The organism is Micromonospora sp. AKA38, from assembly GCF_027925725.1.
Taxonomy (GTDB): Bacteria; Actinomycetota; Actinomycetes; order Mycobacteriales; family Micromonosporaceae; genus Micromonospora.
Genome location: NZ_BNEI01000003.1, coordinates 1,173,521 through 1,230,058 on the forward strand (window position 1 = coordinate 1,173,521; position 56,538 = coordinate 1,230,058).

Consider the following 56,538-nt stretch of genomic DNA (forward strand, 5'->3'; position numbering starts at 1 on the left):
ACGTCCCCGTCGGCGTACCGGCCGAGGCGGTCGGCGATCTCGGCCGCGTCCTGCGGTTCGGCGGCGGCCAGCGCGGTGAGCCGGCCCGGCCGCAGCACCAGCCCGGAGCGCGCGTCCGCCAGCTCGCCCGGCCCGGACGGCACCGGCACCGGCTGGGCCGGGTCGGTGAACTCCGGCGCGAGCCGCAGCAGCCGGACCACCCGGCGGGCCGCGACGTGCCCCCGGGTGAGCTTGTCGGCCGCCTCGGTGAGGTTGCGCAGCGGGCTGACCAGGAACGCGGTGTAGCCGTAGAAGGACACCAGCTCACCGGCGCTGATCTCGCCGCGCAACGCGAACCGGGCGCCGAGCCAGGTCACCAGCACCACGAACACACCGGGCAGCAGGATCTGGGCGGCCTGGAGCAGCGACTCCACCCGGGCCACCCGCAGGCCGTCGGCGCGCAACGCCTGCGACCGTTCCCGGTAGCGGGCGGCCAGCACCGGCTCCCCGCCCACGCCGCGCAGCACCCGCAGGCCGGAGACGATGTCCGCGGCGCGCGCGGTGAGCCGGCCGGTCGACTCCCGGTACGCCGCCTGCTGCCGGTGCAGCGGCCGGATCAGCAGCGCGACGAGCGCCATCAGCAGCGGCACGCCGAGCACCACCACCAGCCCGAGCGGCAGCGACGCGGTGAGCAGGATGGTGGCGACGGTGACGATGCCGACCACCGCCCCGACGCCCCGGGCGGTGATGTCGATCGCGCTGCCGATGTGCTCGATGTCGGACGTGCCGATGCTCACCACCTCGCCGGCGGCGACCCGGCGCGGCAGCGCGGCGCCGAGCCGGTTGGTGGCGTCCACGGTGACCTGCACCGTGCGGTACGCGGCGCCGAGCCAGTTGTGCACCGCGCAGCGGTGCCGCAGGATGCCGGCGCCGGCCTGGACCAGCCCCAGCCCGAGCAGGGCGAGGCTCCAGCGCACCAGCGCGTCCGGGTCGCGCTGGGCGAGCCCGGCCTCCACGGCCCGGCCGATCGCGGCCGGCACCAGCGCCTGGGCCAGCATCCAGATCACGCCGAGCGTCAGACCGCCGCCGAAGTACACGGGATGTCGCCCGGCGAGCCACACCAGGTAACGGGTGGCGGACCGCGCGTCGGGGGTGCCGGGATCGCCGGCCGATGAGAAGCGCATGACCCACCGACGCTAGGTGGCGCGGCCGACCGCACGCCAACCAGTTTCCGGGCGCTGTGACGACCGTCGCCTAGCGGTCGACCTCGGTGAAGTCCCAGCTGTGCGGTGGACGGGCGACCAGGCGCGTGGGCGGTTCGGGCAACTCCCGGGGGTTGCTGCGCCACTTCGAGATGACCACCAGCCGGTGGTCGGTGGAGGAGAACACCTCGCTGCCGACGTGCATCGGGTCGTGCTCGAACTCGGGCAGCGCGGTCTCGCACACCCAGGTGATCAGCTCGGCGAAGCCGTACGGCTCGGCCTTCGCCTCCCACATCCGGACGATCATGTCGGTTTCCTCCCCGGTCAGACGCTGACCACGGTCAGCGGCATGGCCGAGTCGGCCGGCAGGTCCAGCCGGCTCGGGGCGACGCCCGCGGCGACCAGGTGCGACCCGAGCGCCGCCACCATCGCGCCGTTGTCCGTGCAGAGCTTCGGCCGGGGCGTACGCACCCGGACGCCGTGCTTGGCGGCCCGCTGCTCGGCCATCGCCCGCAGCCGGGAGTTGGCCGCCACCCCGCCGCCGATCACCAGCGTGTCGATCCCGCTGCTGCGGCAGGCATCAAGCGCCTTGCCGACCAGCACGTCGCAGACCGCCTCCTGGAAGGACGCCGCCACGTCGGCCACCGGCACCGGCTCGCCGGCCCGCTGCCGCGCTTCCACCCAGCGGGCCACCGCCGTCTTCAGGCCGGAGAAGGAGAAGTCGAACCGGTGTCCGACCAGGTCCTTCGCGGCGGTCAGCCCGCGCGGGAAGGCGATCGACGCCGGGTCGCCGGCCCGCGCCTCCCGGTCGATGTACGGGCCACCGGGGAACGGCAGCCCGAGCAGCCGGGCCACCTTGTCGAACGCCTCCCCGGCCGCGTCGTCGATGGTGGCGCCGAGCGGCACCACGCCCCGGGCCAGGTCGTCGACGCGCAGCAGCGAGGAGTGCCCGCCGGAGACCAGCAACGCGATCGCCGGCTCGGGCAGCGGACCGTGCTCCAGCGTGTCCACGGCCACGTGCGCGGCGAGGTGGTTCACGCCGTACACCGGCTTCTCCGCGGCCACCGCGTACCCCTTGGCGGCGGCGACGCCGACGAGCAGCGCGCCGGCCAGACCCGGACCGGAGGTGACCGCGATGGCGTCGATGTCGGCGATGGTGACGCCGGCTTCGCGCAACGCCCGGTCCATGGTGGGCACGATCGCCTCCAGGTGGGCCCGGCTGGCCACCTCGGGCACCACCCCGCCGAACCGGGCGTGCTCCTCGACGCTGGAGGCCAGCGCGTCGGCGAGCAGCGTGTGCCCGCGCACGATGCCGACGCCGGTCTCGTCGCAGGACGTCTCGATGCCGAGGATCAGGGGTTCGTCAGCCATCCGCGTTCAGTCCTCGTGGCGCTGCATGACCAGCGCGTCGGTATTGCTCGGTTGGTAGTAGCCGCGCCGCACGCCGATCGGCTCGAAGCCGTACGTGGCGTAGAGCCGCTGCGCGGGGGCGTTGTCGGCGGCGACCTCCAACAGCGTGCTGCGGATGCCGCGCCGGGCCGCCTCGGCGAGCAGCGCCTCCAGCAGCAGCCGGCCCACGCCCCGGCGTTGGGCGCCCCGGCGGACCGCGATGTTCTGCACCCACGCCTCGTCGGGCGGGGCCGCGGCCAACCCGGCGTAGCCGGCCACCGTGCCGTCGTCGTCGATGGCGACCAGGTAGAAGTGCCCGTTGGCGAGTTCGTTCCAGAACATGCCCGGGGACCACTGCTCGGCGCCGAACAGGTCCGCCTCGATGGGCAGCACCTCGTCGACGTGCCACCAGCGGAACCGGCTCAGCCTCATCGCAGGACCGGCTTGTGGCCGGTGGCCGCCACCGCGTCCGGGCGGCGCAGGTAGAGCGGGGTGAGCGCCTCACCCGGGGCACCCGCGCGGATCCGCTCAGCGGCGAGTCGGGCCAGCGCCAGCGGGTCCGGGTAGCGCGGCTCGGCCCGCACCGGCAGGCCGAGCACGTCCGCGTACCGCTGGGCGCCGTCGCCGACCGCGACGGTGACCGCCAGGTCGCGGGCTCGCTCGGCGACGACCGCCGGGGCGGCCACGTCCGGGCCGGCGACGCGCCGTCCGGCGCCGTCGTAGACGGCCCAGTAGACCTCGCGCCGCCGCGCGTCGCTCGCCGCCAGCGCCAGCTCACCCGCAGCGGCGGGGTGGCTTGCGGCGGTCGGCTGGCCGAGGCCGTCCAGCGAGCAGACGCCGTACGTGGGGACGCCGAGCACCTGGCCCATGGTGGCGGCGGTGACCAGCCCCACCCGCAGCCCGGTGAACGGGCCGGGGCCGAGCCCGGCGACGATCGCGCCCAGGTCGGCCGGGCGCCCGCCCACGTCGGCGAGCACCGCGTCGACCTGCGGCGCGAGCAGCTCGCCGTGGGCCCGGGCGTCGACCGTGCACCGGGACGCGCGCAGCACGACGCCGTCCGCCGAGACCTCGGCCAGCGCCGCGGTCACCGCGGGCGTCGAGGAGTCCACCACGAGTACGAGCACGGTAAGCCAGCCTAGCCCGTCCCCCGGCCTGGGCCGCCCACCGCATGCCGTCACGGACGGTAGCGTCCGGAGGGAACACCATGCGGTGAAGCGATATACCTAGGAGTCATAAATATGACACAGCGGTATATCGCTCCGCCGAGACATGCCACCCTGCCGGGATGACGGAGAGTCACCTGGCCCACCAGATCGCCCGCACGCTGCGGCACGAACGCGACCGGGCCGGGCTCACCCAGCAGGCACTGGCCGCCCGCGCCGGGCTGAGCCAGGCCGCCATCGCCCGGATCGAACGAGGCGACCGGCTACCCGGCCTGACCACCGTGGAGCGTCTCCTCGCCGCACTCGACCGGCAGCTACGGATCGAGGCCGAGCCGCTCGACAGCCACCTGGACGCGGCGCTCGACGAGCTGGCCGGCACCGACCCGGTCGAGCGGCTCGACCGCCTCGGGCTGGACCGCTTGGTCGACGCGCTCGGCGACCTCCCCCACGTGCTGGCCGGCAGCACGGCGGCCGTGGTGCAGGGCGCGCCGATACCGGTGGAGGCGGTCGAGATCGCCGTGCGGTGGCGGGACTCCCCCTCGTTCACCGCGTTCCTGGGGCGGGCGCTCGCACAGCGGTGGAACGCCCGCTGGGAGGAGTGGGGCGGCGTGCGCCACGAGCCCGAGGAGCCGGGCGAGCACCGCTGGCGGACCCGCCACGGCGAGCTGCGGGCCCGGATGGTCGAGGAACTGCCCGAGCCGATCGAGGTGCGGCTGGGTGGGCGCACCTACCCGGTCGAGCCGCTGGTCCAGGTGGAGGTGGCCGACCGGCGCGCGGCCGAGCTGCTGCGCCGGCACCGGCAACGCCTGGCGGCCGGCGCAGCAGGAGCGGCCGACGCAGCCGACCGCACCGGCGGGTCAGCCGGCTGAGCGTTCCCAGTCGACGGTGGGCAGACCGGCGTCGGCGAGCGCCTTGTTGGCCGCGCTGAACGGCCGGCTGCCCAGGAAGCCGCGCGGGTTCATCGGGCTCGGGTGCCCGGCCTCCAGCACCACGTGCCGCGAATTCGTGACCAGCGCCGCCTTCTTGCGCGCGTAGCCGCCCCACAGCAGGAAGACCACCCGCTGGTCGAGCGCGTCGAGCGCCCGGATGGTGGCGTCGGTGAACTCCTCCCAGCCCCGGTTGGCGTGCGAGCCGGGGGTGGCCTGGCGGACCGTGAGCACCGAGTTGAGCAGCAGCACACCCTGGGCGGCCCAGCCGTCGAGGTTGCCGCTGCGCGGCTTCGGCACGCCCACGTCCTCGCCCAGCTCCTTGAAGACGTTGCGCAGCGACGGCGGCACCGCCACGCCCTCCCGCACGCTGAAGCTCAACCCGTGCGCCTGCCCCGCCTTGTGGTAGGGGTCCTGCCCGAGGATGAGCACCCGGGTCTCCGCCGGCCCGCACAACCGGTAGGCGGAGAACAGGTCCGCCAGCGGGGGAAAGACCATGGCGGTCGCGTACTCCCGGGCGACGAAGTCGGCCAACGCCGCGGTGCGGGCCGGATCGAGGTGCGGGGTGAGCGCCTCCCGCCACGGCTCGGGCAGGAGCGCCAACAGATCGAGGGCGGGAACGTCGTCGGGCATCGGCAACCTTTCGCAGTCGTCCCCGGGACTCTAGGCACCGGGTACGACAGCGCTCAGTCGAGGGTCGCCAGCCGGGTCGCCCAGTCGCCGCCCACCGGTTCCAGCGTGACCACCCGCGTGTCGTCGTCCCGCCGGTCGATGCGGACCCGCAGGTGCGCGTCGACCAACTGCTCGACCATCCCCTCGCCCCACTCCACCACGGTCACCGCCTCGTCCACCGAGGCGTCCAGGTCGAGGTCGTCGATCTCGGCGCGCGGATCGGCGGACTCCCCCAACCGGTACGCGTCGGCGTGCACCAGCGTCACCCGGCCGCCCCGCGCCGGGTCCGGCCGGTGCACGCGGGCGATGACGAAGGTGGGCGACGTGATGTCGCCGCGTACGCCCAGGCCGGCGCCGACGCCCTGGGTCAGCGCGGTCTTGCCGGCCCCCAGCGGACCGCTGAGCAGCAGCAGGTCACCGGCGCGCAGCACCCCCGCCAGCCGCCGCCCGAACCCGTGGGTGTCGTCGAGGGTCCGCAGCTCCACCACCACAGTCACCCGGTCACCGACTCCAGGAACCGCTCCAACGCCGCGTTGACCTCGTCGGCGTGCTCCAGCATCACCACGTGCCCGCTGTCGTGGATCTTCACGAACTCGGCGTCCGGCAGCCGCCGGACGATCTCCTCCGAGTGCGTCACCGGCGTGATCATGTCCTTGTCCCCCACGATCACCAGCACCGGCGTGCCGGCCAGCGCGGCGAGCGCCGGGAACCGCGAGTGCGTGGCCAGCGTCCGCAGGTAACGGGTGACCGTGTCGGCCGAGGTACGGGAGTTCATCGTCTCCACGTACGACACCAGGGCGGGGCTGGGCTTCGGGGTGCCGAACCCGTACTTGCGGGTCAGCAGCCAGGCCACGTTCGAGGTCGACTTGCGGGCCTTGTCGATCACCGTGCCGCCGTACCGGGTGGCGTTGCTCATCATGTAGAGCACCGGCGCGCCCACGCGACCGAGCAGCGCCGGCGCCACCAGCTTCGTCTCCGCCGCCAGGCCACCGGAGGTGGCCATCAGCACGGTGCCGACCACCCGGTCGCCGAACAGCTCCGGGTACAGCTCGGCCAACGCCATGATCGTCATGCCGCCCATCGAGTGCCCGATCAGCACCAGCGGACCCTCCGGGACCACCTCGTCGAGCACCCGGCGCAGCGTGCGGCCCAGCGCGGTCAGGTCGTACTCACCGGTCTCCAGCCGCCCGGACCGGCCGTGTCCCGGCTGGTCGTACGCCACCACCCGGTAGTCGCCCCGCTCGGCGAGCAGCTTGCGCTGGAAGTGGAACGTGCCCATGTCCAGGCAGAAGCCGTGCACCAGCACCACGGTCGGGTGCCCGGCGACCGGCCGGGTCGGCTCGACCACCTCCACGTGGATGTCGGTGCCGTCCGGCATCTCCAGCCGGTACGCCTCGTCGTGGCGCTGCCGCCCGAAGACCTCGTGCGCGTACCGGTCGGTGGGGTCGTTCTTGAGCCGGCGGACCAGCACCCGCTCGCTGACCACGCCCGCCGCGAGCCCGGCGGCGGCCACCCCGACGGCGGCGCCGACCAGCCCGGCGACCTTCCCCGCGGCGCCTCGCGGACGCGGCACCCGCAGCCGCTGGCTCATGGCTTCTCGCCGTCATAGACGCGGGGCACCCGCACACCGCCGAACCGGGTGACGATCTCGTAGTTGATGGTGCCGACCGCCTCGGCCCAGTCGTCGGCGGTGGGCTCGCCGGCCGCGCCGCTGCCGAACAGCGTCACCACGTCGCCGGCGGCCACCTCGTCGTCACCGCAGTCGACCACGAACTGGTCCATGCACACCCGCCCCGAGATGGTCCGCCGCTCGCCGCCGAGCAGCACCGGACCGGTGTTCGAGGCGTGCCGGGGCACCCCGTCGGCGTAGCCGAGCGGCACCACGGCCAGGTTGCTCTCCGCCTCGGTGAGGTAGGTGTGGCCGTAGGAGACGCCGGTGCCGGCCGGCACCCGCTTGGTCAGCATCACCCGGGCCCGGGCGGTCATCGCCGGGCGCAGGCCGAACCGCTCGCCCGCGATCGGCGACAGACCGTAGACCGCGATGCCGGGACGGACCAGGTCGAAGTGGGTGTCCGGCCGGGTGAGCGTGGCCGCCGAGTTGGCCAGGTGCCGGTACCGGGGCCGCAGGCCGGCCCGCGTGACCATCTCCAGCCCTTCCCGGAAGACGGCGAGCTGGCGGTCGGTGGTGGGATGGCCGGGCGAGTCCGCGTACACGAAGTGGCTCCACACGCCGACCACCTCGACCAGGCCGTCGGCCTGGGCCTTCGCGGCGGCCTCCAGCAACGCCGGCCAGTCGGCGACGGTGGCCCCGCCCCGGGACAGCCCGGTGTCGATCTTCAGGTGCAGCCGGGCCGGGCGGTCCGCCCGGCGGCTCGCCTCGACCATCTCGTCGAGCTGGCTCAGGCTGGCGCAGCCCAGGTCGACCCCGACGGTGATCCCGTCGTGCAGCGGCAGGCCCGGATCGAGCAGCCAGGCCAGCACCGGCGCGGAGATCCCCTCCTGACGCAGCCGGAGCGCCTCGTCCAGGGTGCAGACGCCGAGCTGGTCCGCTCCGGCGTCGAGCGCCGCGCGGGCCACCGGCACCATGCCGTGCCCGTACCCGTCGGCCTTGACCACCGCCATCAGCTCGGCGCTGGTGCCGGCCTTGAGCCGGGCCACGTTCTCCCGGATCGCGTCGAGATCGACGCGCACCTCCGACTGCCACATGCCCCCAGCCTACTTCCGCCGGTGATCACCGTGGTCGGGAGCCGCGCGGCGGGCGCCCCCGCCCGGCCAGCGCCGGCACCCGGATCAGGACAGGCGGGCGAGGACCGGGCGCAGCGCGGCGGCCACGTCGGGCGCGGTCACCGGGCCGCCGCGGGCCGCCTCCCGGCCGGCCAGCCCGTGCAGGTACGCCGCGGCGGCGGCCGCCCGTTCGGGGGCCAGGCCGGCCGCGAGCAGCGAGCCGAGCAACCCGGCCAGCACGTCGCCGGTGCCGCCGGTGGCAAGCGCCGGGGTGCCGGTCGGGTTCACGTACGCCCGGCCGTCGGGCGTGCCGACGATCGTCCGGTCCCCCTTGAGCAGCACCACCGCGTTCATCCAGGCGGCCAGCCGCAGCGCCGCGGCGACCCGGTCCGCACCGGGCATCTCGCCACAGAGCCGGGCGTACTCCCGGTCGTGCGGGGTCACCACGATCGGGGCGTCCCGCCCGCGCAGCCGATCGGCGAGCTTGCCGTCCACCAGCAGCGTCAGCGCGTCGGCGTCCAGGACCACCGGCACCGACGTGGCCAGCACCGCGCGCAACTCGGCGGCGGACGCGTCACCGGTGCCGAGCCCGGAGCCGCAGACCCAGGCCTGCACCCGGCCGGCGTCGGCGACCCGGTCGGTGGCGATCACGGAGGGGTGCTGGTGCACCACCTCGGCCCGGGCCCCGCCGGCGTAGCGGACCAGGCCGGTGGGACCGGCCAGCGCGCCGCCGACCGAGAGCACCGCCGCACCCGGGTAGGTGGCGGAACCGGTCGCCACCCCGACCACCCCGCGGGAGTACTTCTCCGAGGCGGCGCCCAGCGCCGGCCACCAGGCGGCCACGTCGGACCACTCGGTCACCCCCAGCGCCGGGGACCCGCGCAGCCACGGGGTGAGCCCGATGTCGACCAGGTCGACCTGCCCGGCCAGCGCGGCGGCCGGGCCGACCACCAGAGCCGGCTTGAGCGCGCCGAACGCCACCGTCACGTCGGCGCGCACCGCGCGCGGCCGGCCGGCGTCGGTCAGCGGGACGTGGCCGGTGTCGACCGCGACGCCGCTCGGCACGTCCACCGCGACCACGGTGGCCCGCGTGCCGTCCCGACCCCGGCGCTCGGTCAGGCTCGCGGCGAGCTGGTCGGCGGTCTCCCGCAGCCCACCGGCGCCGCCGATGCCCACGATGCCGTCGAGCACCAGGTCGACACCGGCGGGTGGCCGGTCGACCACCTGACCACCGGCGGCGCGCAGCGCGGCCAGGCCGTCGGCGTGGGCGCGCTCCGGGGTGAGCAGCAGGGCGGCGACCGCCGCGCCCCGGCGGGCCAGGCGCGCCCCCGCGAAGAGCGTGTCGCCGCCGTTGTCACCGGAACCGACGAGCAGCAGCACCCGGGCGCCGTAGACGCCGCCCCGGTCGGCCAGCAGCAGCGCGCAACGGCGGGCCAGCCCGGCCGCCGCCCGCTGCATCAGCGCGCCGGACGGGAGGGTCGCCATCAGCCCCGCCTCCGCCGCGCGAACATCCGCGACCCGCCACACCGGTCTCATGCCGTCCCGCCCCGTCCGTTCCCGTCGGCTGCGATCACGGCCTCACCCTACCGGCGGCGCGAGGGCCGGGCGGGGCGCCGGGACAGCCCTGTGGACAACCGGGGCCGTTGTCCACAGGGTCGGCGCGGAGGGCTCCCGCCGGCCTAGCGTCCCCGCTGTCCGGGTCCGGCCGATGGGCTCGGCGGGGTGGGGAGGTCGTCGTGGTCGAGGAGCCGTTCAGCGTCGATCCGGAGCTGCTGCGCGCGGTGGCCCGGGAGCTGACCGACGACGCGCACCGGCTGGCGTACGGGCCGGGCGGGGTGCCGGGGCCGGTGCCGCCGCCACCGGACGGCTGGCGGGCCGACGCGGCGCTCGACGAGCTGGACGCCGCGCTGCGCCGCTGGTCCGGCGCGCTCGCGGCCCGGGTGGCCACCACCGCCGAGGCGCTGCGCGGCGGCGCGGACGGCTACGAGGCGGTGGACGACCGGGCCGCCCGCCGCCTCACGCGGAGCGCCGCCGGCCTCCCCGTCCGCCCGGCTCCGGCGGGCGCCGCTCCGGACGGCGCCCGGTGACCGGCGGCGAGACGCGACGCCGCCCGCGCCCGGCAGGTGCCGCCCAGGGCCCGCGCCCGGCGGGCGCCACCCAGGGCCCGCGCCCGGCGGGCGCCACCCGGGGCTCGGGGCCGGCCGGCACCCGCCCGCACCGGGCGGGAGCCACCCACGACCGAGGAACTCCAGCACCCCGCCGGGCAGCCACCGCACGAGATCGCCGGTCCGGCTCGGGTCCGGTCGGCTACGCGCAGCTCTGGCGCGCCGAGCCGGGCGCCTGGCTCGCCACCGGGGCGGCCTGGCGTGGGCTCGCCGGCCCGGTGCGTCACCGGGCCACCGGGCTGGCCGCCCGAGCCGACGCGCTCCGGCCCGGCTGGTCCGGCGCGGCCTCGACGGCCGCGCAACGGCGCCTCGGTGAGCTGCGCACCTCGTTGATCGAGGTGCTGCCCGCGCTGGTCGAGGTCGACCAGACGCTCGCCGAGTTCGCCAGCCGGGTGGGCGCGGCGAAGGCCCGCCTCGACGCCGAGGTGGTCCGCGCCGAGAGCGGCGGCCTGCGGGTGGACCGCTCCGGCGCGGTCCGGCCGGATCCCGCCCGGCCCGTCACCCGGACCGGCCCCGCCGTGGTGCGGGCGCAGGCCGGGATCCGGGACGCGCTCGCGCTGGCCGGCGCGGCGGACCGGGAGGCGGCCGACCGGCTGGCGGAGATCGCCACCGCGGCGGTGACCGGCTGGGTCAGCGTGCCGCCCGCCTGGCGACCGGGGCCCGGCGCCGGTCCGGCCGAGGTGAGCCGCTGGTGGGCCGGCCTGAGCCCGGCCGAGCGGCGGTGGCTGGTCGGGCACGAGCCGGGTCGGGTCGGCCACCTCGACGGCGTGCCGGTGACCGCCCGCGACCAGGCCAACCGGCTGCTGCTGGCCGACCGGCGGGAGGAGTTGCTCGCGCGCCGCCTCGCGCTGCGGCGACCGCTGCCGGCCGGCCCGGCGGAGGTGGCCCGGCGGGCCCGGCTGGCCGGGGTCGAGACGGCGCTGCGCGGCCTGGACGGGCTGGCCGAGCGGCTGGCCACGTCGGGGGCGCCGCGGGCGTACCTGCTGGGGCTCGACCCCGCCGGGGACGGTCGGGCGGTGGTGGCGCTCGGCAACCCGGACCGGGCCGGTGCGGTGCTGACCTACGTCCCCGGGATGACCGCCGACCTCGCGGACGCCCCGGCCGAGTTGGGCCGGGCCGCCCGGGTGCTCAGGCGGTGCGCGGCGATCGGGCCGGGCGAGGAGGCGGCGGCGGTCCTCTGGCTGGACTACGACGCGCCGGACTTCCTCCCCGAGGCGTCCGGCACCCGGCCGGCGGAGGCCGCCGGCCCGGCGCTGCACCGGTTCCAGGAAGGGCTGCGGGCCACCCACGACGGGCCACCGGCCCGGCAGACCGTGCTCGGGCACAGCTACGGCTCGCTTGTCGTCGGCACCGCCGCCCGCGACCACGGGCTGGGCGCCGACGCGCTGGTCTTCGTCGGCTCACCCGGCGTCGGCGTCGACCACGCGGCCGAGCTGCGGATGCCGGCCGGCCAGGTCTGGGCGTCGACCGCGCCCGACGACGTGATCCGGCTGGCCCACCCGCCGGACGAGCTGGCCCGTCGCGCCGTGCTGGCCGGTACGCCGCTCGGCCTGGTGCTGGCCGCACACGACCGGCACAGCGAGCGGCTCTGGTTCGGCGCCGATCCGAGCGCGCCGGGCTTCGGCGGCCGGCGCTTCCCGAGCGGACGGCACGGCCACACCGGCTACTGGGACGCCGACAATCCGGCCCTGGACGGGATGGCCCGGATCGTGCTGGGCCAATGAGCGGACGCCAGGCGGGAAGACGCCACGGCCCCTCCGGTGTGGGCGGAGGGGCCGTGGCGGAGGCGGGTCGGCTACTCGACCGTGACCGACTTGGCCAGGTTCCGCGGCTGGTCGACGTCGTGCCCGCGGGCGGCGGCGATCTCCGCGGCGAGCACCTGGAGCGGCACGGTGGTCACCAGCGGTGCCAGCAGCGTCGGCGTACGCGGCACGTAGATCAGGTGGTCGGCGTAGCGGACCACCGCCTGGTCGCCCTCCTCCGCGATCACGATGGTGCGGGCGCCCCGGGCACGCACCTCCTGGATGTTGGAGACGACCTTGTCGTGCAGCATGCCCCGGCCGACCGGCGACGGCACGATGCAGATCACCGGCGTGCCCTTGTCGATCAGCGCGATCGGGCCGTGCTTCAGCTCACCGGCGGCGAAGCCCTCGGCGTGCATGTACGCCAGTTCCTTGAGCTTCAGCGCGCCCTCCAGCGCCACCGGGTAACCCACGTGCCGGCCGATGAACAGCACGGTCGGCTCGGACTTCAACTCACGGGCCAGCTCGCGCACCGGCTCGATCCGGTCGAGCAGCTCACGCAGCTTGCCCGGCATCTCCTGGAGCTGGGCCACCACCGCGCCCACCTCGTCGGCGAACTTGATGCCCCGCACCTGCGCCAGGTGCAGGCCGATCAGGTAGCAGGCCACGACCTGGGTGAGGAACGCCTTGGTGGAGGCGACCGCGATCTCCGGGCCGCCGTGGGTGTAGAGCACCGCGTCCGACTCGCGCGGGATGGTCGAGCCGTTGGTGTTGCAGACGGCCAGCACCCGGGCCTTCTGCTCCTTGGCGTGACGCAGCGCCATCAGCGTGTCCATGGTCTCGCCGGACTGCGAGATCACCACGATCAGCGTGGACCGGTCCAGCACCGGGTCGCGGTACCGGAACTCACTGGCCAGCTCCACCTCGCAGGGGATCCGGGTCCAGTGCTCGATGGCGTACTTGGCGACCAGACCGGCGTGGTACGCGGTGCCGCAGGCGACGATGAAGATCTTGTCCACGTCGCGCAGGTCCTGCTCGCTGAGGCGGACCTCGTCGAGGGCGATCTCGCCGCTCTCGGTGAGCCGGCCGAGCAGCGTGTCGGCGATGGCCTGCGGCTGCTCCTCGATCTCCTTGAGCATGAACCAGTCATAGCCACCCTTCTCGGCGGCCGACGAGTCCCAGTCGATGTGGAAGTCCTTGCCGGCCGCGGGCTGGCCGGCGAAGTCGGTGATCTCGATGCTCTCCGGCGTGATCAGGACGATCTGGTCCTGGCCCAGCTCGACCGCGTCCCGGGTGTGCTCGATGAACGCGGCCACGTCGCTGGCCAGGTAGTTCTCGCCGTCGCCGCGACCCACCACCAGGGGCGAGTTGCGCCGGGCGCCGACCACCGCGCCGGGGATGGCGGCATCCACGGCGAGCAGCGTGAACGCGCCTTCGAGGCGCTCGCAGACCACCCGCATGGCGGCGGCGAGCAACTGCGGGGTGTCGGTCTCACCGGCCGCGCGCAGGTCGGCCAACGCGCGGGCGATCAGGTGCGCCGCGCACTCGGTGTCGGTGTCGCTGGCGAACTCGACGCCCTCGTCCTCCAGCTCGGTGCGCAGCTTCGCGAAGTTCTCGATGATGCCGTTGTGGATCACCGCGACCCGCCCGTCCGGGGAGACGTGCGGGTGCGCGTTGCGGTCGGTCGGCCCGCCGTGCGTGGCCCACCGGGTGTGGCCGATGCCGGTGGTGCCGTCGCCGATGCCGATCGGGCTGGCGGCGCAGTCCTCGGGGTTGTCGGCGGCCCGCTCGGAGAGCACCTTCTCCAGGTTGGCCAGCTTGCCGGCCTTCTTCTCGGTCAGCAGCTCGTCGTCGCAGACGACGGCGACGCCGGCCGAGTCGTAGCCGCGGTATTCCAGCCGCCGCAGTCCGTCGAGCACGATGCCGAGCGCCGGGCGCGCACCGGCGTAACCCACGATTCCACACATGGTCCGCAGCCTAGCCGAGTTTCGCTCATCGCGCGTGCGCGGAAGGCGGCTCAACGATCACTGAGCTTGAGCGAACCGGTCAGCGGAGGCCGCCAACCGGACAAACCGCCACGGTACGTGAGTGATCCACTCCCCGACGTGCCACGATCTCGCGTGCCGGCCGGGGCGGGCCGCGTGGATGGCCGCCGCGCCCTACATTGAGGGGCCCGGGCGGCAGCCCCGGTCCACCCCTCCGCGGTCGTCCGCGCCGTACCCCTGTGAGCTGAGCCGATGTCCGAGACGACCCCCAGTCCCGAGCCGACCCCCGCTCCGGTCGACCCGACCGCGACGCCGGGCGCCGGGGAGCCCGCCACCTGGACGCCACCGGACGCGCTCGCCGCTCCGCAACCCTGGGCCCCGCCCTCGCCGTGGTCGCCGCCGGCGTGGGACCCGAACCCGTGGGCGCCGCCCGCCTCCGCCGCGCCGCCCCACCCCGGCAGCGGGCACGAGTCACCGCCCGACGGCCCGGCCGCCGCACCACCAGGCGGTCCCGCTCCGGGCCACCCGGGCGGTCCACACCACCCGGGCGACCCGCACGGTCCGCACCATCCGCACGGTCCGCACCACCCGGGTGAGCCGGGGGCGCCGGACCAGCCGTCGACCGCGTACCCGCCGGGGCCCTACCCACCGGCCGCCTACCCGCCCGGGTCGTACCCGGCGGCGGGCTACCCGCCGGCCGCGTACCCGCCCGGGCCCTATCCGCCGCCGTACGCGTACCCCGGTGGGGCGCCGCGCCGGTCGAACGCGGGCTGGGCGATCGGACTGGTGATCACCCTGGTCGTCGCGCTGGTGCTGGCCGTCTGCGGCTGCGTCGGCCTGGGCGTGCTCGGCGGTCTCACCGACGGCAGCAGCAACGCCGGCGAGCCCTACGAGCGGCCGTTCATCGACGGGCCGACGGAGCCCGACGGGTTCACCGACGAGCCGACCCCGGCGCCGGCCGTCCCGGTCACCACGCCCTCCGGCGGGCCCGGCCGGTTCACCGTCGTCTACGAGGTGACCGGGGCCGACCAGGTGTACGTGCAGTTCTACGACGCGGACGCCAACTTCCTCCAGCTCGACGACGTGGACGCGCCGTGGCGGCTGCGGTTCACCGCGAACGACCGCGAGCGGGTGCAGGTGATCGCGACCCCGGCCGAGTCCGGTGAGGTGAGCTGCCGGATCAGCATCAACGGCAAGGTCGTCTCGCGGAACTCGGGAGAATACGACGCGACCTGCTTCGGGTGGTGAGGGTCCGGCGGCGGGCCGTAGGCTGGCCGCCGTGACGACGACCGATCCGCTGGTGGCCCGGATGCGGCCGTTCGGCACCACCATCTTCGCCGAGATGTCCGCGCTGGCCGTGCGCACCGGCGCGGTCAACCTGGGGCAGGGCTTCCCCGACACGGACGGCCCGCCGGAGATGCTCGCCGCCGCCGCGGAGGCGCTGCGCACCGGCCACAACCAGTATCCGCCGGGGCCGGGGATCCCCGCGTTGCGCGCGGCCGTCGCGGCGCACCAACGCCGGTTCTGGAACCTGGAGTACGACCCGGACGGCGAGGTCGTGGTGACGGCCGGCGCGACCGAGGCGGTCGCGGCGAGCATCCTCGCGCTCTGCGAGGCCGGTGACGAGGTGGTCTGCTTCGAGCCGTACTACGACTCGTACGCCGCCTCGATCGCGCTGGCCGGGGCGGTCCGCCGCCCGGTGACGCTGCGACCCGGCGCCGACGGCCGGTACGCCTTCGACCCGGCCGAGTTGCGTGCCGCGTTCGGGCCGCGGACCCGGCTGGTGCTGCTGAACTCGCCGCACAACCCGACCGGCAAGGTCTTCACCGCCGACGAGTTGGCCCTGGTCGCCGAGTTGTGCCGGGAGCACGGCACGTACGCGGTCACCGACGAGGTCTACGAGCATCTCGTCTTCACCGACGCCGCCGCGGCGCACCTGCCGCTGGCCACGCTGCCGGGCATGCGGGAGCGGACGCTGCGGGTCTCCTCGGCCGGCAAGACGTTCTCCTGCACCGGCTGGAAGGTGGGCTGGGTGAGCGGCCCGGCGTCGCTGGTCGCCGCCGTGCTGCGGGTGAAGCAGTTCCTCACGTTCGTCAACGCCGGCCCGTTGCAGCCGGCCGTGGCGGTGGCGCTCGGCCTGCCGGACGCGTACTTCACCGGCTTCCGGGACGACCTGCAACGCCGCCGGGACCAACTGGTCGCCGGGCTGGCCGACGCCGGGTTCGGCGTGCTCGCGCCGGAGGGGACGTACTTCGTCACCGCCGACGTCACCGCGCTCGGCGGCCGGGACGGGGTGGAGTTCTGCCGGTCCCTGCCGGAGCGGTGCGGCGTGGTGGCGGTGCCGACGCAGGTGTTCTACGACGACACGGCGGCGGGTCGCCGGCTGGTCCGGTTCGCGTTCTGCAAGCGGCCGGAGGTGCTCGCCGAGGCGGTGACCCGCCTGCGTCGGCTCCGGGAGCACTGATGAGCGCCGGCTACGCCGAGCGGCTGCGCCGGCTCGCCGCCCAGCGCGGCTGCGACACGATGCTCTCCGGCGTACGCCCGGAGTCGGTGCGGGAGCAGGTGGCCGCGCTCGCCGCGACGGCCGGTGACGACCTGCCCGACGTCTACGGTGAGGGCGGCCCGGTCGCGGAGCTGGAGCAGCGGGTCGCGGAGCGGCTCGGCGTGGCGGCGGTGGCGTTCTTCCCCACCGGCACGATGGCCCAGCAGGTGGCCATGCGCCACGGCGCGGAGCTGACCGGCCGGGCCGCTGTCGGCCTGCACCCGCTCAGCCATCCGCTGCTGCACGAGCGCGACGCGTACGCGCTGCTCGCCGGCGTGCGGGCGGTGCACACCACGTCCGCGCCGCGCAACCCCACGGCCGAGGAGGTGGCGGCGCTCGCCGAGCCGATCGGCACGCTCTTCCTGGAGTTGCCGCTGCGCGACGCCGGGTTCGTGCTGCCCACCTGGGACGAGCTGGTCGCGGTCGTGGCGGCGGCCCGGGCGCGGGGCGCGCGGGTGCACGTCGACGGCGCCCGCATCTGGGAGTCGACGGTCCACCTGGGCCACTCGGCGGCCGAGATCGCGGCGCTCGCCGACAGCACGTACGTCTCGTTCTACAAGTCCCTCGGCGGTCACTCCGGCGCGGCGCTGGCCGGTGACGCGGAGCTGGTCGGGTACGCGCGCGCCTGGCGGCACCGGTACGGCGGCACGCTGTTCCAGCAGTGGCCGGCGGCGCTCGCCGCGCTCGTCGGCCTCCAGCGGGAGCTGCCCCGGCTGGGCGGGTACGTGCGACACGCGACGGTGGTGGCGGAGGCGCTGGCCGCGTTGCCGGGCGCCCGGGTGCATCCGACGCCGCCGCACACCCACCAGTTCCGGTTCTGGCTGCCGTATCCGGCGGCGGCGCTGGACGCGGCCAACCTGGCGCTGGCCGAGCAGGAGCGGGCGTGGTTCGTCGGCGGCTGGCGGGACACCGAGGTGCCCGGGATGGCGCTGGCCGAGGTGACGATCGCCGGGCCGGCGCTGGAGCTGGACGCCGACGGCGTACGCGAGCTGGCCGCCCGTTTCCTGCGCCGCCTGCCCACCTGCTGACCCCGCCGCCCCCGGCCCGGAGCTAGCCGGCGGCCCGCGCCGGTCCGGCGCCCTCACCGGGTCCGCCAAGCCCTCGGCCGGCGGACCCGGCGACCGGGGGCGCGGCGGCGAGGCCGGTGAGCGTGGCGCCGCCGTCGGCGAGCAGCGCCGCCTCGGCGTCGTCGACGAAGGCCAGGTCCGCCTCGACGTGCCGGCCGGCGGCCGAGAGCAGCAGCCGGACCACCGGGTCGTCGGCCTGCCGGCGCAGCCCGTCGAGGTTGCGCAGCTCCCGCATGAGGTGGCCGCGCTGGTTGGCCAGCACGGTCCGGACGGTGTCGGCCCGGCCGGACCGGGCGGCGGCGGTCACCCTGAGGAAGAAGTCGTCCCGGAAGCCGCCGCTGCGCGGGCTGGGCGCGGTCAGCCAGCGGTCGAGTTCGGCGCGGCCGTCGGCGGTGATCTCGTAGACCACCCGGTCGGGCTTGACCGGTTGGGGCTGCCGCTCGGCCACCACCAGGTCGTCGCGGGAGAGCCGGTCGAGGATCTGGTAGAGGTGCCCGATGTTGAGCGGGCCCCACTGCGGCCCGACCGCCGCCTCGAACGCGCTCTTCAGCTCGTAGCCGTAGCTGGGGCCGCGGGCTAGCAGGGCCAGGACCGCGTGCTGGATCGCCACCGTCTTCTCCGATCCGGTTCCGGACAGGTGCCCCGGGCGGGGCCTTGCATTGTCACAATGTATCGCGCAGAGTGTGCTCAGCACACGGGGAGGCGCGATGGTCGGGTTCGTCTGGGGTCAACTGCGCGGCCGGGCCGGTCGCTCGGTGGCGCTGCTGGTCGGCGTGCTGGTGGCCACCACCGGCTTCGTGGTGCTGACCGGCGCCACCACCACCTCCCGGCTGGCCGTGACCGGCACCGTGGAGCGCGACACCCGGGCCGCCTACGACATCCTGGTCCGGCCCGAAGGGACGCGCACGCCGTTGGAGGCGGAGCGCGGCCTGGTCCGGCCCAACTATCTCTCCGGCAGCTACGGCGGCATCACCGCCGCGCAGTACGACCGGGTCCGGGCCGTCGAGGGGGTGGACGTCGCCGCCCCGATCGCCATGCTCGGCTACTCCACCACGTCGATCGAGATGCCGCTCGACGTCACCGCGGCCGTCGACCCCGCGCTGGACCGGCAGCTCATCCGCATCGACCGCGAGTTCCTCGCCGAACGCGGCCTGAGCCACGCGCCGGCCCAGCCCACCTACGTGTACGTCACCACGCATCCGCTGCTCTACCCGGTCATCGGCGACGAGTACTACCCGGACGCGGTGCGCTACACCGACGGGCGGACGTACGACACCAACGACTGCGGGCTGCTGCCCCGGGAGGTGCTGCCGGGTGGGCGTGCCGCGCCGCTCTGCGACCTGCGCGTCGAGCAGTCGAACGGGTTGCAGGACGTGAGCGAACGGCAACTGTGGAAGGTGGAGACGTTCCGGATGCTGCCCGGTGGGCGCTTCGAGCGGCCGGCGACCGAGGGCGTCACCAACCTCGACGCCCCCGCCATCCCGGCTTCCCGCGTGACCGTGACGGTGCGCCTGACCGTGCCGTTCCTGCTCGCCGCCGTCGACCCCGGCGCCGAGCAGAAACTGGTCGGCCTCGACGACGCGGTGGTCACCGGCCGGCCGCTCACCGCCACCGACACCACAGTGGTGACCCGGGAGCGCGGCCTGTCCAGCCGGACGCTGCCGGTGCTCGCCACCAGCCGCCCGTTCCTCGACGGCGCGATCCGGGCCAGCTACACCCGCCTGCCGCTGGACCGCACCATCGCCGGCGTGCCGCCCCGGGAGCTGGCCGGACGGCTGCGCGGCGTACCGGCCACCCCGGCCGGCGGCACGCAACGGGACGCGCTGAGCGCCTACCGGGCCCAACTCGCCGCCGGGCTCGGTCCGCGTACCTGCTGCCACGGCCAGTTGCAGGTCGTCGTGCAGCCGGGGCAGGCCGGCTACGACCGGCTGCCCGACGGCGCGCTGCGGGTCCGCCCGGCGCCCGCCGACCCGGCCGTGTACGGCGACTCGCAGGATCTGGTCACGCTGCCCCGACCGTGGCTCAGCGAGGACACCGGCTACCGGCCGCTGACCCCGCTCCGGTTGGGTCGTGGCGACCGGGACGCCCGGCAGTGGCAGGCCGTGGGGCTCTTCGACCCGGCGAAACTGACCGGCTTCAGCGACCTGGGCAAGGTGCCGCTGGAGACGTACGAGCCGCCGCGCGCCGACGGGGCCGACGACCGCAGCCGCGCGGCGCTGGGCGGGCAGCCGCTGGAGCCGAGCGGCAACCCGGCCGGCTACCTGTCCGCGCCGCCGCTGCTGCTCACCAGCCTGTCCAGCGTGCCCGGGCTGCTCTCGGCCGGCAGCAGCCCGCAGCGCACCGCGCCGATCAGCGCGATCCGGGTCCGGGTGGCCGACGTGGACGGTTGGAGCGAACGGTCCGCCGAGCGGGTCCGGCTGATCGCCGAGAAGATCGCCACCACCACCGGCCTCGACGTGGACATCACGCTCGGCTCCTCCCCCGCCCCGCAGACCGTCGAGCTGCCGGCCGGCGCGTTCGGCCGCCCCGACCTGCGGCTGACCGAGAACTGGTCGGCCCTCGGCGTCGCCTCGGTCATCACCCGCGCGGTCGACCGGAAAAGCGCCGTGCTGTTCGCGCTGGTGCTGGTGGTCTGCGCGCTCTTCCTCGGCAACGCGGTCACCGCCGCCGTCCGGGACCGCCGGTCCGAGCTGGCGGTCCTGGCCTGCCTCGGCTGGCCGGCGCGTCGCATCGGCGCACTCGTGCTCGGCGAGGTCGCCACGCTCGGCCTGACCGCCGGGCTGCTCGCGGTCGGCCTGGCCGTCCCGCTCGGCCGCGCCCTCGACATCGACGTCGACTGGCGGCGGGCGCTGCTCGCCGTACCGGTGGCCCTGCTGCTGGCGCTGGTCGCGGGCCTGGCACCCGCGCTGCGGGCCGCGCGCGCCCACCCGGCGGCCGCGCTGCGCCCACCGGTGGCCGGCACGTTCCGGGCCCGCCGGTCCCGCACCATCGCCGGGATGGCAGTGGTCAACCTGGCCCGCGTCCCCGGGCGCACGCTGCTCGGCGCCGCCGCGCTCGCCATCGGCGTGGCCGCGCTCACCCTGGTGGGCGCCGTCGGCTACGCGTTCCGCGGCGCGGTCGTCGGCAGTCTGCTCGGTGACACCGTGTCGTTGAGCGTGCGCGGCGCGGACAACCTCGCCGCGGTGGCCACCGTGCTGCTCGGCGCCGCCGCCGTCGCCGACGTGCTCTACCTGGACGTCCGGGATCGGGCCACCGAGTTGGCCACGCTGCGGGCCACCGGCTGGACCGACGGCGCGCTGGCCCGCCTGATCGGCTACCAGGCGCTGTTCCTCGGTGGGCTGGGCGCGACCGCCGGTGCCGGCCTCGGCCTGGCTGGCGCGGCCTGGCTGGTCGGTGACGTGCCGGCCGCCCTGGTGACCGTCGCGGCCCTGGTCGCCCTGGCCGGGGTGCTGCTCACCTGCCTCGCGGCGCTCGTCCCGGCGGGACTGCTGCGCCGCCTGCCCACCGCGCGACTACTGGCCGAGGAGTGACGATGGAACCGAGCACCGGAAGCACCGTGCGGGCGGAGGGGCTGGTCCGCGCGTTCGGCGCCGGCACCGAGCGACTCACCGCCGTCGACGACGTCTCCCTGGAGATCGCGGGCGGTTCGGTGGTGGCGCTGACCGGGCCGAGCGGCTCCGGCAAGTCCACCCTGCTGCACCTGATCGGCGCCATCGAGCGGGCCGACCGGGGCCGCCTGACGGTGGACGACGTCGAGGTCACCGCGCTGCGCCGGGCTGCGCTGGCCCGCTACCGGCAACGGATCGGCTTCGTCTTCCAGCGCTACCACCTGCTGCCGGCGCTGACCGTGCTGGACAACGTGATCGCCCCGGTGCTGCCGCTGCGGGCCGGTCGCGCCGACCACCCGGCCCGGGCCCGGGAGCTGCTGGCGGCCGTCGGGCTGGCCGGTCGGGAGCGGGCACTGCCGGCCCAGCTCTCCGGCGGTCAGCAGCAGCGGGTCGCCATCGCCCGGGCGCTGATGGGCCGGCCCCGGCTGCTGCTGGCCGACGAGCCCACCGGCAACCTGGACTCCACCACCGGCGCGCAGATCCTCGACCTGCTGCTCGACCTGCGGGAACAGCACGCCATGACGATCCTGCTGGCCACGCACGAGCGGGCCGTCGCCGCCCGGTGCGACCGGTTGATCCGGCTCGGCGACGGCCGGATCGTCGAGGATCTCGACCTCACCGACGGCGAGGACCCGGCCGACACGTTCGACCGGGCCACCCGGCTGCGGCTCTGACCGGCCGCCGGCCCGGTCACGCGACCGGGCCGCGGCGCGACACCCGGGCCGGCCCGGTCAGGCGACTACGCGGGGCGGCCCGGTCAGGCGACCGGGCTGGCGGTGCGGACGTGCTCGGCGATGCGCTCGGCGACCGCGCGCGCGGTGTCCTCGGTGGCCGCCTCGACCATCACCCGCACCAGCGGCTCGGTGCCGGACGGGCGCAGCAGCACCCGGCCGGTCTCGCCCAGCTCGGCCTCGGCCCGCTCGACCTCGGCGCGGACGGCCGGCGCGGCGGCACCCACGGTCCGGTCGCCCACCGGCACGTTGATCAGCACCTGGGGCAGCTTGGTGACCACGGCGGCCAGCTCGGCCAGGGAGGTGCCGGTGGCCGCCATCCGGGCCATCAGGTGCAGGCCGGTGAGCACGCCGTCGCCGGTGGTGGCGAACGCGGGCAGCACGATGTGGCCGCTCTGCTCGCCGCCCAGCGCCAGGCCGGAGGCGCGCAGCTCCTCCAGCACGTACCGGTCACCGACCTTGGTCTCGACCAGCCGGATGCCGTGCGCGGACATGGCCAGCCGCAGGCCGAGGTTGCTCATCACGGTGGCGACCAGGGTGTCCTGGGTCAGCTCGCCGGCGTCCCGCATGGCCAGCGCGAGGATCGCCATCACCTGGTCGCCGTCGACCTCCGCGCCGTCGGCGCTGACCGCGACGCACCGGTCGGCGTCGCCGTCGTGGGCGAGGCCGAGGTGCGCGCCGTGCTCGACCACTGCGGCGCGCACCGCGTCGAGGTGGTTGGAGCCGCACCCGTCGTTGATGTTGAGGCCGTCCGGCTCGGCGTGGATGGCGATGACCTCGGCGCCGGCCTCCTGGTAGGCCACCGGGGCCACGTCGGCCGCCGCGCCGTTGGCGCAGTCCACCACGACCTTGATCCCGTCGAGCCGGTGCGGCACGGTGCCGACCAGGTGCTGGACGTAGTGGTCGGCCCCGTCGAGCAGGTCGTTCACCCGGCCGACCCCGGCGCCGACCGGCCGGTCCCAGGCGGTGGTGGCGTTCGCCTCGACGGCCGCCTCGATCCGCATCTCGATCTCGTCGGGCAGCTTGTGCCCGCCGGCGGCGAAGAGCTTGATGCCGTTGTCCGGCATCGGGTTGTGCGAGGCGGAGAGCATCACGCCCAGGTCGGCCTTGATCTCGGCGGTGAGGAACGCCACCGCCGGGGTGGGCAGCACACCCACCCGCACCACGTTGGCGCCGGCGCTGGTCAGGCCGGCGACCACCGCCGCCTCCAGCATCTCGCCGCTGGCCCGGGTGTCCCGGCCCACCACCGCGAGCGGCGGATGACTCCGGTCGGTCTCGGCCAGTGTGTGGGCCGCGGCCACCGCGACCGCGAGCGCCAACTCCGGGGTGAGATCCGCGTTCGCCCGCCCGCGTACGCCGTCCGTGCCGAACAACCGGCCCATACCCGCCAACCTCCGTGGAACTGCCGTTGAGGAGAGAAACGCGGAACGGCCGGGCCGCCCCCGCAGAAGGGAGGCGGACCCGGCCGTCCGTCAGAAGTACAAGACGCTGGTGGTGATCAGCGCTTCGAGTACTGGGGAGCCTTACGGGCCTTCTTGAGGCCGTACTTCTTGCTCTCCTTGACCCGGGCGTCACGGGTCAGGAAGCCGGCCTTCTTCAGGGCCGGGCGGTCGTCGGGCTCGTTGACGATCAGCGCCCGGGCGATGGCGAGCCGCAGCGCGCCGGCCTGGCCGGTGGTGCCGCCGCCCCGCAGGTTGGCGATCACGTCGAACGTCTCAGGCTTCTCGGCGGTGACCAGCGGGTCCTTGATGAGCTGCTGGTGCACCTTGCTCGGGAAGTAGGCCTCGAGGTCGCGGCCGTTGCAGGTGATCTTGCCGCTGCCCGGAATGATCCGGACCCGGACGATGGCTTCCTTGCGACGGCCCACGGTCTGGATCGGGCGGTCACCGCGGGGCGCGCGCGCGACGGGCGCCGGCGCCTCGGTGGCCTCGGGGGCGACCTCGGTCTCGGTGATGTCGGTCATGCTGCTTCCTTCGCCCGCGCTCACTGCGCGATCTGCTTGATCTCGAACGGCGCCGGCTGCTGCGCGCCGTGCGGGTGCTCGGCACCGGCGTAGACCTTCAGCTTCTTGAGAATCTGACGGCCCAGCTTGTTGTGCGGGAGCATGCCCTTCACGGCCAGCTCGATGGCCCGCTCGGGCCGCTTGGTGAGCAGCTCGTCGTAGCCGACCCGCTTCAGACCACCCGGGTAACCGGAGTGGCGGTAAGCGACCTTGGTCTGGCGCTTGTTGCCGGTCAGCGCGACCTTGCCCGCGTTCACGATGACGACGAAGTCGCCCGTGTCGACGTGCGGCGCGAAAGTCGGCTTGTGCTTGCCACGCAGCAGCGTGGCGGCGTGGGTCGCCAGGCGGCCCAGCACGACATCAGAGGCGTCGATGACGTGCCACTGACGCTCGATCTCACCCGGCTTCGGGCTGTACGTACGCACAGGTCTACCTTGTCTCGTCGTCGGTCTGGGGTCGCGCGCCGAGGTAACCGGGGCTTCCCAGTCGAACCAGCGCGCACGAACGACCAAGCGTACCTGATGCGGCACGCCTAAGAATGTCGTACAACAGCAGGCAACGATACCCGGCCGCCCGGTGGCAGGTCAAAACGGGGTCGCCCCGCGCTCGGCCTGCGCCTGCGCGTGGCGCCTGTCACACGCCGGCCAGCCTACCCGGCCCCGGCCGCAGGTACACCGCCCAGGTCACCAGGAAGCACAACGCGTACCAGCCGACGAACGCCAGGTAGGCGGCGTCGGCGGTGCCGGAGGTCAGGAACGACTGCCGGAACGCCACGTTCACCAGCACCCCGCCGGACGCGCCCACCGCGCCGGCGATGCCGATCAGCGCGCCGGCCAGGCGCCGCGCCCGCCGCTGCGCCGCCTCCCGGTCCCCGGTCAGCTCGGCCTCGGTGACGGCCCGGGCCCGGAAGATCGCCGGGATCATCTTGTAGGTCGAGCCGTTGCCGATCCCGGAGAAGACGAACAGCGCCAGGAACCCGGCCAGGTAGAGCGGGAAGGACCGGTCCCGGGCGGCGTACAGCACCAGCCCGGCGCCGCCGGCCATCGCGACGAAGTTCCAGAACGTGACGCGCGCCCCACCGAGCCGGTCGGCGAGCTGGCCGCCGACCGGCCGGACCAGCGAGCCGACCAGCGGCCCGAGGAAGGTCAGCCAGGCGGCGTCGACCGGGGTCGGGAACCGGTCGGCGAACTGGAGCTGGAGCACCTGGCCGAAGGCGAAGCCGAAGCCGATGAACGAGCCGAACGTGCCGACGTAGAGCAGCGACATCACCCAGGTGTGCGGGTCGCGGGCCGCCGCGCGCAGCGCGCCCGGCTCGTTGCGCGCCCCCGGGACATTGTCCAACCACCGTGCCGCGGCCAGCGCGGCGAGCACGATCAGCGGCAGGTAGACGGCCGGCACGAGCCAGGGGTACGCGGCCCCCGCGGTGGCCAGCACCGCCAGCCCGACGAGCTGCACCGCCGGTACGCCGAGGTTGCCGCCGCCGGCGTTGAGCCCGAGCGCCCGCCCCTTGAGCCGGTCCGGGAAGAAGAGGTTGATGTTCGCCATCGAGGAGGCGAAGTTGCCGCCGCCCACACCGGACAGGCAGGCCAGCACCATCAGCGTGGCGTACGACACGCCGGGCCGGATCAGCACCGCCATCGGCACCGCCGGCACCAGCAGCAGCAACACGCTGACGATGGTCCAGTTCCGGCCGCCGAACCGGGCCACCGCCAGCGTGTACGGCAGCCGCAGCACCGCGCCCAACGCGGCCGGCACGGCGGTGAGCAGGAACTTCCCGGCCGGGTCGATGCCGTAGCCGGGGCCGAGGAAGAGCACGGTCACCGACCAGAGGCTCCACACCGAGAAGCCGACGTGCTCGGCGAAGATCGACACCCACAGGTTGCGTCGGGCTATCCGGGCGCCGCCCGCGGCCCAGAACGCCGGATCCTCCGGACGCCAGTCGGTGAGCGGTCCCGGGCGGCCGGTGGCAGCCGGCGCCGGGGGCGCGGTCGGGGTCGGGGCTGAAGCGAGCGTGCTCACGGCGACTCCTCCTCGTCGGTGACGAGGAGGACGCTAGGGACGGGCGGTTTCCCCGGGGTGCCCCGCGCGCGTCGGGCCGGAAACGGAGACCGCACGTCCGCCGGGCCGCGGCGGTGAGATCGTCACAGCTCCTGGAGGATCCGCAGCGCCCGGCCGACCCGCTGCATGGTCTCGGCGTCCGCCACGTCCACGCACTCGGTGAACCACTTCTTCATCGGCGAGGAGAGCCGGTCGGGCATCACCACGAAACCGCCCGTGCGCACCGCGAGCGGCGAGTCGCGCAGCAGCGACTCCTCGACCACCTCGGCCACGATCACGATCGGCACGTCGGTGGCGTTGTAGACGTCGGAGCTGATGACCAGGCCGTACCGTTCCCGGGCGCCGGAGATGCGCCAGACCTCGCCCCTACGCAGCACGCGGACGCCCGCCGCCGAACAGGGCGTCGTCGACCATCGCGGCCTCCTGGGCGTCGGCCAGGGCGGCGGATTCCAGGTCCAGGCCGGCCCGGGCGACCGCGGCGGCGTGCGCGGTGAAGACCTCGCGCAGCGCCTTCTCCCGGGCGGCCCGGTCCATCCAGGCGGAGAGGGAGAGCCCTTCCCGCTTGGCGAACCGGCGCGCCTCCTCGATGGTCTCGTCGGAGAACGACAGTGTCACCTTGGCGGTCATGCCGAGCAGACTACCCACGAGTATGACCGCCAGTCATCCCCATGGGCGCCGATCGAGGAATCGGACACCCCCCAAGCGAAACAACCGAAACGGCCTGCAGATATTGCACTTAGCGACACGGCCCGTCTGCTCTTCTCTGACGGAGAGCAGGTCGAGGTGCCCACCCAGTTGGTCGACGTGCTTCGTCAGATCTCGGCGATCCTCGCCCGCGGCGACGGCCTCGTCATCAACGCCCTCTCCCGCGAGCTGACCACGACCGAAGCGGCAAAGCTGCTCGGCATGTCTCGCCCCACACTGATCCGCCTCCTGGAGAACGACGCCATCGCTTCCCATCGCGTCGGCAGCCATCGACGCCTCTTCCTCAGCGATGTTCTCGCCTTCCGCGGACGACAGATGGAGGAACGACGGAAGTCGTACGAAGCCCTCATGTGGGAGTCCGACGCGCTGGGCTTCAACGACGGGTAGCCACAGCCTCCTTCCGCCATCCGAGAAACGCCTTCCGGCCTTTGGGAATCGCGTAGATCTTGGTACGAAACGGCCCCTGGAGGGGCCATTTCGTACCAAGATCTGAACATCGGCCGCGCCGGTCACTCGAAGCCGGGACGGTGGCCGCCGAAGACGGCGAAGCGCCACTCCTTGAAGAAGCAGTCCACGTCCGCCAGGCCGGCCTCGCCGAGCCAGCGACACTGGTCGGCCACGGTGGCCGGCCGGTCGTGCCGCATCCGTTCCCGGGCTCCGGCGATCTCGTCGGCGTCGGAGCCCAGCTCGGTGATCCGGGCCGTCCACACCTCGTCGTAGCGCCGGTCCAGCGCCGGGGTGGGGCCGGCCACCTGCTCGGCGTTGACGAACACGCCGCCGGGCGCGAGCGCGTCCGCCGCCCGGCGGTAGAGCGCCCGCTTGCCGTCGTCGTCGAGGTGGTGGATGGCCAGCGCGGAGACCACCGCGTCGTAGCGGCCGGCGGGCAGCGGGTCGGCCAGGTCGGCGTGGACCGTGCGGTGCGGCACCCCGCGGGCGGTCAGGTGGCCGGTGGCGACCGCGAGCATGGCGGGCGCGCCGTCCACAAGCGTCAGCCGGACGCCGGGGACCGCCGCGGACAGCAGCAGGGAGAGCAGGCCGGTGCCCGCGCCGAGGTCCAGCACCTCGGGGGTACGCCCGGCGGCCAGCGCGGCCCGCAGCGGCGGCGCGGCCACCTCGATCGCGGTGCCGTAGAACGCGTCGAAGCAGGGCACCAGCCGGCGTCGGGCATCGTCGTAGCGGCCGGCCACGGCGTCGAAAGCCTCCGTTACACGCATATCTGCCTCCCATTTTGTGGGACGATTTTCTCACATTCTAGACCAGTCGACCCGTTCCGTCAGCCCCGTCCGGTGTGAGGCGCTCTTGACAGGACCGAAACAGAAGGGACCCGGGCCGGAAACCGCCCGGCGGCACGCTTTTCCGACATGACAGACGGTGCACGCGTGGCGACGCGATCGGGGGTGCTCCCCCGGGAGGCTGCCACGCACTGCCCGTACTGCGCGTTGCAGTGCGGCATGGTGCTGCGCGGCGCCGGCGACGGCGTCGAGGTCGGCGCACGGGACTTCCCCACCAACCGGGGCGGGCTGTGCCAGAAGGGCTGGACCGCCGCCGAACTGCTCGACCACCCGGAGCGGCTCACCACGCCGCTGCTGCGCGACCGGCCCGGCGGCGAGCTGCGCCCGGCGGGCTGGGACGAGGCGCTCGACCGGATCGCCGCCGGCCTGCACACGGTCCGCGACCGGTACGGCCCGGACGCGGTCGCGGTCTTCGGCGGCGGCGGGCTGACCAACGAGAAGGCGTACGCGTTGGGCCGGTTCGCCCGGGTGACGCTGCGCACCCGGCACATCGACTACAACGGACGCTGGTGCATGTCGTCGGCCGCCGCGGCCGGCAACCGCGCCTTCGGCGTCGACCGCGGCCTGCCGTTCCCGCTCGCCGACCTGGGTCGGGCGGACACGCTGCTGCTGGTCGGCGCGAACCCGGCCGAGACGATGCCGCCGCTGATGCGGCACGTCGCCGACCAGCGGGCGCGCGGCGGCCGGCTGATCGTGATCGACCCCCGGGCCACCGCCACCGCCCGCCAGGCCGACCTGCACCTGCAACCGCTGCCCGGCACCGACCTGGCGGTGGCCAACGCGCTGCTGCACATCGCGCTCACCGAGGGCCTCCTCGACCGGGCGTACGTAGCGTCGCGTACCACCGGGTTCGACGAGGTCCGGCGCACCGTCGCCGGCTGCTGGCCGGCGGAGGTGGAGCGCCTCTCCGGCGTGCCGGTGGCCGACCTGGAGGCCGCCGCCCGCGCGCTGGCCGGCGCGGACCGCGCGATCATCCTCACCGCCCGGGGGGCCGAGCAGCACGCCAAGGGCGTCGACACGGTCACCGCCTTCATCAACCTGGCGCTCGCGCTCGGCCTGCCCGGCCGACCCGGCTCCGGCTACGGCTGCCTGACCGGGCAGGGCAACGGGCAGGGCGGACGCGAGCACGGACAGAAGGCCGACCAGCTCCCCGGCTACCGGCGGATCGACGACCCGGCGGCCCGGGAGCACGTGGCCGGCGTGTGGGGCGTCGACCCGGCGACGCTGCCCGGCCCGGGGGTGCCCGCCTACCAACTGCTCGACTCGCTCGGCACCCCGTCCGGGCCGAGGGCGCTGCTGGTGTTCGGCTCCAACCCGGTCGTCTCCGCGCCGCGCGCGGCGCGGATCGAGTCCCGGCTGCGCGACCTCGACCTGCTCGTGGTCGCCGACCTGCTCCGCTCGGAGACGGCCGAGCTGGCCGATGTCGTGCTGCCGGTGACCCAGTGGGCCGAGGAGGACGGCACGATGACCAACCTGGAGGGACGGGTGCTGCGCCGGCGCGCGTTCCGCCCGCCACCCGCCGGCGTCCGCACCGACCTGGAGATCCTCGCCGCGCTGGCCGCCCGCCTGACCGACGGCGCACCGCTGCCGACCGACCCGCGGACGGTGTTCGAGGAGCTACGGCGCGCCTCGGCCGGCGGCCCGGCCGACTACGCCGGGATCACCTGGGACCGGATCGACGCCGACGACGGCGTGTTCTGGCCCTGCCCGGACGTGGACGGACCGGACCGGCCCCGCCTCTTCGCCGACCGGTTCCCCACCCCGGACGGCCGGGCCCGGTTCCACCCGGTGACCCACCGCCCGGCCGCCGAGCCGGTCTGCGCCGAATATCCGCTGCACTTCACCACCGGCCGGGTGCTGGCGCAGTACCAGTCCGGCACGCAGACCCGACGGGTCGCCGCGCTGCGCCGGGCCGCGCCGGGCGGCTTCGTCGAGCTGCACCCCGACCTGGCCGCCCGACTCGGCGTGACCGACGGGACGCCGGTGCGGGTGGTGTCCCGCCGGGGCGAGCTGCGCGCGCCGGCCCGGCTCAGCCCGGCGATCCGGCCGGACACCGTCTTCGCCCCGTTCCACTGGCCCGGCGCGGCCCGCGCCAACTCGGTCACCAACGACGCGCTCGACCCGGTCTCCGGGATGCCCGAGTTCAAGATCTGCGCGGTCCGGGTGGAGCGGGCATGACCGGGCGCATCGTCGTCGTCGGGTACGGCATGGCCGGGGCCCGGCTCGCCGCCGAGCTGCACGCGCGGGGCGGGGACCGGCGGATCACCGTGCTCGGGGCGGAGCCGCACCGGGCGTACAACCGGATCATGCTCTCCACCCTGCTCGCCGGGAAGATCGGCGAGCCGGACGTGGAGCTGGTCGAGGCGCTCGGTCCACGGGTGGACGTACGGACCGGCTCGTCGGTCTCCGCCGTCGACCGGGCGGCCCGGGAGGTCCGCACCGCCGACGGCGGCCGGTACGGCTACGACCATCTGGTGCTGGCCACCGGCAGCCGGGCCGTGGTGCCACCGCTGCGCGGGCTCGACCCGCTGCCCGACCGGGTGGTCCCGTTCCGCACGCTCGCCGACTGCCGGCGGATCCTCGCCGTCGCCCGGGACGCGCGTCGCGCCCTGGTGCTCGGCGGCGGGCTGCTCGGGCTGGAGGCGGCCCGGGGCCTCGCCGCCCGGGGCCTCGACGTGACGGTGGTCCACCCGCACGGGCACCTGATGGAACGGCAGCTCGACCCGGCCGCCGGGGCGGTCCTCGCGGGCACCCTGACCGGGCTCGGCGTCCGGGCCCGGCTCGGCGTGCCGGCGACCCGGGTGACCGCCGACGCCGACGGCGTCCGGCTCCACCTGGCCGACGGTGAGCCGCTCGCGGCCGACCTGCTGGTGCTCTGCTGCGGCGTACGCCCGGACACCGCGCTGGCCCGGGCGGCCGGGCTCGCCGTCGACCGGGGCGTGGTGGTGGACGACCGGATGCGGACCAGCGACCCGCGTGTCTCGGCGGTGGGCGACTGCGCCCAGCACGACGGGACGCTGACCGGGCTGGTCGCGCCGGCCTGGACGCAGGCGCGGGTGGTGGCCGACGTGCTGACCGGGGACGACGAGGCGGCCCGCTACCGGCCCCGACCGACGGTGACCCGGCTGAAGGCGGCCGGGATCGACCTGGCCGCGATGGGCGATCTGGCCGGGACCGGCGACCCGGACGGGACCGGCCCGGTCGAGGAGCTGACGTTCGCCGACCCGACCCGCGGCACGTACGCCCGGCTGCGGATCCGCGACGAGCGGCTGACCGGCGCGATCCTGCTCGGCGACAACCCGGCGGTCGGCACCGTGGTGCAGCTCTTCGACCGGGGCGCACCGGTGCCGGCGGACCGGCGCGCGCTGCTGCTCGGCCGCGCGGTCGGCGCACCGGCCGAGCCGGCCGCGTCCCCGGCGCTGATGCCGGACGCGGCCGTCGTGTGCCGGTGCAACGACGTGACCAGGGGCGCGCTGGTGGCGGGCTGGCGGGCCGGCGCCCGGAGCGTCGCGGCGCTGTCCGCGGCGACCAGGGCCGCCACCGGTTGTGGCGGCTGCCGGGACGCGGTGGCCGGCATCGCCGCCTGGCTCGCCGAGGCGGACCCGCCGACAACCGACGAGGTACGCGAGACGGATGCGGATCGGGAGGCGGTGCAGGTGTCATGAGCGAGCGAAGCGAGCGAATCAGCGGGCTCGGCGCGACCGTGCCTCATGGCGGCACGCAGCGAAGCGGAGTGCCGTCATGAGCGAGCGGGTCAGCAGGCTGGTGGTGGTCGGCAACGGGATGGTCGGGCAGCGCTTCGTGGAGGCGCTGCGGGCCCGCGACCGGGACGGGCGGTGGCGGGTCACCGTGCTGGCCGAGGAGCGGCGCCCGGCGTACGACCGGGTGCGGCTCTCGGCCGTCTTCGACGGCGTGGACGCGGACGAGTTACGGCTGCACACCCCGGACGACGGCGTCGAGCTGCGGCTGGGCGAGCCGGCCACCGGCGTGGACCGGGCGCGACGGGTGGTGACCACGGCGACCGGCGAGCACCCGTACGACGCGGTGGTGCTGGCCACCGGCTCGTACGCGTTCGTCCCGCCGGTCGAGGGCACCGACCTGCCGGGCGTCTTCGTCTACCGGACGCTCGACGACCTGGCCGCGATCCGGGCACACGCCGAGGGCCGGCGGACCGGCGCGGTGATCGGTGGCGGCCTGCTCGGCCTGGAGGCGGCCAACGCGCTGCGCCTGCTGGGGCTCGCCACCAGCGTGGTCGAGTTCGCGCCCCGGCTGATGCCGGTGCAGGTGGACGACGCCGGCGGGGCGATGCTCCGGCGCTACGTGGAGGAGCTGGGCGTCACCCCGTACCTCGGGGTGGCCACCACGGCGCTGCGCCCCGGCCCGGACGGCACGGTGGCCGCGCTGGACCTCGCCGACGGCCGCACGGTCGACGCGGAGCTGGTCGTGGTCGCGGCCGGGATCCGGCCCCGGGACGAGCTGGCCCGTGCCGCCGGGCTGCCGCTGGGCCCACGCGGCGGGGTGCTTGTGGACGCGGCGTGCCGGACCGCCGACGAGCGGATCTGGGCGGTCGGCGAGTGCGCGGCGGTGGAGGGCGTCTGCCACGGTCTGGTCGCGCCCGGGTACGCGACCGCCGAGGTGGTCGCCGACCGGCTGCTCGGTGGCGCGGCCACGTTCCCCGGGGCGGACACGGCGACCAAGTTGAAGCTGCTCGGCGTGGACGTGGCCTCGTTCGGCGACGCGCACGGCGTCACCGCCGGCTGCCTCGACGTGACGTACACCGACCCGGCCACCCGGTCGTACGCGAAGCTGGTCCTCTCCGACGACGCGCGGACGCTGCTCGGCGGCGTGCTGGTCGGGGACGCGAGCGCCTACCCGACGTTGCGGGCCAGCGTCGGCGGGCCGCTGCCCGGTCCCCCGCTGGCGTTGTTGGCCCCGGCCGGTGGCCCGGGGGCCGGGGCCGGCGCGCTGCCGGCCGCCGCGCAGGTCTGCTCCTGCAACGCGGTGACGCGGGCCGACCTGGACGCGGCGATCGCCGGCGGGGCGACCGACGTGCCGGCGCTGAAGGCGTGCACCCGGGCCGGTACGAGCTGCGGCTCCTGCCTGCCGATGCTGAAGCAGTTGCTGGATGCCGCCGGGGTGCGGCAGTCCACCGCGCTCTGCGAGCACTTCGACCTGAGCCGCCAGGAGCTGTTCGACCTGGTCCGGGTCCGGGGCATCGGCACGTTCTCCCGGTTGGTCGCCGAGCACGGGCGCGGACACGGCTGCGACATCTGCAAGCCGGTGGTGGCCTCGATCCTCGCCTCGCTCGGCACCGGGCACGTGCTCGACGGCGAGGCGGCGTCCCTCCAGGACACCAACGACCACTTCCTGGCCAACCTGCAACGCGACGGCAGCTACTCGGTGGTGCCCCGGATTCCTGGCGGCGAGATCACCCCGGAGAAGCTGATCGCGATCGGCGAGGTGGCCCGGGACTTCCAGCTCTACACCAAGATCACCGGCGGGCAGCGGATCGACCTGTTCGGCGCGCGGGTCGACCAGCTCCCGCAGATCTGGCGCCGGCTGGTCGACGCCGGTTTCGAGTCCGGGCACGCGTACGGCAAGGCGCTGCGCACGGTGAAGTCCTGCGTCGGGGACACCTGGTGCCGGTACGGCGTGCAGGACTCGGTCGGGCTGGCCATCGCGTTGGAACTGCGCTACCGGGGCCTGCGCGCGCCGCACAAGCTGAAGTCGGCGGTCTCCGGCTGCGCCCGGGAGTGCGCCGAGGCGCGCGGCAAGGACTTCGGCGTCATCGCCACCGAGACCGGATGGAACCTGTACGTCGGCGGCAACGGCGGCTTCCGGCCCCGGCACGCCGACCTGTTCGCCACCGACCTGAGCACCGAGGAGCTGGTCACGCTCATCGACCGGTTCCTCATGTACTACGTGCGCACCGCGGATCGCCTGCAGCGGACGGCCGCCTGGATCGAGGCCATGGACGGCGGCCTCGACCACCTCCGGTCGGTGCTGGTGGACGACGCGTTGGGGCTCTGCGCCGACCTCGACGCGGCGATGGCCCGGCACGTCGACGGGTACTCCGACGAGTGGCGCGACGTGCTGGAGGACCCGGAACGGCTACGCCGCTTCACCTCGTTCGTCAACGCGCCGGACGTGCCGGACCCGTCCATCACCTTCGCGGTGGAGCGGGGCCAGCCGGTGCCGGCACGCGGTGCGCCACCGGGCGGGGAGGGCCGGCGGCAGCCCGTCGTGCTGGGCCTGCCGGAGGTACGCCGATGAGCCCGACCGTGACGTTGCGCTGGACACCGGTCTGCCCGCTGGACCGGCTCGACCTCGACCGGGGCGTGGCGGCGCTCGTGGACGGGGTGCAGGTCGCCCTCTTCCGTACCGTCGGCGGGCTGTTCGCGGTGGACAACCTGGACCCGGTCGGCGGCGCGTACGTGATGTCGCGGGGCCTGGTGGGCAGCCGGGGCGGGGTGCCGACGCTCGCCTCCCCCCTGCACAAGCAGGTGTACGACCTCACCACCGGGCACTGCCTGGACCTGCCCGGGGTGACGCTGCGGCGGCACCGGGTGCGCTGCCGGGACGGCCTGGTCGAGGTGCGGCTGCGGCAGGAGGAGTGAATGCGGGACGAACTGGCGGGCTTCACCATCGGGGTCACCGCGGACCGGCGGCGCGACGAGCTGGCCGCGTTGTTCCAGCGGCGCGGCGCCCGGGTGGTGCTCGCCCCGGCGCTGCGGATCGTGCCGCTGGCCGACGACACCGACCTGCGCGAGGCGACCCGGGCCTGCCTGGCACACCCGCCGGACGTGCTGATGGCCAACACCGGCATCGGGATGCGGGGCTGGCTGGAGGCGGCCGAGGGCTGGGGGCTGGCCGAGCCGCTGCGGGACACGCTCACCCGGGCGTACGTGGTGTCCCGCGGGCCGAAGGCGACCGGGGCGATCCGCGCGGCCGGGCTGCGTGAGCACTGGTCGCCCGCCTCGGAGTCCTGCGACGAGGTGGTCGAGCACCTGGTCCGGCGCGGCGTGGCCGGCCAGGTGGTGGCGCTGCAACTGCACGGCGACCGGCAGCCGGAGTGCACCGAGGCGCTGGTCGCGGCCGGGGCCACGGTGATCGAGGTGCCGGTCTACCGGTGGGCGCCACCGGCCGACCCGGCACCGCTGCACCGGCTCATCGACCTGGTCGCCGGGCGGCTGGTCGACGCCGTCACGTTCACCTCCGCCCCGGCGGCCGAGGCGCTGCTGCGGGCCGCCGGGGACCGGACCGAGACGGTGCTGGCGGCGTTGCGCGGCGACGTGCTGGCCGGGTGTGTGGGCACGGTCACCGCCGAACCGCTGGTGCGGCGCGGGGTGCCCGTCAGCGCGCCGAGCCGGGCCCGGCTCGGCGCGCTGGTCCGGACCATCGTCGAGGAGCTGCCCCGCCGCACGGTCTCGGTGAAGGCGGCGGGGCACGTGCTCACGTTGCGCGGTCACGCCGCGGTGGTGGACGGGGAGCTGCGCCAGTTGGCGCCGGCCCCGATGGCCGTGCTGCGGGCGCTTGCCGCGTCGCCCGGGAAGGTGCTCTCCCGCACCGAGCTGCTGCGCACGCTGCCCCGGGGCGCTGACGAACACGCCGTCGAGATGGCGGTGGCCCGGCTGCGGGTGGGGCTGCGGGCGCCCCGGGTGGTGCAGACCGTGGTGAAGCGCGGCTACCGCCTCCGGGTGGACTGAGCCGGCTCAGCTCCGGCGGGCGTCGCGCGCCCCGCCCGCGCCGCCGACCTCCAGGTCGACCAGGGCGAGCAGGAACGCCGAGGCGTGCCCGGCCTCGTCGTGGGCGATCTCGGCGAACAGGTCGGCCGCCTCGTCCTCGCCGACCGAGGCCGCCTGCCGGGAGAAGGACGGGTACATGGTGGTCGCCTCGTAGATCTCGCCGTCGATCGCCCTGCGGAGGTTCGCCGCGTCGCCGCGGACCAGGCCGGCGAGCGTGGCCGCCTCGCTGAAGTGCTCGCCGAGTTCCTGACCGGCGGTGTTCTCCCAGAGCCGGGCCAGGCGCAGCCGACCGCCGTCGCGGGCGTGCCGGGCGTAGAGCGTGTACTTCGCATACGCGAACGCCTCGCCGCGTGTCGTCGCCTCCAGGTTGTCCTGCGTCGCGCCGGAGCAGACCGGCTCACCGGCGGTGACCGGCACCGGCGGGACCGGCTCGCCGGTGGGGACCCCCACTCCGGAGCCCGGGTGCGTGGTCGCGTACCGGGCCAGCCGGAACCGGGCGGCGTGCCGCGCCTCGTCGGCCGCCAACTCCTGGAACAACCGCGCGGCCTGCGGGCAGCGGTCCCGGCGGGCCTGCCGGGCGTAGCCCGGGTAGACCACGGTGGCCTCGTGCCACTCGCCGGCGATCGAGTCGCGCAGGTTCGCCTCGTCGGAGCCGACGAAGTCGACAAGCGCCGCTTCCTCGGTGAAGTGCTCGTTCAGCTCGGTGGCGGCGGTGGCCGTGAACAGCTTGGCGATGCCGTCGTGGTCGTTGCGTGCCGCCTCCGCGCCGTACGCCAGGTAACTGGCGTGGGCGAACGCCTCGCCCCGCATCGCCCGCAGCGTGAGCGACGAAGTACCCGAAGTGCGACGCGCCGGGTCAGCCCACCGAGGCCGGGTAGCCGTGCTCGGCCTGGAGCCGGAGCATGGCGTGCTCGACCACGGTCACCAGCACCTGCTTGACCGAGTCCCGGTGCCGGGCGTCGCACATCACCAGCGGGACGTCCGGCGAGATGGCGAGCGCCTCCCGGATCTCCTCCAGTTCGTAGTGCGGCGCGTCGTCGAACCGGTTCAGCGCCACCACGTACGGCAGCTTGCGGTTCTCGAAGTAGTCCAGCGGCGCGAACGCGTCGGTGATCCGGCGCGTGTCCACCAGCACCGCCGCGCCCACCGCGCCCCGGATGATCTCGTCCCACATGAACCAGAAGCGGGTCTGGCCCGGCGTGCCGAACAGATAGAGGATCAGGTCCTCGGCCATGGTGATGCGGCCGAAGTCCATGGCGACCGTGGTGGTCTCCTTGCCCGGCACCTTCGACGAGTCGTCGATGCCCACGCCGGCCGCGGTCATCAACGCCTCGGTGGTCAGCGGCTGGATCTCGGAGATCGCCCCGACCAGGGTGGTCTTGCCCACCCCGAAGCCACCCGCGATCACGATCTTCGCGGAGATGATCTCCCGGCCGCGGCTCGCCCCGTCGGGGTCATAGTTCGCGAAGTCCACTTAGCACCCTTCCAAGCAGGTTCATCCGCGCCGCGAAGCCCGTCGCGGGAGCGGCACTGTGTAGCGTCAGCAGGCCCTCGGCCACCATGTCGGCGACCAGCACCCGGGTGACGCCCAGCGGCATCCGGGTGTAAGCGGCGATTTCCGCCAGCGACTGTGCCCGGCCTTCACAGACCGAGGAGATGCGGTATTTGTCGTGCCCGGCGAACCGCGCCTCGGCGGACTGGGTGGCCGTGCTCGACAGGACCGCCTCGAGCGCGATGTTCTGCAACGGCTCGGTGCGGCCGCGGGTGACCGCGTACGGTCGCACCAGCGCGCCACGCGGATCACGTCGCGGTTCCATCTCGCGATCACCTCCCCTCGTACGGAGCCGGACCGGCTCCGGATCACCAGGTCAACAGAGCGTCAGGAGCGGACGGCGTCCCGCGGCAGCGGCACCAGCGCCTGACCGACCCGCTCCACCAGCAACGCCATCTCGTAGCCGACCTGCCCGACGTCACAGCTACGGGCCGCGAGCACGGCCATCGACGAGCCGTCGCTGATGGACATCAGGAAGAGGTAGCCGCTGTCCATCTCGATCACGGTCTGCAACACTCCGCCGGCGCTGAACATCCGCGCCGCGCCCTCGGTGAGGCTGACCACGCCGGAGGTGATCGCGGCGAGCTGGTCGGCCCGGTCCTGGGGCAGATCCCGGGAGGAGGCGAGGAGCAACCCGTCCGCGGACACCGCCACCACGTGCGCGATACCCGCCACACTGTCGGCGAAGTTGGTGAGCAACCAACCCATGTCCTGCATGGCCGCCGGCCTGTTCATCGGTTCGTCTCCTTGGTCGAGGTGCTGTTCGGGTCGGTGCCGGCCGTGCGGCCCCGCTGGACGCCACGGTGGTAGGCGGAGAGCAGCCCCCGTACCTCGTCCGGCGTGCGTCGGCTGCGGTCCCGGCCGCTCTTCGGTTCGATCCCGCCCGGCACGAGCTGCGCCTGCGGCACCCGCTTGGGCAGGCCGGACCGGGTCGTGCCGCCGGTCGTGGGTTCCGCGGCCTGGCTGGCCCGGGACCAACCGTCGTCGGCCGCCGTCCGCCACGCCTCCGGGTCGATCGGCGGAGCCGGCGCGGGCTCCGGCGCGGGCGCGGGCGGGGTCACCGCTGGCGGTGCCGCCGCGGCAGGCGGTGTGGACGGGGCCGCCGGCGGGCTGTACGCGGGCGGTGTGCTCAGCCCCGACGCCTGGGCCCCCGGGGTTCGGGTGGGCAGCGGCGGCCGGGCCGACGCGGCGGGCGGCGCCGGGGCGGGCTGCGCCGCAGCGGGCGGCGCCGCAGCGGTTGGCGGCTCGTCGAACCGGGGGCGGGTGAAGATGGTGGTCTCGTCCTCTCCGTGCGAGCGGAACCAGACCGCCTCCATCTCCCGGAATATCGGCGCCTCGGCCGGCCGGTCCGGTCGGGCCACCACCGGCGCGGCCGGGGTGGCCTCCACCGCCGGCGCGGCGGCGAACGCCTGGAAGGCCGACGGCGCGGGGTTGGTCGTCGTCGCCGCCTCACCGTTCGGCGTCCGCTTGGGCAGCGGTTCGAGAGCCGGGTACGCGACCGTCGGGCCCCCCGCCGACCAGCCCGTCTCCGGGGCCGGCGCGGCTGCGGGCGCGGCGGCGACCGGGGCGGCGGCGGGCACCGGAGGCAGCGTGCCGGGCATGCCGCCGAACTGCACGGCCGGCGCGGTGTCCCGCGCCTCGGCGGGCGCCTGCCACCGCGCGGGCGGCGGGGTGACCGTGCTGCGCCACTGGTCGGCCAGGGTGGCGGTGCCGCCCCGACCGGCGCCGGCCAGCGCGTCGGCGGCACCGACCTGGCTGAGCGGCGACTGCTCGACGGCGAGCGGCTGGCGCGGCCGGGTCAGCGGGGCCTGGCCCCGGTTGGCCGGCAGCACCACCGTCGCGTTCGGCAGCGTGACCTGGGCGACCGTGCCGCCCTCGACGTTGCGGCGCAGCTCGACCCGGATCCCGTGGCGGGAGGCGAGCCGGCTGACCACGGCCAGACCCATCAGCCGGAACGCGGCCACGTCGACGGTCGGCGGCGCGGCCAACCGCCGGTTGAGCGAGTCGAGCTGGTCGTCGGTGAGGCCGAGGCCCCGGTCCTCCACCTGGATCAGCACGTAGTCACGGATCCGCCGGCCGTCGGCCACCACCACGGTGTTCGGCGGCGAGAACCGGGTGGCGTTGTCGAGCAGCTCCGCGACCAGACGGACCACGTCGTTGACGGCTTGCGCGGCCACCGAGATGTCGATGTCCACGGTGCCGAACTCGATCCGGTTGTAGAGCTCCACCTCGGACTGGGCGGCGCGCAGCACGTCGACCAGGAGCGCGTCGTCGCGGCGCGGCACGGCCGAGTCGGCACCGGCCAGGACCAGCAGGTTCTCGTCGTTGCGGCGCATCCGGGTGGCCAGGTGGTCCAGCTCGAAGAGCTGGGCGAGCCGCTTCGGGTCCTCCTCGCCGCGCTCGATCGCGTCCAGCTCGCCGATCATCCGGTCGACCAGGCTCTGCGAGCGGCGGGCCAGGTTGAGGAACATCGCCGAGACGCTGGTCCGCAGCGCGGCCTGCTCGGCCGCCACCCGGACCGCCTCCCGGTGGACCACGTTGAAGGCCACCGCCACCTGGCCGATCTCGTCGCGGTTGGTCAGCTTGATCGGGTCCCGCACCTGCTGGACGATCTCGTCCACACCACCGTCACCGATGGCGTTGACGTTCTGGAGCCGGCTAACCGCGTCCGGCAGGTCGTGGTTGGCCACGGAGAGCGCGCCCTCACGGAGCCGACGCAGCGAGTCGTTGAGCGAGCGGGCGAGCACCACGGCGAGCGTCACGGCGACGGCCAGCGTCAGCAGCACGAGCAGGCTCTCCACGAACGCCTGCCGGATCACGTCGGTGCGGACCGCGTCGGCGTCGGCGAGCAGGTCGTCGAGGAGTTGGATCTCCGCCCACCGCATCAGGTCGTCGACCGCGCCGATGGCGGCGGACGCCTCGTCGCGGGTGACCAGCGCGGGCTTGCCGATGGACCGGGACAGGTCGGCCGCGACCCGGTCGGCGAGCTGGACGGCGTCACCGGAGACGGTGCGGTCCACCAGGCCCCGCTGCTCCGGAGCGGCGGCCCGGGAGAACGAGAGCAGGGCCTCCTGCTGGCCGGTCAGCGTGGCCACGAACGAGGAGAACTGCTCCTCGTCGATCCGGTTGCCGACCGCGAGCGCGGTGAACACGACCGCCTGTTCCTCCGCCACCTCGGCCTTGGCGTGGGCGAACGCGGCCACCGCGCGGCGGGCGTCGGCGAGGCTCTCCGCGCCGGGCTGCTGGGCCAGCGTGTCGCCGTACGCGACGAGGTCGTCGAGGACGATGCCGTAGCGCAGGCTCGCCTCGGCCACCGGCATCTGGAGGCGGTCGAGCACCTCCTGGCGGGTGCCGTTCAGCGTCTCCAGGTGGTCGTCGATCACCTTCAGCCGGTCCCGGACCGCGGCCGGCACGTCGCCGAGCGTGCCGCGCTCCTCCCGGTAGGCCGCGATGCGCTCGTCGGTGCGACGGACCCGCAGGTTGTAGTCGTCCGGCTTCTGGTTCGGGTCGGCCAGGAAGGCGGCTGCCGCCATCCGCTCCTTGTGCAGGTCCTGGGTGAGCGCCGAGACGTCGACCGAGACCGCGGTCAGCGCCCGGACCTGGTCCGCCTCGTACGCGCCCTGACCCACCGAGATGAGTCGGATAGTTGCCAGTGCGATGACAGCCGCCACCGGAACGACCAGGATGAGGGCGAGCTTGGAGCGGATCCGCGCGTCACGCAGCCGAGGTAGACGCCGCCGCCGATTCCGCTGTTCGGCGCTGGGGCTCCCGGGCAGGGTCGTAGGTCCGGTGCTCACGACATCGCCTCCGTCGTTTCTTCCACGCGTGACCCGCTGACCCGTGCCTGGTGCAGCGGCCAGCGCCACGCGCGGCACGGCCGAGATTTCATCAGACGAGATCCTTTTTGGGAAGCCGCGGTGAGGTAGGAAACGGTCGGTGTGGACTCAACCCGTGATCCGGTCACCTAATACCTTCTTTTCTCCAACCCCCTGAACAGGGGATGTCACTCCAGAGTGGCCAAGCGCATCTGCGCAGTAATTGTCAGTTAACGTTTCGTGTCCCCAACATGTGGGATGACCGTCCCGAAACGGCATCCGGCATCCCCGCTTGACCACAGGGCCCGGCATTGGCAAGGTTTTGCAAGCTTCGCGCACACCGTACGGCACGCCAATCCCGTTCCTCCACTGAGGACGGACAAGCGGCGGTGATCGGGCGCCGGCCCGCGCCGCACCCTGGAGGACTGAGTTGAGCCCCATCCGCTCCGCGAGCATCGCCGTGCTCGCATCGGCCGTGCTGGCCACCACGCTCACCGGCTGCGGGATCGGCGGGGAACCGCAGGACACCAGCCCCATCGTGATCGCCGCCGACCTCGAACTCTCCGGCGCTTCCGCACCGATCGGCAAGGTGTACCAGCGGGCGCTGGAACTGAAGGTGGACCAGATGAACGCCTCCGGCGTGCTGGGCGGCCGGAAGATCGAACTGAGAGTCAAGGACAACCGCTCGGACGCGGCCGAATCCTTGCGTAACATCAATGATTTCAGCGGCGACGCACAGGTGAGCGCCGTCATCATGGGCGGCTGCAACGAATGCGCCGTCGGCGCGGCGCGCACGATCAGCGACAAGCGCATTCCGACCATCGCGCTCGCTTCCGCCGGCGCGGTCACGGAGCCGGTCGACCAGCGCCGGTACGTCTTCAAGCTGGCCCCGAACGCGGTGGACAGCGCGGCGGCCCTCACCACCGAGCTGACCCGGCGCAACATCCGCAAGGTGTCGGTGCTGCACAGCGCCGACGGGTACGGCCAGGAAGGGGTCGCCGCGCTGCGCCGCGAGTTCGGCAAGACGTCGGTGAAGCTGGTCGCCGCCGAGGCGGTGCGGACCACCGACACCGAGGTGAGCGCGCAGATCGACGACCTGGTCGAGAAGAGGCCGCAGGCCCTGATCCTCTGGACGCCGCCGGAGCAGGCGACGCTGGCCGCCACCACCGCCCGGCAGCGCAACTACCGCGGGTCGCTCTTCTTCGACGCCTCGGCCGCCGGCGAGCTGTTCCTCGGCCCGTCGGCCCGCTCCACCGAGCTGGCCACGCTGATCTTCACCCAGACGATGGTGATCGACGACGTCATCGCCACCACCCCGGCCAAGGCCGCCCGGCGGCAGTGGTTCCAGGACTACACCGCCCGGTTCGGCGGCTACAACGGGTTCTCCTCGTTCGCCGCCGACGCGGTCCAGCTCATCGCGGACGCCGAGCAGCGCGCCGGCGGCGGGCGGGGGAAGGTGGACCGGGACGCGCTGCGCGACGTGCTGGAGACCTCGCAGCTCGACGGCCTGTCCGGCCCGATCCGGATGACGCCGGACAACCACTCCGGGTTGATGCCGCAGGCGCTGACGACGCTGGTGGCGCGTGGGGGTCGGTGGCGGCTCGCCGGGTAGTGGTCACCGTGGGGTGTGGCCCCACCGCAACCGGCTCCGGGCGGTCAGGCTTGATCCCTGCGCCGGTTGCGGTGGGGCCACACCTGTCGTGGTCGGCGGCAGACCGTGGGTTGAGCTTGCGTGTCCCCCGTCGACGTGACGTTCTCGGTCGACGGTCAGCGGGCGGAGGTGGTGGCGCGCACCCACGGGAGGGCGAACCGCTCGATCGCGCTCAGGGCCGCGTAGAGCACGATGCTCATCAGCGCCACCAGCATGATGGCCGCCCACGCGGTCGCCGTGTCGCCCACGCCGTTGTACTGGAGGATCTGGTAACCGAGGCCGGGACGGTCCGAGTAGAACTCCCCGATCACGGCGCCGATCGCGGCCAGCGGCATGGCCACCTTGAGGCCGACGAAGATCTGCGGCAGCGCGGCCGGCAGGCGCACCTTGCGGAACGACTGCCACCAGGAGGCGTTCAGCGACCGGCCCAGCTCCGCCAGGTCGGCCGGGGTGGTGGTCAACCCGGTGGCGGTGGAGAGCACGATCGGGAAGAAGCAGAGCAGGAACACCATGGTCAGGATGGGTTTCTGACCGAAGCCCACGGCCACCACGAGCAACGGGCCGAAGGCGATCTTCGGGACCGCGTTCACCGCCACCAGCAGCGGCGCGAACATCCGCTCCACCCGGCGGGACGCGGCCAGCGCCATCCCGATCAGCACGCCGACGACCGACGAGAGCAGGAAACCCGAGAGCGTCATCCAGGTGGTGATCCCCAGGGCGGGCAGCAGCACGTCGGTGGTGGCGGCGAGCGAACGGGCCACCGCCTGCGGCGGCGGCAGCGCGACTGGGTGCACCAGGTGCAGCACGGACGTGACCAGCCACCAGGCGGCCACCGCGATGACCAGCCCGAGCACCGGCAGGCCGACCGCCGCCGGGGGTACGCCCCGACCGCGCCGGGCGCGCGCCGGCTCCACCGGCGCTCCCGGCCGGGCCTCGGTCAACTGCGTCAACATGTCCTCCTTGTCCGGCCGGTCGGCACGACCGGCACGCGAAGGGGGTGCGCCCACCGGGTGTCCCGGCGGGTCGCACCCCCGTTGGTCCGAGCGACCGGTCAGGCCTTCGGCGCGAGGTCGAAGTTGATGATCTGGTCGGGGGTGAGGTTCTGCTTCAGCGCGCCCGCGCCCTGGAGCAGCGCGATGCTCTTGGCCACCCGGCCGCTGTCCAGCGTGCCGATCGCGGTGCCGGAGTTGCTCGACCGGACGTACGCGGCCATCAGCCGAAGCTCGGCGGCGGACGCGGCCGGGTTGGCGGCCGGCACGTTCTTCTTCAGGATCTCGCCCGCCTCGTCCGGGTGCTCCAGCGCGTACTCCAGGCCCTTGAGCAGCGCGGCGGTGAACTTCTTCACCATCTCCGGCTTCTCCTTGGCGATCTTGGTGGAGGTGATCAGCGCGTTGCCGTAGAGGTCCTGCATCACGTTGCTGTACGGCAGCACGACCGGCTTCTTCTTGGCCACCGCCTCGACGGTGGGCTGGCCGACGACGAACTGGCCGATGCCGTCCACCGAGCCGGAGCCGAGCATGCCGATCAGGCCCTGCGCCTCACCGTTGACCCAGGTCACCTTGCTGTTGTCGATACCGGCCAGCCGCGCGTACGTGGGGAAGAGGTTGCGCACGACGGAGGTCGGGGTGTCGGCGAGCTTCTTGCCCTCCAGGTCCTTCGGCGTGGCGATGTTCTTGCCCTCGACCGTGACGATGGCGGCCATGGTGCGCTGCTGGATCGCGGCCACCGCCACGAAGTCCTTCGCCTGGCCGTTGCCGAGCTGGAGGATGCCACCGGTCAGGTCGATCGGGCCGAAGTCGGCCTGACCGCCGGTGATGGTCTGGATGACCGAGCCGGTGCCCTGGCCCGGCTTGATGTCGACGTCGAAGCCGGCCTCCTTGAAGAAGCCCTTGTCCTTCGCCACCCAGGCGTAGGAGTCACGGCCGAAGTTGCCGAACGAGGTGAGGTAGGTCACCTTCTCCAGCGCCCCGCCGGTACCGCCGCTGCTCTCGGACTTGTCCGAGTCGCTGCTGCAACCGCCGACGAGGGCGAGGGCGGTCGCCAGCGCCGCCGCGGCGATTGTGCGGGTCAACCTTCTCATCAGTGCACCATGTCCTTTCCGACCTGGGCATCTTCGCCGGTCGGGTCGTGGGTCCGACGGGGTCGGCAGGGGGGATGGGCCGACTGGACCGTCGCGAGGGGACTCTTCGCGCGCAACAGCGTACGAGAAGCCAGATGACGCGCAGCAACCGTCCGGGTTGCGGAACGGAAACGAACGTGCATAAGGGGGGTGAGCCGACGTCCACCCCCGACAGAACGACCGGACGAGCCCCGCTACGCTAGCCCGATTCGCATTCGGACGTCGTGGGAAGGGAGCCGGCAGATGATCCGACTGTCCGGGGTGTCCCGCACCTTCGACGGCCGCTCAGGGCGGGTGGAGGCGCTGCGCGGCATCGACCTCGACGTCGCCGAGGGTGAGTTCGTCGCCGTCCTCGGCCGGTCCGGCTGTGGAAAGTCCACTCTGCTGCGGATGATCGCCGGCCTGCTGCCGGCCACCGCCGGGGAGATCACCGTCGCCGGCACGCCGATCACGAAGCCGCGCCAGGACGTCGCCATGCTGTTCCAACGGCCGGCGCTGCTGCCCTGGCGCACGGTGCTCGACAACGTGCTGCTGCCGGTGGAGATCTTCGGCTGGAGCCGGGCGAAGCACCGCGACCGGGCCCGGGCGCTGCTGGAGATGGCCGGGCTGGGCGGCTTCGAGAAGCGCCTCCCGCACGAGCTGTCCGGCGGCATGCAGCAGCGGGTCTCACTCTGCCGGTCGCTGATCGGCTCACCCCGCGTGATGCTGATGGACGAGCCGTTCTCCGCGCTCGACGCGCTCACCCGGGAGGAACTCTCCGGCGAGCTGCAACGGGTCCACATGGACACGAAGGCGACGATCGTCTTCGTCACCCACTCGATCGACGAGGCGGTGCTGCTGGCCGACCGCGTGGTCGTGCTCAGCCCGCGTCCCGGCCGGATCCGCGAGGTGGTCGAGGTGGCCGTGCCCCGGCCCCGCACCCTGGGTCGGCACGCGCACCTGGCCGACGTCGCCCGGATCAGCGCCGAGCTGCACGAACTGCTGATGGAACGGGACGCACCCGGCGTACCCACGCCGGCCGGTCCGGTGGGACCGCCGGCCGCGCCGGTCGAGACGCCGCCGCGGGCCGCGGCGGCGGGAGGACGGTGAGCATGCGGGTCACGGTCTTCACCGAACCCCACCGCGGCGCGGACTACGACGACCAGCTCCGGTTCGCCCGGCTGGTCGAGGAGACCGGCTTCGAGGGCTTCTTCCGGGCCGACCACTACCGGTCGATGGGGAACGAGCCGGCGCCGCCCGGCCCCACCGACGCCTGGCTGACGCTCGCCGCGCTGGCCCGGGAGACGTCCCGGATCCGGCTCGGCACACTCGTCACCTCCGCCACCTTCCGGCTCCCCGGGCCGCTGGCCGTGATGGTCGCCCAGGTCGACCGGATGAGCGGCGGCCGGGTCGAGCTGGGCATCGGCGCCGGCTGGTACGAGCGCGAACACACCGCGTACGGCATTCCGTTCCCGCCGGTCAACGAGCGGTTCGATCGGCTGGCCGAGCAGTTGGAGATCGTCACCGGGCTGTGGCGCACCCCGTCCGACGAGACGTACAGCTTCACCGGCGAGCACTACCGGCTGGTCGACGCGCCCGCGCTGCCCAAGCCGGTGCAGCAGCCCGGCCCGCCGGTGATCGTCGGCGGCAAGGGCCCCAAGCGCACCCCCGAGCTGGCCGCCCGGTACGCCGACGAGTTCAACATGCCGTTCAAGAGCGTCGCCGAGACGGCCGCCGCCTACGAGCGGGTCCGGGAGGCGTGCGACCGCACCGGGCGCGACGCGTCCGGGCGTGCGCCGCTGACGCTCTCCGCCGGAATCGTGGTGGCGATCGGGCGCACCGACGCCGAGGCGCAGCGACGGGCCGCGCCACTGCACGTCGCCAGCGCGCTCCCGCCGGAGGACCCGGTGGTCGGCTCCCCCGCCCAACTCGTCGACCGGCTCGGCGAGTTCGCCGCGGTCGGGACCACCCGGGTGCACCTGCGGCTGATCGACTTCGACGACCTCGACCACGTGGAGCTGATCGCCGCCGAGGTGCTCCCCCAACTGGACGGAGCACGATGACCCACGCGCACGCCGACCTCGAACTCGGCCCGGTGGGCCAGGAGATCGTCTACGAGAACGACCGGGTCCGGGTCTGGCACATCCGGCTGGAGCCGGGCGAGCGCCAGCCGCTGCACCGCCACGACCACCCGTACCTGGTGGTGGCGATCGAGGGTGCGAAGAACGTGGTGCAGACGATCGACGGCACCACGATCGACGCCGACGAGCCCACCGGCGGGGTGGTCTACCGCGACCCCGGGGCGGTGCACATGCTGACCAACGTCGGCGACACCACCTACCTCGCCCGGCTGGTCGAGCTGAAGTAGCCACGCCGGCGGCGGTTCGCCGCGCCGCGCGGTGGCAAGGTGGCGAACCACCCCACCGGGCCGTAACGTGCCCGACATGGCCTTTCGGACGTGGGGCAGGCTGCTGCTCACAGCGCTCGGGGTGAGTGTGCTGGCCGCTGCCGGCCAGCTCGGCGTCGCGTACGGCTTCGGCGTCGTCCGCCTCGACGGCGCGTTCGTCGACGTCTCGGTCAACCGCTGGCCCGCCCAGCTCGTCTGGGTCGCCTGGTTCGCCGCCGTCGCCACCGTCGCCGGGGCCGTCCTCACCGAGCGCCTCGCCCGCCGCGACGACCTCCCCGGTGGCACCACCGAGCTGCTCTCGATCGCCGGCGTCAGCGCGCTCGGCGCGATCGTGGTCGCCCCGCTCTGCATGCAACCGGCCCGCGCCGCCGAGCTGGGCGGTTCCGTCGACCCGGTCTGGGCGGCCGGCATCTGCGCCGTCCTCGGTGCGGTGGTGGGCGCCGGCGCGGCGATCGCCGTGCTGCTCAAGCCGCCGTTCGGCTGGGGCGTCGCGATCACCACCGGAATCGTCTGGCTGCTGGCGCTGCTCTCCGTCGCACCCACGATCGTCGCCAACCGGCCGCTGGCCACCGTACGCCTCGGGGTGCTCGAACCGTCCTGGCTGGGCGCCCCGGCGGCGCAACGCCTGGCCATGCTGCTACTGCCCACGCTGGCCCTGCTCGCGGGCGGCGCGATCGGTGTGCTGGCCCGCCGGGCCGGGTATCCGCCACTGGTCGGCGGCGCGGCCGGCGCGGCCGGGCCGGTGCTGGTGGCGTTCGCCTACCTGACCGCCGGTCCCGGCACGGCGGCCGACCGCTACCAGCTCGCGCCCTACTACGGCGCGCTGATCGCGGTCGCGGCCGGGGCGCTCGGCGCGACCGCCACCTCGGTGCTGCCCCGGCCGGGCAACGCCGACGCCGTCGACCCGACCGACATCCTCGCGCCGCTGCCGGCCAGCGCGCCCGTTCCGACGACGCCGGCCGTCAGCGCGCCGGTGCCGGCCACGGCCGGCGCGCCGGCTCCCGCGCACTGGGACTGGCCGGAGGCCGGCGGATCGGTCACGCCGCCGTCGTCGGCGCCCCGACACGCCGGTCCGGCGTCGTCCCTCGACGACGAGCGACCGGCCCGGTCGGTCACGCCGGCCGGTGGCCGGCACGACGAGGATCCGGCCCGTACGTCCCCGATGCCCGGCCTGCTGCCACCGGGCCGGCGCACCTCGGCCATCGACGTCCTCGCCGCCGGCCGCCCCGAGCCGCAGCCGTCGACCGGGCCGCTTCCGGCCGGCCCCGACACGCCTGGAACGGGGACCACCGGAACGGGGACCACCGGAACGGGGACCACCGGAACGGGGACCACCGGAACGGGGACCACCGGAACGGGGACCACCGGAACGGGGACCACCGGAACGGGGACCACCGGAACGGGGACCACCGGAACGGGGACCACCGGAACGGGGACCACCGGAACGGGGACCACCGGAACGGGGACCACCGGAACGGGGACCACCGGAACGGGGACCACCGGAACGGGGACCACCGGAACGGGGACCACCGGAACGGGGACCACCGGAACGGGGACCACCGGAACGGGGACCACCGGAACGGGGACCACCGGAACGGGCACCAGCGAGTCGGACACCGATGCGGCCAGGGCCGACGAGCTGCGGACCGACGCGCGGGGGGCAGACCAGCCGGGGACCGACGGGCGGGGGGCCATGCGGCCGGTTTCCGCACCGGAGGCGACCGGCACCGACCCCACGGCCGGCACGCCGTCCGTCGCGGTCGCGCCGACGACCACCGTCCCGGCGCGCACGAGGGCCACGATCCCGACCACCGATGCGCCCACTGGCTCGGCGAAGCAGAAGTCCGACGGCACCGCGGAGCAGACGGGCGACGCCGCGGCGGAGCAGAGGTCCGACGGCACCGCGCGGCAGAAGTCCGACGTCACGGTGGAGCAGAAGTCCGACGCCGCGGCGGAGCAGAAGTCCGACGGCACCGCGCGGCAGAAGTCCGACGACACCGCGGAAAAGAAGTCCGACGGCACGGCGGAGCAGAAGTCCGACGGCACGGCGGGGCGGGCGGAGAACGCGCCACGCGCCACCCGGGCACGCCGGAGCCGCGCCGCCACCCGGCCCACACCGCTCACGGACGATGCGACAGGCGACCCGGCCGAAGCCCCCCGGACCGGGCGCTCGGGCCGCACCCGACCGACGCGTCCCACCGGTGAGGACACCGGCCCGTCCGCAGCCACGCCACCCGCAGCCACGCCGGTCACGGCGGTCGGTGCCCCCGACGCCACCGACGTGGCCGACCCTGTCCAGGCCGCCGGCGCGGTGAGAGCCACCCGGCCCGCCAGGGCTGCCGATGCGATCGGAGCCACCGACAGAGCCGGAGCCACCGACGCGGCCACCACGGCAGCCGGCCCGGTCCCGGACGGCACCGACGCGCGTGGCACCGACATGCCGGGCGGAACGCGAACCGGGGAGCCGACGGCCCCGCCGCAACCGGCCCGGCGGCCACGCAGCTTCTTCTTCGACCCCGAGCCGGCCGAGCAACCCGCGCCCGCGTCTCCCCGGCCACGGTTCCCGATCTTCGAGGACACCACCGAACGAGCGGGGGACGTGCGCCCCGCCTGGCCGATCACCCCGCCGGCCGGCCGTCCGGCCCGTCCGCCCGCCACCACGCCGCCGGCCACCGGCCGGGACGGCGACGACGCGACCGACCGGGCCGAACCGGCGCCCCGTCTCCACCATCAGGGCCTGCCCGAGCCGGGTCGGAGCACCGGGTGGGACGTGCTCGCCACCAACGCCCGCCCGGCCGGCCGGACCGCTGCGGAGGAGGCCGTGCCGGCGCGAGCCGACGGCGCGAGAACCGGCACGACCGTGCCGGAGCAGGCCACCGACTCGGGTTCCGGCTCGGGCTCGGGCTCGGGTTCCGGCGCCGGGAACGACGACCGGGAGGCGTCCCGGGGACGGCACGCCGGGGCGGACGACGCCGAGGCGGCCGGCGGGAAGTCGAAGAGTCGGCGCGGACTGTTCCGGCGTAACCGGGACAAGGGCGGCCCGGAGCCGGCCGACGAGACCGCCGAGCCGGGCACCACGACCGACGACGAGTACGTCGACTGGGTCGCCGGGCTCGCCTCGGACGACAACGCCGACGACGCCCGCTCCCTGCGTACCGGCCGGCACCACCGCGACTGAGCCGACCCGGGGGCCGGGCCGGACCGCGCCCGGCCCCCGGTCACGCTCCGGCCAGCGGCAGGTAGACCTGCGAGCCGGCGGCGACGAACTCCTCGGACTTGCCGCGCATGCCCCGCGCCGCGTAGTCCTTCAGCTCCTGGGTGATCTTCATGGAGCAGAACTTCGGTCCGCACATCGAGCAGAAGTGCGCGGTCTTGGCCGGCTCGGCCGGCAGCGTCGCGTCGTGGTACGCCCGGGCCGTCTCCGGGTCGAGCGCCAGGTTGAACTGGTCCTCCCAGCGGAACTCGAACCGCGCCTTGGAGAGCGCGTCGTCCCACGCCTGCGCACCGGCGTGCCCCTTGGCCAGGTCGGCCGCGTGCGCCGCGATCTTGTACGCGATCACGCCGGCCTTCACGTCGTCCCGGTCCGGCAGCCCGAGGTGCTCCTTGGGCGTCACGTAGCAGAGCATCGCGGTGCCGAACATGCCGATCATGGCGGCGCCGATCGCGGACGTGATGTGGTCGTACGCGGGCGCGATGTCGGTGGTCAGCGGGCCCAGCGTGTAGAACGGCGCCTCGTGGCACCACTCCTGCTGGAGGTCCACGTTCTCCTTGATCTTGTGCATGGGCACGTGCCCCGGGCCCTCGATCATCACCTGGACGTCGTGCTCCCAGGCCACCGTGGTCAGCTCGCCGAGCGTACGCAACTCGGCGAACTGCGCCTCGTCGTTGGCGTCCGCGATCGACCCGGGACGCAGCCCGTCGCCGAGCGAGAACGTCACGTCGTACTTCGCCAGCAACGCGCACAGCTCCGGGAAGTTCGTGTAGAGGAAGTTCTCCTCGTGGTGCGCCAGGCACCAGGCCGCCATGATCGAACCGCCCCGGGAGACGATGCCGGTGACCCGGTCCACGGCCAGCGGCACGTACGGCAGCAGCACGCCGGCGTGCACGGTCATGTAGTCGACGCCCTGCTCCGCCTGCTCGATCACGGTCTCCCGGAACACCTCCCAGCTCAGCTTCACCGGGTCCCCGCCGACCTTCTCCAACGCCTGGTAGATCGGCACGGTGCCGATCGGCACCGGCGCGTTGCGCACGATCGCCTCGCGGGTCTGGTGGATCCGCCTGCCGGTGGAGAGGTCCATCACGGTGTCCGCGCCCCACCGGGTCGCCCAGGTGAGCTTCTCGACCTCCTCGGCCACCGACGAGGTGACCGCCGAGGTGCCGATGTTGGCGTTCACCTTCACCAGGAACGCCCTGCCGATGATCGCCGGCTCGCACTCCGGGTGGTTGACGTTGAGCGGCAGCACGGCCCGCCCGGCGGCGATCTCGTCCCGGACGAACTCCGGCGTGACGCCCTCCCGGATCGCCACGAACTCCATCTCCGGCGTGACGGTCCCGGCCCGGGCGTACGCGAGCTGGGTCGGCCGGGTTCCCGCCAGCGGGCTGCCGGCGCCCCGCACCGGCGCGACGTCGCCCCGCTCGGCGATCCACGGCCCGCGCAGCGCGGGCAGCCCCACCTCCGGGTCCGATCCCGGGCCCGAGGTGTCGTAGAGCCGCACCGGCGGGTTGTCCCCGGTCAGCGTCACCTCCGCGAACGGCACCCGGATGTCCGGCCGCGACCCTTCCACGTACACCTTGCGACGTGCCTGCATGACAGCCTCCCTGTCGCTCAAGCGGACCAGCCGAAGTGGTCCAGCGGGCCGCGTCCCGCGCCCAGCTCCCAGCCCCGCGCGCCGGTCAGCGCGCGGGTCACGTACTCCTTGGCGGCGGCCACCGCGACCGGCGCCGCGTCGCCGGCCGCCAGCCGGACCGCGACGGCGGCGGCGAACGAACAGCCGGTGCCGTGGTTGTGCCGGGTGTCCACCCGGGGCGCGCGCAGCAGCCGCGTCGTGCCGCCGCCGGCCAGCACGTCCACCGACTCGCCGGCCGCGTCGACGTCGCCGCCGGTCACCACCACGAACGTCGGCCCGCGCGCGGCCAGTGCCTCGGCCGCGGCGACCATCTCCTCGACCGTGCCGACCGGGCGTCCGGTGAGGGCCGCGGCCTCCGCGCAGTTCGGCGTCGCCACCTCGGCGTACGGCAGCAGCCGCTCGACCGCCTCCGTCACGCCGAGCCGGTGCCCGCTGGTGGCGACCAGCACCGGGTCGACGACGAGCCGGGGCAGTCGCCCGTCCCGGGCCGCCCCGGCCACCGCCTCGGCGACCGCCGGCGTGCCGAGCATGCCGGTCTTCACGGCCCGGACGTCGAAGTCGTCGAGCACGCTGTCGAGCTGGTCGCGGACGGTCTGCGGGGGCAGCGGCAGGACGGCGTCCACGCCGCGCGTGTTCTGCGCGGTGACGGCCGTGAGCACGCTCGTGCCGTACGCGCCGAGCGCGGCGAACGTCTTCAGGTCCGCCTGGATGCCGGCGCCGCCGCCGGAGTCGGAGCCGGCGATGGTGAGGACTACCTGCGGCGTCACTGCGTTCCTTCTCTGGTTACGGTGGGGGTCTCCGCCGTCGGGTGGGGGGTGCGCGACATCGGGGTGGCCGCCTCCTCGAAGGCGCTGCCCAGCGTGGCGGCGGTCGCTGCCGGGTCGGGTGCGCGCATGAGCGCGCCGAGCACGGCGACCCCTGTGGCACCCGCCGCGACGCAGGCCCGCACCTGGTCCGGTGCCTCGATGCCGCCGAGGGCGAGCACCGGCACCGGGCCGACCCCGACCAGCGCGCGCAGCCCTTCCGGGCCCAACGGTGGGCCGTAGCCGGGTTTGGTGCGGGTGGGGAGGACCGGGGACAGCGTCGCGTAGTCCTCGGTGGTCAGTCGCGCCAGTTCGGCCGCGTCGTGGCAGGAGCGGCCGACCAGCCCGAGGCGCGGCGGCGGGTACGGGCCGGCGGCCGGCAGGTGCACGGCGTCGCCGTCGAGCGGGTCCGGTCCGGCCACGATCAGCGTGCCGCCGACGTCGGCCAGGACCGCGCGCAGCTCGACGGCGAGCGCCAGGCGCTCGGCGCGCGGCAGGTCCTTCTCCCGCAGCACCACCCACCGCACTCCCCCGTCGACGGCCGCCGCCACCACCTCGACGAGCGGCCTCCGCGCGACCCGCCGATCGGTCAGCAGCACCACACCGGCCGGGCGGTCGCGGATGCCGGTACGCGTCCGCCCGCCGGGAACGGTGGCGACGCGGGCACCGGTCACAGGTCGGGCCGGCCGTCGTCGGGGGTGGACGGGAGCGCGTGGGAGCGGCGGGGGATGCGGCCGGCCCCGTACGCGAGGCGACCGGCCTCGACCGCGTGGCGCATGGCGGTGGCCATGGCCACCGGGTCGGCGGCGCGGGTGACGGCGCTGGCCAGCAGCACCCCGTCGCAACCCAGTTCCATGGCGAGCGCGGCGTCGGAGGCGGTGCCGATACCGGCGTCGAGGATCACCGGCACGTCGACGGCCTGCCGGATCAGCCGGATGTGATGCGGGTTGCCGATGCCCAGACCGGAGCCGATCGGCGACCCGGCCGGCATCACCGCGGCGCAGCCGACGTCGGCCAGCCGCCGGGCCAGCACCGGATCGTCCGAGGTGTACGGCAGCACGGTGAACCCGTCGGCGACCAGTTCCTCGGCGGCGCGCAGCAGCTCCACCCCGTCGGGCAGCAGCGTGCGCTCGTCGCCGATCACCTCCAGCTTCACCCAGTCGGTGTCGAACGCCTCCCGGGCCAGGTGCGCCGTCTTCACCGCCTCCACCGCGGTCCGGCAGCCGGCCGTGTTCGGCAGCAGCCGTACCCCGCACCGCTCCAGCAGGTCGAGCAGCCCGCCCGCGCCACCCGGCGTGGTGTCGACCCGACGCAGCGCCAGCGTCACCACCTCCGTGCCGGACGCCCGGACCGCCGCCTCCAGCACGTCCAGGCTGGCCGCGCCGCCGGTGCCGAGCACCAGCCGGGAGCCGAGCGGCACGCCGCCGATCTCCAGGGACATCCCGGTCACCCGCCCTGCGCGGCGCTGAGCACCTCGACGCAGTCGCCGTCGCGCAGCACGCTCGCCGGCCAACCGCCGCGCGGCACCACCTCGCCGTTGACCGCGACCGCGAGGCCGCGCTGCTGACCGGTCACCGCGCGGACCACCTCGGCGAGCGTGACGCCGTCGTGCAGCGTCCGCCCCGTGCCGTTGACGATCAGTTCCACAGGCGCTCCTTCGAAAACCGTGCCGGGCTGAAGGGGGCGAGCGCCGGATCCGGCTCGCCGTTGACGATCAGTTCGGTGACCAGGTCGGCGGTGACCGGGGTGAGCACGATGCCGTGCCGGTGGTGCCCGGTGGCGGCGAGCACGCCGGGCCGGCCGGGCAGCGCCCCGATCACCGGCGCGTTGTCCGGCGTGCCCGGGCGCAGCCCGGCGACGGCCTCCACCAGCGCGTACTCGGTCAGCTCGGGGACCAGCTCGGCGGCGGCGCGGAGCAGCAGCAGCACACCGCCGGCGGTCACCTCGACGTCCGCGCGTTCCTCCACGGTGGCGCCGACCACCACCTCGCCGCCGGCCCGGGGCACCAGGTAGACCGGCTCGCCGTCGGCGTACCCCCGGATCACGTGCCGGAAGCCCGGCGGACCGCCGGCGGGCGCGCGGAGCCGCAGCACCTGACCCTTCACCGGCCGGATCGGCAGCCCGGTCAGCGCCGCCGCGCCGCAGCCGGCCGCGACCACGGTGACCCGCGCGTCCACCTCGGACAGCGTGCCGACCCGCGTCGGCCGGAACGTCACGCCGGCCCGCTCCGCCGCGACCCGCAGCGCGGCGACCAGGCGGCGCGGGTCGACCTGGTGGTCGCCGGGCGCGACCGCGCCGCCGCGCACCCGGGTGGCCAGCGCCGGCTCGCGGTCGCGCAGCGCCGACGGGCGCAGCGGCGTGATCGGCAACCCCAGACCCTGCTGGTACGACCACAGCCGCCCCGCCTCGGCCAGGTCGTCGGCGGTGAGCCCGACCACCAGCGTGCCCTCGGTGCGGTGGCCCAGGTCGACGCCGCTCGCCTCGGCCAGCTCGGCGGCGAACGCCGGCCACCGGGCCGCGGACCCGACGAGCAGCCCGGTCAGCTCCCGCTCACCGAAGTACGCCTCGGCGACCGGGGCGAGCATGCCGGCGGCGACCCGCGCCGCGCCCGACCCGGGGCGGTCGTCGTACACGCTCACCCGCAGCCCGCGCTGCGCGCACCGCCACGCGATCGCCAGCCCCACCGGCCCCGCCCCCACCACCCCCACCTCGGAAAGGACGGGCCCCCTGTTAACGCATTCGGTAGAGGAGGGGCCCCCGCTTAACACGTCAGCGCACCGAGCAGCTCGGCGGTGGCGTGCGCGGGGTCGGCCGCCTCGGACAGCGCGCCGACCACCGCCACCCCGTACGCCCCGGCCGCCCGCAACGCCGGCACCGCCGCGGCGGTCACCCCGCCGATGGCGATCACCGGCACGGTCACCGCGTCGGTGACCGCGCGTACCCCGTCCGGGCCGATCGGCGCGGGCAGCCCCGGCTTCGTGGCGGTGGCATGGCAGGGGCCCACGCCCAGGTAGCTCGCTCCGGCGGCGACCGCGGACCGGGCCGTGCCCGGCTCCCGGGCGGTCGCGCCGAGCACCGCGTCGACGCCGAGCACCCGGCGGGCGGCGGCCACCGGCAGGTCGTCCGCCCCGACGTGGCCACCGGCCGCGCCCACCGCGAGCGCCACGTGCAACCGGTCGTTGACCAGGCAACACGTGCCGTACGGCCGGCACGCCTCGACCACCCGGCGGGCCAGCTCGTACGCCTCCCGGTCGGTGGCGTCGTCCGTCACGCGGACCTGCACGACGAGTTCGGCGCGGCCCACCGGCAGGGCGGCGCGCAGCACGCCGAGCGGATCCCGCCCCGGGCGGGTGTCGGTGATGAGATGCAGTCGTCCCAGGGACGGCACGGCAACGCTCCTCCCTGCGCCGGCATTACCCGGATCAGGTTCAACGGTCGGGGGCTGTCAGCCCCCCTCTCAGCCCGGTCCACACCGGGCTCCCGTGGGTCACTTGCGGCCTACCGTACGACGCCTCCCCGCCGTACGGAAGACCGGGTGAGTTTTTTCCCAGGACCGCACCACCCGGCGGACCGGGACGGCGGGTGACCGTCGAGTCACGGCACGCTGCCGGGATGTCGACTCACGCCCGCGTCCCGCGCGACCTGTCCGCGTGGCCGTTCCGAGCCAG

General features: G+C 74.7%; 52 protein-coding genes, 1 pseudogene and 1 riboswitch (2 of these 54 only partly in view). Of the genes and pseudogenes, 20 read left to right on the plus strand and 33 right to left on the minus strand.

Translation table 11 applies throughout. The features are described from left to right. The 5 genes and pseudogenes from TPA0908_RS13930 to tsaB all read right to left on the minus strand — a co-directional run. Positions 1–1,163: the 5' portion of an ABC transporter ATP-binding protein gene (locus TPA0908_RS13930; protein ID WP_281938021.1), read on the minus strand. It extends 544 nt beyond the left edge of the window; the window shows 1,163 of its 1,707 coding nt (coding positions 1–1,163); its start codon is at positions 1,161–1,163; its stop codon lies beyond the left edge, outside the window. A gap of 70 nt (positions 1,164–1,233) precedes the next feature. Then, positions 1,234–1,488, minus strand: coding sequence for a hypothetical protein (locus tag TPA0908_RS13935; RefSeq protein WP_281938022.1), 255 nt, complete (start codon positions 1,486–1,488; stop codon positions 1,234–1,236). Beyond that, positions 1,489–2,552: pseudogene (gene tsaD / locus TPA0908_RS13940) on the minus strand (tRNA (adenosine(37)-N6)-threonylcarbamoyltransferase complex transferase subunit TsaD); the annotation flags it as partial. Positions 2,553–2,558: 6 nt separating this feature from the next. Next, positions 2,559–3,002, minus strand: a complete 444-nt coding sequence (gene rimI, locus TPA0908_RS13945; protein ID WP_281938025.1) for a ribosomal protein S18-alanine N-acetyltransferase — start codon at positions 3,000–3,002, stop codon at positions 2,559–2,561. After that, positions 2,999–3,694 (minus strand): tRNA (adenosine(37)-N6)-threonylcarbamoyltransferase complex dimerization subunit type 1 TsaB, encoded by a 696-nt coding sequence (gene tsaB, locus TPA0908_RS13950; RefSeq protein ID WP_281938027.1) that lies wholly within the window; start codon positions 3,692–3,694, stop codon positions 2,999–3,001. Before tsaB ends, rimI begins: the two co-directional genes overlap by 4 nt. Before the next feature lie 161 nt (positions 3,695–3,855). Between tsaB and TPA0908_RS13955 the strand changes: the two genes are divergently transcribed. Continuing rightward, entirely contained in the window at positions 3,856–4,602 is a 747-nt protein-coding gene (locus TPA0908_RS13955; protein ID WP_281938028.1) for a helix-turn-helix domain-containing protein, read from the plus strand. On the opposite strand, the gene ung is transcribed toward TPA0908_RS13955, so the two are convergent. From ung to TPA0908_RS13980, 5 genes are all read right to left on the minus strand, one after another. After that, positions 4,591–5,292 carry a uracil-DNA glycosylase gene (gene ung / locus TPA0908_RS13960; protein ID WP_281938030.1) on the minus strand — a complete coding sequence of 234 codons (702 nt, stop codon included), beginning with the start codon at positions 5,290–5,292 and terminating at the stop codon, positions 4,591–4,593. The genes TPA0908_RS13955 and ung overlap by 12 nt on opposite strands. 53 nt (positions 5,293–5,345) lie before the next feature. Beyond that, positions 5,346–5,828 carry a tRNA (adenosine(37)-N6)-threonylcarbamoyltransferase complex ATPase subunit type 1 TsaE gene (tsaE, locus tag TPA0908_RS13965; RefSeq protein ID WP_281938031.1) on the minus strand — a complete coding sequence of 161 codons (483 nt, stop codon included), beginning with the start codon at positions 5,826–5,828 and terminating at the stop codon, positions 5,346–5,348. Then, complete coding sequence (locus TPA0908_RS13970) at positions 5,825–6,922, minus strand: alpha/beta fold hydrolase (RefSeq protein ID WP_281938032.1); 1,098 nt, start codon at positions 6,920–6,922, stop codon at positions 5,825–5,827. The genes tsaE and TPA0908_RS13970 overlap by 4 nt, the downstream gene beginning before the upstream one ends. Then, entirely contained in the window at positions 6,919–8,037 is a 1,119-nt protein-coding gene (alr, locus tag TPA0908_RS13975; RefSeq protein ID WP_281938033.1) for an alanine racemase, read from the minus strand. The genes TPA0908_RS13970 and alr overlap by 4 nt, the downstream gene beginning before the upstream one ends. 84 nt (positions 8,038–8,121) lie before the next feature. Beyond that, entirely contained in the window at positions 8,122–9,591 is a 1,470-nt protein-coding gene (locus tag TPA0908_RS13980; protein WP_281938034.1) for an NAD(P)H-hydrate dehydratase, read from the minus strand. Positions 9,592–9,791: 200 nt separating this feature from the next. On the opposite strand from TPA0908_RS13980, the gene TPA0908_RS13985 reads away from it, so the two are divergent. Beyond that, positions 9,792–10,142 (plus strand): hypothetical protein, encoded by a 351-nt coding sequence (locus tag TPA0908_RS13985; protein WP_281938035.1) that lies wholly within the window; start codon positions 9,792–9,794, stop codon positions 10,140–10,142. Next, positions 10,139–11,944 (plus strand): alpha/beta hydrolase, encoded by a 1,806-nt coding sequence (locus TPA0908_RS13990; protein WP_281938036.1) that lies wholly within the window; start codon positions 10,139–10,141, stop codon positions 11,942–11,944. The genes TPA0908_RS13985 and TPA0908_RS13990 overlap by 4 nt, the downstream gene beginning before the upstream one ends. Positions 11,945–12,015: 71 nt before the next feature. Here TPA0908_RS13990 and glmS read toward each other — a convergent pair whose 3' ends face one another. After that, on the minus strand, positions 12,016–13,929 hold the full coding sequence (gene glmS, locus TPA0908_RS13995) for a glutamine--fructose-6-phosphate transaminase (isomerizing) (protein WP_281938037.1): 1,914 nt from the start codon (positions 13,927–13,929) through the stop codon (positions 12,016–12,018). 270 nt (positions 13,930–14,199) lie between these two features. Here glmS and TPA0908_RS14000 point away from each other — a divergent pair, with 270 nt between their 5' ends. From TPA0908_RS14000 to TPA0908_RS14010, 3 genes are read left to right on the plus strand one after another with little or no spacing between them, the layout of a single operon-like run. Next, a complete protein-coding gene (locus TPA0908_RS14000; protein ID WP_281938038.1) occupies positions 14,200–15,195 on the plus strand; it encodes an MmpS family transport accessory protein in 996 nt (331 codons plus the stop codon). Positions 15,196–15,226: 31 nt separating this feature from the next. Beyond that, positions 15,227–16,411 (plus strand): pyridoxal phosphate-dependent aminotransferase, encoded by a 1,185-nt coding sequence (locus TPA0908_RS14005; RefSeq protein ID WP_281938039.1) that lies wholly within the window; start codon positions 15,227–15,229, stop codon positions 16,409–16,411. After that, positions 16,411–17,517: a threonine aldolase family protein gene (locus tag TPA0908_RS14010; RefSeq protein WP_281938040.1), complete on the plus strand. Its 1,107-nt coding sequence runs from the start codon at positions 16,411–16,413 to the stop codon at positions 17,515–17,517. Before TPA0908_RS14005 ends, TPA0908_RS14010 begins: the two co-directional genes overlap by 1 nt. A gap of 22 nt (positions 17,518–17,539) precedes the next feature. Here the strand turns inward: TPA0908_RS14010 and TPA0908_RS14015 are convergent, their stop codons facing one another. Then, on the minus strand, positions 17,540–18,166 hold the full coding sequence (locus tag TPA0908_RS14015; protein WP_281938041.1) for a PadR family transcriptional regulator: 627 nt from the start codon (positions 18,164–18,166) through the stop codon (positions 17,540–17,542). Between the two features lie 97 nt (positions 18,167–18,263). Here TPA0908_RS14015 and TPA0908_RS14020 point away from each other — a divergent pair, with 97 nt between their 5' ends. Then, complete coding sequence (locus TPA0908_RS14020; RefSeq protein WP_281938042.1) at positions 18,264–21,086, plus strand: FtsX-like permease family protein; 2,823 nt, start codon at positions 18,264–18,266, stop codon at positions 21,084–21,086. Between the two features lie 2 nt (positions 21,087–21,088). Next, positions 21,089–21,838, plus strand: coding sequence for an ABC transporter ATP-binding protein (locus TPA0908_RS14025; protein ID WP_281938043.1), 750 nt, complete (start codon positions 21,089–21,091; stop codon positions 21,836–21,838). Between the two features lie 83 nt (positions 21,839–21,921). On the opposite strand, the gene glmM is transcribed toward TPA0908_RS14025, so the two are convergent. From glmM to TPA0908_RS14055, 6 genes are all read right to left on the minus strand, one after another. Next, positions 21,922–23,277, minus strand: coding sequence for a phosphoglucosamine mutase (gene glmM / locus TPA0908_RS14030; protein WP_281938044.1), 1,356 nt, complete (start codon positions 23,275–23,277; stop codon positions 21,922–21,924). 116 nt (positions 23,278–23,393) lie between these two features. Next, positions 23,394–23,858 carry a 30S ribosomal protein S9 gene (rpsI, locus tag TPA0908_RS14035; protein ID WP_269689944.1) on the minus strand — a complete coding sequence of 155 codons (465 nt, stop codon included), beginning with the start codon at positions 23,856–23,858 and terminating at the stop codon, positions 23,394–23,396. Positions 23,859–23,878: 20 nt separating this feature from the next. Beyond that, positions 23,879–24,322: a 50S ribosomal protein L13 gene (rplM, locus tag TPA0908_RS14040; protein WP_174528511.1), complete on the minus strand. Its 444-nt coding sequence runs from the start codon at positions 24,320–24,322 to the stop codon at positions 23,879–23,881. A 208-nt stretch (positions 24,323–24,530) separates the two neighbouring features. Continuing rightward, complete coding sequence (locus tag TPA0908_RS14045) at positions 24,531–25,916, minus strand: MFS transporter (protein ID WP_281938045.1); 1,386 nt, start codon at positions 25,914–25,916, stop codon at positions 24,531–24,533. Between the two features lie 122 nt (positions 25,917–26,038). After that, entirely contained in the window at positions 26,039–26,332 is a 294-nt protein-coding gene (locus TPA0908_RS14050) for a type II toxin-antitoxin system PemK/MazF family toxin (RefSeq protein ID WP_281938046.1), read from the minus strand. Beyond that, positions 26,322–26,582 (minus strand): DUF6364 family protein, encoded by a 261-nt coding sequence (locus TPA0908_RS14055; RefSeq protein ID WP_281938047.1) that lies wholly within the window; start codon positions 26,580–26,582, stop codon positions 26,322–26,324. The genes TPA0908_RS14050 and TPA0908_RS14055 overlap by 11 nt, the downstream gene beginning before the upstream one ends. Before the next feature lie 156 nt (positions 26,583–26,738). On the opposite strand from TPA0908_RS14055, the gene TPA0908_RS14060 reads away from it, so the two are divergent. After that, on the plus strand, positions 26,739–27,047 hold the full coding sequence (locus tag TPA0908_RS14060) for an excisionase family DNA-binding protein (protein WP_281938048.1): 309 nt from the start codon (positions 26,739–26,741) through the stop codon (positions 27,045–27,047). A gap of 122 nt (positions 27,048–27,169) precedes the next feature. Here the strand turns inward: TPA0908_RS14060 and TPA0908_RS14065 are convergent, their stop codons facing one another. Then, entirely contained in the window at positions 27,170–27,874 is a 705-nt protein-coding gene (locus tag TPA0908_RS14065; protein ID WP_281938049.1) for a class I SAM-dependent methyltransferase, read from the minus strand. Positions 27,875–28,021: 147 nt separating this feature from the next. On the opposite strand from TPA0908_RS14065, the gene TPA0908_RS14070 reads away from it, so the two are divergent. The 5 genes from TPA0908_RS14070 (at position 28,022) to TPA0908_RS14090 (ending at position 35,658) form a co-directional block, all read left to right on the plus strand. Continuing rightward, positions 28,022–30,130, plus strand: coding sequence for a molybdopterin oxidoreductase family protein (locus TPA0908_RS14070; RefSeq protein WP_281938050.1), 2,109 nt, complete (start codon positions 28,022–28,024; stop codon positions 30,128–30,130). Beyond that, positions 30,127–31,617 carry an FAD-dependent oxidoreductase gene (locus TPA0908_RS14075; protein ID WP_281938051.1) on the plus strand — a complete coding sequence of 497 codons (1,491 nt, stop codon included), beginning with the start codon at positions 30,127–30,129 and terminating at the stop codon, positions 31,615–31,617. Before TPA0908_RS14070 ends, TPA0908_RS14075 begins: the two co-directional genes overlap by 4 nt. A 76-nt stretch (positions 31,618–31,693) precedes the next feature. Then, complete coding sequence (gene nirB / locus TPA0908_RS14080; protein WP_281938052.1) at positions 31,694–34,225, plus strand: nitrite reductase large subunit NirB; 2,532 nt, start codon at positions 31,694–31,696, stop codon at positions 34,223–34,225. Then, positions 34,222–34,569, plus strand: a complete 348-nt coding sequence (gene nirD, locus TPA0908_RS14085) for a nitrite reductase small subunit NirD (protein ID WP_281938053.1) — start codon at positions 34,222–34,224, stop codon at positions 34,567–34,569. The genes nirB and nirD overlap by 4 nt, the downstream gene beginning before the upstream one ends. Continuing rightward, complete coding sequence (locus TPA0908_RS14090; RefSeq protein ID WP_281938054.1) at positions 34,570–35,658, plus strand: uroporphyrinogen-III synthase; 1,089 nt, start codon at positions 34,570–34,572, stop codon at positions 35,656–35,658. Between the two features lie 6 nt (positions 35,659–35,664). Here the strand turns inward: TPA0908_RS14090 and TPA0908_RS14095 are convergent, their stop codons facing one another. The 5 genes from TPA0908_RS14095 to TPA0908_RS14115 form a co-directional block, all read right to left on the minus strand. Beyond that, positions 35,665–36,507, minus strand: coding sequence for a ferritin family protein (locus TPA0908_RS14095; RefSeq protein WP_281938055.1), 843 nt, complete (start codon positions 36,505–36,507; stop codon positions 35,665–35,667). 46 nt (positions 36,508–36,553) lie between these two features. Next, a complete protein-coding gene (locus TPA0908_RS14100; protein WP_281938056.1) occupies positions 36,554–37,171 on the minus strand; it encodes a GTP-binding protein in 618 nt (205 codons plus the stop codon). Beyond that, positions 37,152–37,514 carry a DUF742 domain-containing protein gene (locus tag TPA0908_RS14105; RefSeq protein ID WP_091065900.1) on the minus strand — a complete coding sequence of 121 codons (363 nt, stop codon included), beginning with the start codon at positions 37,512–37,514 and terminating at the stop codon, positions 37,152–37,154. The genes TPA0908_RS14100 and TPA0908_RS14105 overlap by 20 nt, the downstream gene beginning before the upstream one ends. A gap of 62 nt (positions 37,515–37,576) precedes the next feature. Continuing rightward, positions 37,577–37,984: a roadblock/LC7 domain-containing protein gene (locus TPA0908_RS14110; protein ID WP_089155226.1), complete on the minus strand. Its 408-nt coding sequence runs from the start codon at positions 37,982–37,984 to the stop codon at positions 37,577–37,579. Next, the gene (locus tag TPA0908_RS14115; protein ID WP_281938057.1) at positions 37,981–41,046 is read right to left on the minus strand and encodes a sensor histidine kinase; all 3,066 of its coding nucleotides are present in this window, start codon (positions 41,044–41,046) and stop codon (positions 37,981–37,983) included. The genes TPA0908_RS14110 and TPA0908_RS14115 overlap by 4 nt, the downstream gene beginning before the upstream one ends. Before the next feature lie 448 nt (positions 41,047–41,494). Here TPA0908_RS14115 and TPA0908_RS14120 point away from each other — a divergent pair, with 448 nt between their 5' ends. After that, positions 41,495–42,676 (plus strand): ABC transporter substrate-binding protein, encoded by a 1,182-nt coding sequence (locus tag TPA0908_RS14120; RefSeq protein ID WP_281938058.1) that lies wholly within the window; start codon positions 41,495–41,497, stop codon positions 42,674–42,676. A 155-nt stretch (positions 42,677–42,831) separates the two neighbouring features. On the opposite strand, the gene TPA0908_RS14125 is transcribed toward TPA0908_RS14120, so the two are convergent. Both TPA0908_RS14125 and TPA0908_RS14130 read right to left on the minus strand, forming a co-directional pair. Then, entirely contained in the window at positions 42,832–43,668 is an 837-nt protein-coding gene (locus TPA0908_RS14125) for an ABC transporter permease (RefSeq protein ID WP_281938059.1), read from the minus strand. A 98-nt stretch (positions 43,669–43,766) separates the two neighbouring features. Then, the gene (locus TPA0908_RS14130; RefSeq protein ID WP_281938060.1) at positions 43,767–44,795 is read right to left on the minus strand and encodes an ABC transporter substrate-binding protein; all 1,029 of its coding nucleotides are present in this window, start codon (positions 44,793–44,795) and stop codon (positions 43,767–43,769) included. Between the two features lie 282 nt (positions 44,796–45,077). Between TPA0908_RS14130 and TPA0908_RS14135 the strand changes: the two genes are divergently transcribed. The 4 genes from TPA0908_RS14135 (at position 45,078) to TPA0908_RS14150 (ending at position 50,398) form a co-directional block, all read left to right on the plus strand. Further along, complete coding sequence (locus TPA0908_RS14135; protein WP_281938061.1) at positions 45,078–45,923, plus strand: ABC transporter ATP-binding protein; 846 nt, start codon at positions 45,078–45,080, stop codon at positions 45,921–45,923. A 2-nt stretch (positions 45,924–45,925) separates the two neighbouring features. After that, on the plus strand, positions 45,926–46,876 hold the full coding sequence (locus TPA0908_RS14140) for an LLM class F420-dependent oxidoreductase (protein ID WP_281938062.1): 951 nt from the start codon (positions 45,926–45,928) through the stop codon (positions 46,874–46,876). Further along, positions 46,873–47,181 carry a cupin domain-containing protein gene (locus tag TPA0908_RS14145; protein WP_281938063.1) on the plus strand — a complete coding sequence of 103 codons (309 nt, stop codon included), beginning with the start codon at positions 46,873–46,875 and terminating at the stop codon, positions 47,179–47,181. The genes TPA0908_RS14140 and TPA0908_RS14145 overlap by 4 nt, the downstream gene beginning before the upstream one ends. Positions 47,182–47,257: 76 nt before the next feature. After that, positions 47,258–50,398 (plus strand): hypothetical protein, encoded by a 3,141-nt coding sequence (locus tag TPA0908_RS14150; protein WP_281938064.1) that lies wholly within the window; start codon positions 47,258–47,260, stop codon positions 50,396–50,398. A 40-nt stretch (positions 50,399–50,438) separates the two neighbouring features. Here the strand turns inward: TPA0908_RS14150 and thiC are convergent, their stop codons facing one another. From thiC to thiE, 7 genes are all read right to left on the minus strand, one after another. Further along, the gene (thiC, locus tag TPA0908_RS14155) at positions 50,439–52,028 is read right to left on the minus strand and encodes a phosphomethylpyrimidine synthase ThiC (protein WP_281938065.1); all 1,590 of its coding nucleotides are present in this window, start codon (positions 52,026–52,028) and stop codon (positions 50,439–50,441) included. 17 nt (positions 52,029–52,045) lie between these two features. Further along, positions 52,046–52,834, minus strand: coding sequence for a bifunctional hydroxymethylpyrimidine kinase/phosphomethylpyrimidine kinase (gene thiD, locus TPA0908_RS14160; RefSeq protein WP_281938066.1), 789 nt, complete (start codon positions 52,832–52,834; stop codon positions 52,046–52,048). Next, entirely contained in the window at positions 52,831–53,493 is a 663-nt protein-coding gene (locus tag TPA0908_RS14165) for a thiamine phosphate synthase (protein ID WP_281938606.1), read from the minus strand. The genes thiD and TPA0908_RS14165 overlap by 4 nt, the downstream gene beginning before the upstream one ends. Positions 53,494–53,540: 47 nt before the next feature. Further along, positions 53,541–54,311 carry a thiazole synthase gene (locus tag TPA0908_RS14170; protein ID WP_374709208.1) on the minus strand — a complete coding sequence of 257 codons (771 nt, stop codon included), beginning with the start codon at positions 54,309–54,311 and terminating at the stop codon, positions 53,541–53,543. A 5-nt stretch (positions 54,312–54,316) separates the two neighbouring features. After that, the gene (gene thiS, locus TPA0908_RS14175; RefSeq protein WP_281938069.1) at positions 54,317–54,517 is read right to left on the minus strand and encodes a sulfur carrier protein ThiS; all 201 of its coding nucleotides are present in this window, start codon (positions 54,515–54,517) and stop codon (positions 54,317–54,319) included. After that, the gene (gene thiO / locus TPA0908_RS14180) at positions 54,508–55,638 is read right to left on the minus strand and encodes a glycine oxidase ThiO (protein ID WP_281938071.1); all 1,131 of its coding nucleotides are present in this window, start codon (positions 55,636–55,638) and stop codon (positions 54,508–54,510) included. Before thiO ends, thiS begins: the two co-directional genes overlap by 10 nt. Further along, positions 55,632–56,258 (minus strand): thiamine phosphate synthase, encoded by a 627-nt coding sequence (thiE, locus tag TPA0908_RS14185; RefSeq protein ID WP_281938072.1) that lies wholly within the window; start codon positions 56,256–56,258, stop codon positions 55,632–55,634. The genes thiO and thiE overlap by 7 nt, the downstream gene beginning before the upstream one ends. Continuing rightward, positions 56,253–56,364, minus strand: a riboswitch (TPP riboswitch). (Overlaps the previous gene by 6 nt.) Before the next feature lie 118 nt (positions 56,365–56,482). On the opposite strand from thiE, the gene TPA0908_RS14190 reads away from it, so the two are divergent. Beyond that, a protein-coding gene (locus tag TPA0908_RS14190) for a DUF559 domain-containing protein (RefSeq protein WP_281938074.1) crosses the window boundary here: on the plus strand, positions 56,483–56,538 show its beginning. It continues 841 nt past the right edge of the window; only the first 56 of its 897 coding nucleotides appear in the window; the start codon lies at positions 56,483–56,485; its stop codon lies beyond the right edge, outside the window.

What these genes read in the sequence shown, in the direction of transcription:
- TPA0908_RS13935 (WP_281938022.1), bottom strand. Translation starts at nt 1,488, where the DNA reads ATGATCGTCCGGATGTGGGAGGCGAAGGCCGAGCCGTACGGCTTCGCC.
- rimI (WP_281938025.1), bottom strand. Translation starts at nt 3,002, where the DNA reads ATGAGGCTGAGCCGGTTCCGCTGGTGGCACGTCGACGAGGTGCTGCCC.
- TPA0908_RS13955 (WP_281938028.1), top strand. Translation starts at nt 3,856, where the DNA reads ATGACGGAGAGTCACCTGGCCCACCAGATCGCCCGCACGCTGCGGCAC.
- ung (WP_281938030.1), bottom strand. Translation starts at nt 5,292, where the DNA reads ATGCCCGACGACGTTCCCGCCCTCGATCTGTTGGCGCTCCTGCCCGAG.
- TPA0908_RS13970 (WP_281938032.1), bottom strand. Translation starts at nt 6,922, where the DNA reads ATGAGCCAGCGGCTGCGGGTGCCGCGTCCGCGAGGCGCCGCGGGGAAG.
- alr (WP_281938033.1), bottom strand. Translation starts at nt 8,037, where the DNA reads ATGTGGCAGTCGGAGGTGCGCGTCGATCTCGACGCGATCCGGGAGAAC.
- TPA0908_RS13980 (WP_281938034.1), bottom strand. Translation starts at nt 9,591, where the DNA reads ATGAGACCGGTGTGGCGGGTCGCGGATGTTCGCGCGGCGGAGGCGGGG.
- glmS (WP_281938037.1), bottom strand. Translation starts at nt 13,929, where the DNA reads ATGTGTGGAATCGTGGGTTACGCCGGTGCGCGCCCGGCGCTCGGCATC.
- TPA0908_RS14000 (WP_281938038.1), top strand. Translation starts at nt 14,200, where the DNA reads ATGTCCGAGACGACCCCCAGTCCCGAGCCGACCCCCGCTCCGGTCGAC.
- TPA0908_RS14010 (WP_281938040.1), top strand. Translation starts at nt 16,411, where the DNA reads ATGAGCGCCGGCTACGCCGAGCGGCTGCGCCGGCTCGCCGCCCAGCGC.
- TPA0908_RS14020 (WP_281938042.1), top strand. Translation starts at nt 18,264, where the DNA reads ATGGTCGGGTTCGTCTGGGGTCAACTGCGCGGCCGGGCCGGTCGCTCG.
- TPA0908_RS14025 (WP_281938043.1), top strand. Translation starts at nt 21,089, where the DNA reads ATGGAACCGAGCACCGGAAGCACCGTGCGGGCGGAGGGGCTGGTCCGC.
- glmM (WP_281938044.1), bottom strand. Translation starts at nt 23,277, where the DNA reads ATGGGCCGGTTGTTCGGCACGGACGGCGTACGCGGGCGGGCGAACGCG.
- rpsI (WP_269689944.1), bottom strand. Translation starts at nt 23,858, where the DNA reads ATGACCGACATCACCGAGACCGAGGTCGCCCCCGAGGCCACCGAGGCG.
- TPA0908_RS14055 (WP_281938047.1), bottom strand. Translation starts at nt 26,582, where the DNA reads ATGACCGCCAAGGTGACACTGTCGTTCTCCGACGAGACCATCGAGGAG.
- TPA0908_RS14065 (WP_281938049.1), bottom strand. Translation starts at nt 27,874, where the DNA reads ATGCGTGTAACGGAGGCTTTCGACGCCGTGGCCGGCCGCTACGACGAT.
- TPA0908_RS14070 (WP_281938050.1), top strand. Translation starts at nt 28,022, where the DNA reads ATGACAGACGGTGCACGCGTGGCGACGCGATCGGGGGTGCTCCCCCGG.
- TPA0908_RS14075 (WP_281938051.1), top strand. Translation starts at nt 30,127, where the DNA reads ATGACCGGGCGCATCGTCGTCGTCGGGTACGGCATGGCCGGGGCCCGG.
- nirB (WP_281938052.1), top strand. Translation starts at nt 31,694, where the DNA reads ATGAGCGAGCGGGTCAGCAGGCTGGTGGTGGTCGGCAACGGGATGGTC.
- nirD (WP_281938053.1), top strand. Translation starts at nt 34,222, where the DNA reads ATGAGCCCGACCGTGACGTTGCGCTGGACACCGGTCTGCCCGCTGGAC.
- TPA0908_RS14090 (WP_281938054.1), top strand. Translation starts at nt 34,570, where the DNA reads ATGCGGGACGAACTGGCGGGCTTCACCATCGGGGTCACCGCGGACCGG.
- TPA0908_RS14095 (WP_281938055.1), bottom strand. Translation starts at nt 36,507, where the DNA reads ATGCGGGGCGAGGCGTTCGCCCACGCCAGTTACCTGGCGTACGGCGCG.
- TPA0908_RS14105 (WP_091065900.1), bottom strand. Translation starts at nt 37,514, where the DNA reads ATGGAACCGCGACGTGATCCGCGTGGCGCGCTGGTGCGACCGTACGCG.
- TPA0908_RS14110 (WP_089155226.1), bottom strand. Translation starts at nt 37,984, where the DNA reads ATGAACAGGCCGGCGGCCATGCAGGACATGGGTTGGTTGCTCACCAAC.
- TPA0908_RS14125 (WP_281938059.1), bottom strand. Translation starts at nt 43,668, where the DNA reads ATGTTGACGCAGTTGACCGAGGCCCGGCCGGGAGCGCCGGTGGAGCCG.
- TPA0908_RS14130 (WP_281938060.1), bottom strand. Translation starts at nt 44,795, where the DNA reads ATGAGAAGGTTGACCCGCACAATCGCCGCGGCGGCGCTGGCGACCGCC.
- TPA0908_RS14135 (WP_281938061.1), top strand. Translation starts at nt 45,078, where the DNA reads ATGATCCGACTGTCCGGGGTGTCCCGCACCTTCGACGGCCGCTCAGGG.
- TPA0908_RS14140 (WP_281938062.1), top strand. Translation starts at nt 45,926, where the DNA reads ATGCGGGTCACGGTCTTCACCGAACCCCACCGCGGCGCGGACTACGAC.
- TPA0908_RS14145 (WP_281938063.1), top strand. Translation starts at nt 46,873, where the DNA reads ATGACCCACGCGCACGCCGACCTCGAACTCGGCCCGGTGGGCCAGGAG.
- TPA0908_RS14150 (WP_281938064.1), top strand. Translation starts at nt 47,258, where the DNA reads ATGGCCTTTCGGACGTGGGGCAGGCTGCTGCTCACAGCGCTCGGGGTG.
- thiC (WP_281938065.1), bottom strand. Translation starts at nt 52,028, where the DNA reads ATGCAGGCACGTCGCAAGGTGTACGTGGAAGGGTCGCGGCCGGACATC.
- TPA0908_RS14170 (WP_374709208.1), bottom strand. Translation starts at nt 54,311, where the DNA reads ATGTCCCTGGAGATCGGCGGCGTGCCGCTCGGCTCCCGGCTGGTGCTC.